This is a genomic window from Mesorhizobium japonicum MAFF 303099 (assembly GCF_000009625.1).
Taxonomy (GTDB): Bacteria; Pseudomonadota; Alphaproteobacteria; order Rhizobiales; family Rhizobiaceae; genus Mesorhizobium; species Mesorhizobium japonicum.
Window position 1 is genome coordinate 3,539,200 of record NC_002678.2, and the last position, 55,763, is coordinate 3,594,962.

General features: G+C 64.7%; 56 protein-coding genes (2 of these 56 only partly in view). 25 read left to right on the forward strand and 31 right to left on the reverse strand.

What is annotated here, in order from left to right; genetic code table 11:
- Positions 1–696: the 5' portion of an amidohydrolase/deacetylase family metallohydrolase gene (locus MAFF_RS18370; protein WP_010912446.1), read on the reverse strand. The gene continues 540 nt to the left of window position 1, outside the view; 696 of the gene's 1,236 nt are visible here — the first part of the coding sequence; the start codon lies at positions 694–696; the stop codon falls past the left edge of the window.
- Positions 697–728: 32 nt separating this feature from the next.
- On the reverse strand, positions 729–1,094 hold the full coding sequence (locus MAFF_RS18375; protein WP_044548507.1) for a RidA family protein: 366 nt from the start codon (positions 1,092–1,094) through the stop codon (positions 729–731).
- 222 nt (positions 1,095–1,316) lie between these two features.
- On the opposite strand from MAFF_RS18375, the gene MAFF_RS18380 reads away from it, so the two are divergent.
- Positions 1,317–1,802 carry a hypothetical protein gene (locus MAFF_RS18380; RefSeq protein ID WP_010912448.1) on the forward strand — a complete coding sequence of 162 codons (486 nt, stop codon included), beginning with the start codon at positions 1,317–1,319 and terminating at the stop codon, positions 1,800–1,802.
- A gap of 115 nt (positions 1,803–1,917) precedes the next feature.
- Here MAFF_RS18380 and MAFF_RS18385 read toward each other — a convergent pair whose 3' ends face one another.
- Together MAFF_RS18385 and MAFF_RS18390 are read right to left on the reverse strand one after the other, a co-directional pair.
- Positions 1,918–2,922: a peptidase C39 family protein gene (locus tag MAFF_RS18385; RefSeq protein WP_244420577.1), complete on the reverse strand. Its 1,005-nt coding sequence runs from the start codon at positions 2,920–2,922 to the stop codon at positions 1,918–1,920.
- Positions 2,923–3,008: 86 nt separating this feature from the next.
- A complete protein-coding gene (locus MAFF_RS18390; protein WP_010912450.1) occupies positions 3,009–3,644 on the reverse strand; it encodes a methyltransferase family protein in 636 nt (211 codons plus the stop codon).
- A gap of 263 nt (positions 3,645–3,907) precedes the next feature.
- Between MAFF_RS18390 and MAFF_RS18395 the strand changes: the two genes are divergently transcribed.
- The 9 genes from MAFF_RS18395 (at position 3,908) to MAFF_RS18440 (ending at position 12,506) form a co-directional block, all read left to right on the forward strand.
- Complete coding sequence (locus MAFF_RS18395; protein WP_044548509.1) at positions 3,908–4,165, forward strand: hypothetical protein; 258 nt, start codon at positions 3,908–3,910, stop codon at positions 4,163–4,165.
- Between the two features lie 138 nt (positions 4,166–4,303).
- Positions 4,304–5,098 carry a COG4705 family protein gene (locus MAFF_RS18400; protein WP_044548511.1) on the forward strand — a complete coding sequence of 265 codons (795 nt, stop codon included), beginning with the start codon at positions 4,304–4,306 and terminating at the stop codon, positions 5,096–5,098.
- Positions 5,099–5,207: 109 nt separating this feature from the next.
- Positions 5,208–5,891: a winged helix-turn-helix domain-containing protein gene (locus MAFF_RS18405; protein WP_010912453.1), complete on the forward strand. Its 684-nt coding sequence runs from the start codon at positions 5,208–5,210 to the stop codon at positions 5,889–5,891.
- Entirely contained in the window at positions 5,888–7,264 is a 1,377-nt protein-coding gene (locus tag MAFF_RS18410) for a sensor histidine kinase (protein ID WP_010912454.1), read from the forward strand. The genes MAFF_RS18405 and MAFF_RS18410 overlap by 4 nt, the downstream gene beginning before the upstream one ends.
- 134 nt (positions 7,265–7,398) lie before the next feature.
- Entirely contained in the window at positions 7,399–8,004 is a 606-nt protein-coding gene (locus tag MAFF_RS18415; RefSeq protein ID WP_010912455.1) for a hypothetical protein, read from the forward strand.
- A gap of 1 nt (position 8,005) precedes the next feature.
- Positions 8,006–8,668, forward strand: a complete 663-nt coding sequence (locus MAFF_RS18420; protein ID WP_010912456.1) for an ABC transporter ATP-binding protein — start codon at positions 8,006–8,008, stop codon at positions 8,666–8,668.
- The gene (locus MAFF_RS18425) at positions 8,661–9,344 is read left to right on the forward strand and encodes an ABC transporter ATP-binding protein (RefSeq protein WP_196774173.1); all 684 of its coding nucleotides are present in this window, start codon (positions 8,661–8,663) and stop codon (positions 9,342–9,344) included. The genes MAFF_RS18420 and MAFF_RS18425 overlap by 8 nt, the downstream gene beginning before the upstream one ends.
- A complete protein-coding gene (locus tag MAFF_RS18430) occupies positions 9,341–11,995 on the forward strand; it encodes an ABC transporter permease (protein ID WP_010912458.1) in 2,655 nt (884 codons plus the stop codon). The genes MAFF_RS18425 and MAFF_RS18430 overlap by 4 nt, the downstream gene beginning before the upstream one ends.
- Before the next feature lie 256 nt (positions 11,996–12,251).
- Positions 12,252–12,506, forward strand: coding sequence for a DUF1344 domain-containing protein (locus MAFF_RS18440; protein ID WP_044548515.1), 255 nt, complete (start codon positions 12,252–12,254; stop codon positions 12,504–12,506).
- 141 nt (positions 12,507–12,647) lie between these two features.
- Here the strand turns inward: MAFF_RS18440 and MAFF_RS18445 are convergent, their stop codons facing one another.
- On the reverse strand, positions 12,648–13,076 hold the full coding sequence (locus tag MAFF_RS18445) for an Lrp/AsnC family transcriptional regulator (RefSeq protein ID WP_010912460.1): 429 nt from the start codon (positions 13,074–13,076) through the stop codon (positions 12,648–12,650).
- 178 nt (positions 13,077–13,254) lie between these two features.
- Between MAFF_RS18445 and MAFF_RS18450 the strand changes: the two genes are divergently transcribed.
- On the forward strand, positions 13,255–14,358 hold the full coding sequence (locus tag MAFF_RS18450) for a saccharopine dehydrogenase family protein (RefSeq protein WP_010912461.1): 1,104 nt from the start codon (positions 13,255–13,257) through the stop codon (positions 14,356–14,358).
- Between the two features lie 157 nt (positions 14,359–14,515).
- On the opposite strand, the gene lpdA is transcribed toward MAFF_RS18450, so the two are convergent.
- The 4 genes from lpdA to MAFF_RS18470 form a co-directional block, all read right to left on the reverse strand.
- A complete protein-coding gene (lpdA, locus tag MAFF_RS18455; protein ID WP_010912462.1) occupies positions 14,516–15,910 on the reverse strand; it encodes a dihydrolipoyl dehydrogenase in 1,395 nt (464 codons plus the stop codon).
- Positions 15,911–16,229: 319 nt separating this feature from the next.
- A complete protein-coding gene (locus tag MAFF_RS18460) occupies positions 16,230–17,546 on the reverse strand; it encodes a dihydrolipoamide acetyltransferase family protein (protein ID WP_010912463.1) in 1,317 nt (438 codons plus the stop codon).
- A gap of 16 nt (positions 17,547–17,562) precedes the next feature.
- Complete coding sequence (locus tag MAFF_RS18465; protein WP_010912464.1) at positions 17,563–18,576, reverse strand: alpha-ketoacid dehydrogenase subunit beta; 1,014 nt, start codon at positions 18,574–18,576, stop codon at positions 17,563–17,565.
- A 3-nt stretch (positions 18,577–18,579) separates the two neighbouring features.
- Complete coding sequence (locus tag MAFF_RS18470; protein WP_010912465.1) at positions 18,580–19,812, reverse strand: 3-methyl-2-oxobutanoate dehydrogenase (2-methylpropanoyl-transferring) subunit alpha; 1,233 nt, start codon at positions 19,810–19,812, stop codon at positions 18,580–18,582.
- A gap of 306 nt (positions 19,813–20,118) precedes the next feature.
- Between MAFF_RS18470 and holA the strand changes: the two genes are divergently transcribed.
- Positions 20,119–21,162: a DNA polymerase III subunit delta gene (holA, locus tag MAFF_RS18475; protein WP_010912466.1), complete on the forward strand. Its 1,044-nt coding sequence runs from the start codon at positions 20,119–20,121 to the stop codon at positions 21,160–21,162.
- Between the two features lie 18 nt (positions 21,163–21,180).
- Here holA and MAFF_RS18480 read toward each other — a convergent pair whose 3' ends face one another.
- The 6 genes from MAFF_RS18480 to mnmE form a co-directional block, all read right to left on the reverse strand.
- Complete coding sequence (locus tag MAFF_RS18480) at positions 21,181–21,804, reverse strand: DUF1326 domain-containing protein (RefSeq protein WP_044548518.1); 624 nt, start codon at positions 21,802–21,804, stop codon at positions 21,181–21,183.
- 240 nt (positions 21,805–22,044) lie between these two features.
- Positions 22,045–22,932, reverse strand: a complete 888-nt coding sequence (locus MAFF_RS18485; protein ID WP_010912468.1) for a ParB/RepB/Spo0J family partition protein — start codon at positions 22,930–22,932, stop codon at positions 22,045–22,047.
- Positions 22,933–23,011: 79 nt separating this feature from the next.
- Positions 23,012–23,812, reverse strand: coding sequence for a ParA family protein (locus MAFF_RS18490; protein WP_010912469.1), 801 nt, complete (start codon positions 23,810–23,812; stop codon positions 23,012–23,014).
- A 54-nt stretch (positions 23,813–23,866) separates the two neighbouring features.
- Positions 23,867–24,499, reverse strand: a complete 633-nt coding sequence (rsmG, locus tag MAFF_RS18495) for a 16S rRNA (guanine(527)-N(7))-methyltransferase RsmG (RefSeq protein ID WP_010912470.1) — start codon at positions 24,497–24,499, stop codon at positions 23,867–23,869.
- Positions 24,496–26,367: a tRNA uridine-5-carboxymethylaminomethyl(34) synthesis enzyme MnmG gene (gene mnmG / locus MAFF_RS18500; protein WP_010912471.1), complete on the reverse strand. Its 1,872-nt coding sequence runs from the start codon at positions 26,365–26,367 to the stop codon at positions 24,496–24,498. The genes rsmG and mnmG overlap by 4 nt, the downstream gene beginning before the upstream one ends.
- 449 nt (positions 26,368–26,816) lie before the next feature.
- Positions 26,817–28,148 carry a tRNA uridine-5-carboxymethylaminomethyl(34) synthesis GTPase MnmE gene (gene mnmE / locus MAFF_RS18505; RefSeq protein WP_010912472.1) on the reverse strand — a complete coding sequence of 444 codons (1,332 nt, stop codon included), beginning with the start codon at positions 28,146–28,148 and terminating at the stop codon, positions 26,817–26,819.
- A 59-nt stretch (positions 28,149–28,207) separates the two neighbouring features.
- Here mnmE and MAFF_RS18510 point away from each other — a divergent pair, with 59 nt between their 5' ends.
- Positions 28,208–30,223 carry a thioredoxin domain-containing protein gene (locus MAFF_RS18510; RefSeq protein ID WP_010912473.1) on the forward strand — a complete coding sequence of 672 codons (2,016 nt, stop codon included), beginning with the start codon at positions 28,208–28,210 and terminating at the stop codon, positions 30,221–30,223.
- A gap of 155 nt (positions 30,224–30,378) precedes the next feature.
- Here the strand turns inward: MAFF_RS18510 and rho are convergent, their stop codons facing one another.
- From rho to hemE, 3 genes are all read right to left on the reverse strand, one after another.
- Positions 30,379–31,644, reverse strand: coding sequence for a transcription termination factor Rho (rho, locus tag MAFF_RS18515; protein ID WP_019862177.1), 1,266 nt, complete (start codon positions 31,642–31,644; stop codon positions 30,379–30,381).
- A gap of 164 nt (positions 31,645–31,808) precedes the next feature.
- Positions 31,809–32,345 carry a protoporphyrinogen oxidase HemJ gene (hemJ, locus tag MAFF_RS18520; protein ID WP_044548520.1) on the reverse strand — a complete coding sequence of 179 codons (537 nt, stop codon included), beginning with the start codon at positions 32,343–32,345 and terminating at the stop codon, positions 31,809–31,811.
- Positions 32,345–33,376 carry a uroporphyrinogen decarboxylase gene (gene hemE, locus MAFF_RS18525; RefSeq protein ID WP_010912476.1) on the reverse strand — a complete coding sequence of 344 codons (1,032 nt, stop codon included), beginning with the start codon at positions 33,374–33,376 and terminating at the stop codon, positions 32,345–32,347. The genes hemJ and hemE overlap by 1 nt, the downstream gene beginning before the upstream one ends.
- Before the next feature lie 404 nt (positions 33,377–33,780).
- On the opposite strand from hemE, the gene MAFF_RS18530 reads away from it, so the two are divergent.
- The 5 genes from MAFF_RS18530 to dnaQ all read left to right on the forward strand — a co-directional run bounded on the left by MAFF_RS18530 (position 33,781) and on the right by dnaQ (position 37,745).
- Positions 33,781–34,602, forward strand: a complete 822-nt coding sequence (locus MAFF_RS18530) for a pyruvate, water dikinase regulatory protein (protein ID WP_010912477.1) — start codon at positions 33,781–33,783, stop codon at positions 34,600–34,602.
- 318 nt (positions 34,603–34,920) lie between these two features.
- Entirely contained in the window at positions 34,921–35,520 is a 600-nt protein-coding gene (locus MAFF_RS18535; protein ID WP_010912478.1) for a Maf-like protein, read from the forward strand.
- The gene (locus MAFF_RS18540) at positions 35,513–36,355 is read left to right on the forward strand and encodes a shikimate dehydrogenase (RefSeq protein WP_010912479.1); all 843 of its coding nucleotides are present in this window, start codon (positions 35,513–35,515) and stop codon (positions 36,353–36,355) included. The genes MAFF_RS18535 and MAFF_RS18540 overlap by 8 nt, the downstream gene beginning before the upstream one ends.
- Complete coding sequence (gene coaE / locus MAFF_RS18545) at positions 36,352–36,945, forward strand: dephospho-CoA kinase (RefSeq protein WP_010912480.1); 594 nt, start codon at positions 36,352–36,354, stop codon at positions 36,943–36,945. The genes MAFF_RS18540 and coaE overlap by 4 nt, the downstream gene beginning before the upstream one ends.
- Positions 36,946–37,022: 77 nt before the next feature.
- Positions 37,023–37,745 (forward strand): DNA polymerase III subunit epsilon, encoded by a 723-nt coding sequence (gene dnaQ / locus MAFF_RS18550; RefSeq protein WP_010912481.1) that lies wholly within the window; start codon positions 37,023–37,025, stop codon positions 37,743–37,745.
- 3 nt (positions 37,746–37,748) lie between these two features.
- On the opposite strand, the gene MAFF_RS18555 is transcribed toward dnaQ, so the two are convergent.
- The 7 genes from MAFF_RS18555 to MAFF_RS18585 all read right to left on the reverse strand — a co-directional run bounded on the left by MAFF_RS18555 (position 37,749) and on the right by MAFF_RS18585 (position 46,062).
- Entirely contained in the window at positions 37,749–38,708 is a 960-nt protein-coding gene (locus tag MAFF_RS18555) for an alpha/beta hydrolase (RefSeq protein ID WP_010912482.1), read from the reverse strand.
- Positions 38,705–39,385: an isochorismatase family protein gene (locus MAFF_RS18560; RefSeq protein WP_044548522.1), complete on the reverse strand. Its 681-nt coding sequence runs from the start codon at positions 39,383–39,385 to the stop codon at positions 38,705–38,707. Before MAFF_RS18560 ends, MAFF_RS18555 begins: the two co-directional genes overlap by 4 nt.
- Before the next feature lie 313 nt (positions 39,386–39,698).
- A complete protein-coding gene (locus MAFF_RS18565) occupies positions 39,699–41,003 on the reverse strand; it encodes a M24 family metallopeptidase (protein WP_044548524.1) in 1,305 nt (434 codons plus the stop codon).
- A 367-nt stretch (positions 41,004–41,370) separates the two neighbouring features.
- Complete coding sequence (locus tag MAFF_RS18570) at positions 41,371–42,339, reverse strand: GlxA family transcriptional regulator (protein WP_010912485.1); 969 nt, start codon at positions 42,337–42,339, stop codon at positions 41,371–41,373.
- Positions 42,340–42,757: 418 nt separating this feature from the next.
- Positions 42,758–43,942, reverse strand: a complete 1,185-nt coding sequence (locus tag MAFF_RS18575) for a trans-sulfuration enzyme family protein (RefSeq protein ID WP_010912486.1) — start codon at positions 43,940–43,942, stop codon at positions 42,758–42,760.
- The gene (locus MAFF_RS18580; RefSeq protein ID WP_010912487.1) at positions 43,939–45,378 is read right to left on the reverse strand and encodes a pyridoxal-phosphate dependent enzyme; all 1,440 of its coding nucleotides are present in this window, start codon (positions 45,376–45,378) and stop codon (positions 43,939–43,941) included. Before MAFF_RS18580 ends, MAFF_RS18575 begins: the two co-directional genes overlap by 4 nt.
- A 234-nt stretch (positions 45,379–45,612) precedes the next feature.
- A complete protein-coding gene (locus tag MAFF_RS18585; RefSeq protein WP_244420821.1) occupies positions 45,613–46,062 on the reverse strand; it encodes a RidA family protein in 450 nt (149 codons plus the stop codon).
- 117 nt (positions 46,063–46,179) lie between these two features.
- On the opposite strand from MAFF_RS18585, the gene MAFF_RS18590 reads away from it, so the two are divergent.
- Positions 46,180–46,512, forward strand: coding sequence for a hypothetical protein (locus MAFF_RS18590; RefSeq protein ID WP_010912489.1), 333 nt, complete (start codon positions 46,180–46,182; stop codon positions 46,510–46,512).
- Complete coding sequence (locus tag MAFF_RS18595) at positions 46,509–47,156, forward strand: cysteine hydrolase (protein WP_010912490.1); 648 nt, start codon at positions 46,509–46,511, stop codon at positions 47,154–47,156. Before MAFF_RS18590 ends, MAFF_RS18595 begins: the two co-directional genes overlap by 4 nt.
- Positions 47,157–47,169: 13 nt before the next feature.
- Here the strand turns inward: MAFF_RS18595 and MAFF_RS18600 are convergent, their stop codons facing one another.
- The gene (locus MAFF_RS18600) at positions 47,170–47,523 is read right to left on the reverse strand and encodes a winged helix-turn-helix transcriptional regulator (RefSeq protein WP_010912491.1); all 354 of its coding nucleotides are present in this window, start codon (positions 47,521–47,523) and stop codon (positions 47,170–47,172) included.
- A 111-nt stretch (positions 47,524–47,634) separates the two neighbouring features.
- Between MAFF_RS18600 and MAFF_RS18605 the strand changes: the two genes are divergently transcribed.
- Positions 47,635–48,405, forward strand: a complete 771-nt coding sequence (locus MAFF_RS18605) for a type 1 glutamine amidotransferase domain-containing protein (protein WP_010912492.1) — start codon at positions 47,635–47,637, stop codon at positions 48,403–48,405.
- Positions 48,406–48,419: 14 nt separating this feature from the next.
- Here MAFF_RS18605 and MAFF_RS18610 read toward each other — a convergent pair whose 3' ends face one another.
- The 3 genes from MAFF_RS18610 to MAFF_RS39125 all read right to left on the reverse strand — a co-directional run bounded on the left by MAFF_RS18610 (position 48,420) and on the right by MAFF_RS39125 (position 50,583).
- On the reverse strand, positions 48,420–49,772 hold the full coding sequence (locus MAFF_RS18610) for an FAD/NAD(P)-binding protein (RefSeq protein ID WP_010912493.1): 1,353 nt from the start codon (positions 49,770–49,772) through the stop codon (positions 48,420–48,422).
- Positions 49,773–49,797: 25 nt separating this feature from the next.
- Positions 49,798–50,268, reverse strand: coding sequence for an RrF2 family transcriptional regulator (locus tag MAFF_RS18615; RefSeq protein WP_010912494.1), 471 nt, complete (start codon positions 50,266–50,268; stop codon positions 49,798–49,800).
- 147 nt (positions 50,269–50,415) lie between these two features.
- Complete coding sequence (locus MAFF_RS39125; RefSeq protein WP_157866010.1) at positions 50,416–50,583, reverse strand: hypothetical protein; 168 nt, start codon at positions 50,581–50,583, stop codon at positions 50,416–50,418.
- 551 nt (positions 50,584–51,134) lie between these two features.
- Between MAFF_RS39125 and tauA the strand changes: the two genes are divergently transcribed.
- From tauA to MAFF_RS18635, 4 genes are all read left to right on the forward strand, one after another.
- On the forward strand, positions 51,135–52,148 hold the full coding sequence (gene tauA / locus MAFF_RS18620; protein ID WP_010912495.1) for a taurine ABC transporter substrate-binding protein: 1,014 nt from the start codon (positions 51,135–51,137) through the stop codon (positions 52,146–52,148).
- 116 nt (positions 52,149–52,264) lie between these two features.
- Positions 52,265–53,038, forward strand: a complete 774-nt coding sequence (locus MAFF_RS18625) for a taurine ABC transporter ATP-binding protein (protein WP_010912496.1) — start codon at positions 52,265–52,267, stop codon at positions 53,036–53,038.
- Complete coding sequence (locus MAFF_RS18630) at positions 53,035–53,895, forward strand: ABC transporter permease subunit (RefSeq protein WP_010912497.1); 861 nt, start codon at positions 53,035–53,037, stop codon at positions 53,893–53,895. The genes MAFF_RS18625 and MAFF_RS18630 overlap by 4 nt, the downstream gene beginning before the upstream one ends.
- A 20-nt stretch (positions 53,896–53,915) precedes the next feature.
- On the forward strand, positions 53,916–54,107 hold the full coding sequence (locus tag MAFF_RS18635) for a hypothetical protein (protein WP_010912498.1): 192 nt from the start codon (positions 53,916–53,918) through the stop codon (positions 54,105–54,107).
- A gap of 60 nt (positions 54,108–54,167) precedes the next feature.
- Here MAFF_RS18635 and MAFF_RS18640 read toward each other — a convergent pair whose 3' ends face one another.
- Together MAFF_RS18640 and MAFF_RS18645 are read right to left on the reverse strand one after the other, a co-directional pair.
- The gene (locus MAFF_RS18640; RefSeq protein ID WP_010912499.1) at positions 54,168–54,929 is read right to left on the reverse strand and encodes an ABC transporter permease; all 762 of its coding nucleotides are present in this window, start codon (positions 54,927–54,929) and stop codon (positions 54,168–54,170) included.
- Positions 54,926–55,763: the 3' portion of an ABC transporter ATP-binding protein gene (locus MAFF_RS18645; protein ID WP_010912500.1), read on the reverse strand. 89 nt of this gene lie beyond the right edge of the window; only the last 838 of its 927 coding nucleotides appear in the window; its start codon lies off the right edge, out of view — the gene reads right to left on this strand; its stop codon occupies positions 54,926–54,928. The genes MAFF_RS18640 and MAFF_RS18645 overlap by 4 nt, the downstream gene beginning before the upstream one ends.

A 55,763-nucleotide genomic window follows, 5' to 3' on the forward strand; every position in this document is an offset into this window, starting at 1 on the left:
GGCGAAGACCGGCGCGTTGGGGAACGGCCGGAAGCAATGGGTGAGGATATCACCGCGGCGCAGGCGCGGCAGCACTTCCGAGCGGCCGGGCGGCGGCTCGTCAATATGCGCCATCAGCGGCAGGCCGGCTTTGTCGGCGGCCTCGAGCGCCAGGTCGACCGGCGCGATGCCGCTGGTGCCGCCGGCATGCTTGCCGGAGCGGACCTTCACCCCGACGACGACATCGGCGTGCTCGCGCGCGGCGGCGACCACCTCGCGCGGTTCGCAGAGCCTCAGATCGCCGCACTCGCCGACCGACACCGACTGCGAGAAGCCGAAAATGCCGGCAAAGGAAATGTTGACATAGGCCAGGATGCGCACCCTGGACCGCTCCATGACATGGCGGCGGAAGCCGAGGAAATTGCCGGCGCCGGCGCTGCCGGCATCGATGAAGGTGGTTGTGCCGCTTTTGGCCGCCAGCCGGTCGGCATCGACGCCGAGCGAGGTGCCGCCCCAATAGACGTGGCTGTGCAGGTCGACCAGGCCAGGCGCGACGATGCAGCCCGTCGCGTCGACGATCTGCTCGGCGCGATCCGCAGGGATATCGGCGTCGATCGCCGCGACCCGGCCATTGGCGATGGCGACATCGCGTGGCGCGTCGATGCCGGACGCCGGATCGATCAGGCGTCCGCCCTTCAGCAGGAGGTCGAATTGCATTTTGGGAACCTCCGGTTTTCTGCGTTGCCGTCCTAGACGGGCCTGTAGGCGACCGCCTCGACCTCGATCTTGATGTCGATCATCAGCCGCGATTCGACCGTGGTGCGGGCCGGCGGGTTCTTCGGGAAATGCCTGGCGTAGACCGCGTTGAAGGCGCCGAAATCGCGCGCGTCTCCCAGCCAGACGGTGGTCTTCACCACGTCGTCCAGCGTACAGCCGGCCAAGGCCAGCGCCGCCTTCACATTGGCGAGCACCTGCTCGGTCTGTTCCGTGATGCCGCCTTTCACCACGATGCCGTCGCTGCCGACCGGAACCTGGCCAGAGACATAGACGAAGTCGCCGGCCCGCACGGCGGGCGACAGCGGCACATGGGATGTTCCAAAAGTCTGCTTGGGCAAGGGATTGGCTCCTCTGACGACGCGACAGGGCACCAGGGCGGCGCCCACTTCCGCGCAGATTTATCCCGATCGGGCCGGTCCCGATAGGGCTCTTGTTGGAAAGCAACATTCTTCAGAAAAATCCGTGTTGCTTTATTACAGGGGCGCTTGCATCGTGCGCGCCTGCCGGACGGCTTCCAGGCCGCGGCGACAGATGCCTGCGCGAGACCGGAGAAACCGAGAATGACCTTCGACAAGAACCCGTTTCCTTCAGGCGATGCCGACCGCCATGCGCTGTGGGAGATGCTGGTGCGGCGCGACATCGACGCTTTCATCGGCCAGGACTGGCCCATGGTCGAGCACGATTTCATCGTCGATAGCTTCTTCGGCATGCATGCGCATTTCCTCGCCAATGCCGATGCCTGGCGACTGCAGTTCCCGAGGCTGGAGATCTACCGCGACGAGTGGCTGCGCCAGGCCAAGGAGACCGCGGCGACCAAATTCGCCGAGCCGTTGCGCGAGGCGCTGTTTCGCGTCACCAATCTGCGCGACATCGATGTCGACGGCGACCGCGCCGTGCTGCACAAGAAGTTCGACGGCACCGTCGCCAAGGCGGATGGCAGCGTCGACCGGCTGAAATGGCAGACGCTGTATTTTTGCCGGAAGGTCGAAGGCAGATGGAAGATCGCCGGCTTCGTCGGCTACCTGCCCTATCCGCTGGGAGCCTGAGCGCGCCGTAGCGGGGACGGGTTGAAGGCTGTGGTGGCGGGATTGGCCATTCGTTCGTCGGCTATCATAGACGTTCAGAGTTAGCCGAGGCCGCCCCCCGCTAATCCCCCAGCCGCTATCGCCCGACCAGCACCGCGGCTCGGTAGGCCGGATTGCCGTACCAGGCCATCCGGTCGAGATCCGCCGCCCTGACCGGAAGGTCGACGACGTCCACAGGCTGTTCGAGCCGGTCGGGCTCGATCCAGGGATCGTTGAGGAAATAGATGCCGTCGCCATGGTCATGGACGAGCACCCAGTGCGGGCAGGTGTGGCCCATCATAGGCGCCTGATCGATCAGCACCAGCGCCAGAAGGCCGCGATCGAGCGCCTGGCCGATCTCTTCGACGGCAAAGGCGCGCGCCTCGATCGGCAATGACGCGGCTTCGGCCTCGCGCTTGAAACCGGCCTGCACGAAGCTCATCAGGCCGCGCCTTTCCTCGGAGCTTGCCCGGTCGAGGAAGATCGGTTCGGCGCTGCTCATGAAGATTTCGACCCGCAGGCCGCGCCGGTGCGCCGCCAGCGCCAGCCCGTAGGGGTCGCAGCCGCCCGGGCCGCTCGGGCCGATGATGGTGGTGGCCTCGCGCCAGAGCTCGACCTCCAGCGCCCGGTCCGGCCGCAAGGCGGGATCGAGCCCGGCCATCGCCATGGCCAGCGCCGACGGCCCGCAGGTAAAACCCGCCGTCTGCGGCCAGGATGGCGGAACCTGCCGGCGGGTCGGTTCGCTGCCGATCCAGCGCTGCAGGAAGCCGTCGCGGCGCTGCCACTGGCCGCCGATGCGCTGCACCATCTCCTCTTCGGCGCGCAGGCAGAGCACGCCCTGTGCAAGCGCCTCCTTCTCCAAGGCCTCGAGCAGGCGCGAGCGGTCACCCGCGCTGACGTTGGGAGCAGACCAGAACAAGGCGATACGCATCATCGCCGCCGCCGACCGGCCCTGACCGACCACGATCGCCTCCGGGCGGCCGTCACCGTATTGCGCCACGCCGGTGACATCGGCGATCTCCCGCAGCGCCGCCAGCCGATCGCCGGTCTCGGCCGGCACCGCCGCGATCAGGTCGGCCCAGACGGCCGCGTGTTCGGCCATGAAGACTGTGACACCGTCTTCAGCCGATACTACTCCTGGCTCCTCGAAGTGCTGCATGACCCGCAAATTAACCGGACAATGGCCGATCAGTACAGCGTGACGAAGGCCGGGAACAGCAGGCCCGTCTCCCGCAAATACTCGATCAGTTCGATGGCCGGGAAGATGGCGAGGAAATAGAGCCCGTCAAAGAAGGTGCGCTTGAGCGCGCGCGTCGAGAACTGCAGCTGGTCGTCGTCGCGGTAGAGCAGCGGGTTCGGCCAGAAGCGCGGCGTCGTCTTGATATAGGCGGTATAGGCCGGGCCGAACTTGCCCAAGAGATATTCGGCTTCCTTGCGCGCCGTGACGCGGAAGATGAGGAAGCTGGCGACGCCAAGCACGGCCGCCGCCACCAGCGAGCCGTAGAGCAGACCGATGCCGACCGCACCCACCGTCGAGAAGAAATAGAGGGGGTTCTGGCTCATCGAAAACGGCCCCGTCGAAACCAGCTCCTCGTTCTTCTTGCCGCCGACATAGAGGATGCTCCACAGCCGGCCGGCAACGCAGGCGAGCACCAGGCAGAAGCCCAGGAATTCGAGCGCTTCGTGACCGTTCGAGCCCTCGCTGAGCGCCGGCTTGGTGAGGAACAGCAGCAGCACCGCCAGCACCGCCGCCACCCGCACGAAGATCAGCCGCTTGCGCTGCACGAAAGCCTCTGAAACCGGCTTGAGGGAGGCATAGCTCATTCGTGTTTCCTGGAGCACGGATTGCGGGTTCGCCACTGGGGCGCGCCATTGATGGCGGATACAAGGCGGTCACCTTCTATCAGCGCAGCACGCGGCGTTCGTAAAGGCCTTTTGCGCCAACCGGGGTCATCCTTACGAATTTGTATGCCCCGGGACAGGCTGGAGTGAAGTCTCTTCCTTATCGTTCAGATGCCGGTCCGCCAATTAGGGGCCGGCTTCAATTACCGCGGCCGGACCACCGGCATCAGATAGGGAATGGTTTCATGACAAGATTTGCACTTGCCATCACAGTGGGGACCCTCGCTGTCTCGGCGGCGATTTCCACCGCTTATGCGGCCCCCGCGCCCTGTGAGGAAAGTTTGAAGGCCCTTCGTGCCGCTGAAGCGGCAGCCAAGCTCAACGACGCCGACAAGAACAAGGTCTCGGAGCTGGAGACCAAGGGCATCGAACGCTGCAATGCCGATGACGACAAGCGCGCCGACGACTTCTTCGCCCAGGCCATGAAAGTCATGGGCAAGTAGTCCATGCCGTCCAAAGCACCCTCGGGCCTCATCCGAGGGTGTGCAGCGATTGAGATGCATGAAATAGGGTCGAATCGCACGAATCCCTCGCGATGCGCTTTCACCCCCGCCGCAACCATCAACCTCAGGACTTCAGCCATGCTCCCAACCAACAAGCAGTCTGCCGGACCGAGCCAGAACAGGGTTCCGGAGGTCACGCTCGATTTCTGGCTGATCAAGCTGATGGCGGTCACCATGGGCGAGACGGCGGCCGACTATCTCGCCGTCAATCTCGGGCTCGGGCTGACCGTCACCTCGCTGATCATGACCGGCGTGCTGATCGTCGCCCTTGGCCTGCAGTTCGCGCAGAAACGCTACGTGCCCTGGGCCTACTGGCTGGCGGTGGTGCTGATCAGCGTCGTCGGCACGCTGATCACCGACAACCTCGTCGACACGTTCGGCGTGCGCCTGCAGACGACGACGATTGCCTTCTCGGTCGCGCTCGCGGCGACTTTCGCGGTCTGGTACGCCAGCGAAAGAACATTGTCGATCCACACCATCTTCACGACGAGGCGGGAGATCTTCTACTGGCTGGCGATCCTGTTCACCTTCTCGCTCGGCACCGCCGCCGGCGATCTCGTCGCCGAGAGTTTCGACATGGGCTATCTCACGTCGGGCCTTATGTTCGGCGGCGTCATCGCGCTGATCGCGCTTGCCTATTATCTCATCCACCTGGACGCCATCCTCGCCTTCTGGCTGGCCTATATCCTGACGCGCCCGCTCGGCGCCTCCTTCGGCGATCTTCTGTCGCAACCGCTCGAATATGGCGGCCTCGGCTTCGGCACCACCTTCACCAGCCTGATCTTCCTGGGTTGCATCGCTGCACTCGTTCTCTACATGACGCTGAAGAGAACGGCCGACGATGCCGACGAGATCCTGCTCGAATCGGACTGACGGCGAGCACCGCAGCCGGCCTCGTTAGCGCCCAGGGCTCGACCATCCTAGGAACGGGGCCATGCCGGTGATAGCCTGTGCCCGATATCGGCAATCAACCGGAACGGCGATGCGACTTCTTCTTGTCGAGGACGACCAAAAGACAGCGGACTATATCGTCAGGGGACTGACCGAGGCCGGCCATGTCTGCGACCTCCTGCGCAACGGCCATGACGCGCTTTTCGCCGCCACCAGCGGCAGCTATGACGTGATCGTCGCCGACCGCATGATCCCGGGTCTCGACGGCCTGTCGATGGTCAAGGCGGCGCGCGCGGCGGGCGTGCGCACGCCGGCGATCTTCCTCACCTCCATCGGCGGCATCGACGATCGCGTCGAGGGTCTGGAGGCCGGCGGCGACGACTATCTGGTCAAGCCTTTCGCCTTTTCCGAGCTGCTTGCCCGCATCAACGCGCTTGGCCGGCGGCCGGCGGCGCAGGAGCAGAAGACGGTGCTGCGGGTCGCCGACCTCGAAATGGACCTCATCATGCGGCGCGTCACGCGCCAGGGCCAGCCGATCGACCTGCAGCCGCGCGAATTCAGCCTGCTCGAGGTGCTGATGCGCGGCGAGGGCCGCGTCATCACCCGCACCATGCTTCTGGAGCGCGTCTGGGACTTTCATTTCGATCCCAAGACCAGTGTCGTCGAGACCCATATCAGCCGGCTGCGGGCCAAGGTCGACAAGCCGTTCGAGGCCCAGCTCATCCATACCATCCGCAACACCGGCTACAGCCTGCACGCACCGCTTGCGCCATGACCGGAAGCTGGTCTCGCCTGCTGCGCAGCACGCCGTTCCGGCTCGCCCTGACATTCGGCTTCCTGTTCATGCTGGCCTTCGTGCTGTCGGGCGCCATCGTCTACCAGATGATGAGCGCCGATCTTGCCGAACGGCTCGACGAGAGCATCAAGGAAACCTATTCGGTCGTCGCCGCCACCTATGCCGCGAACGATCTGGAGGACCTTGTCGCCACGATCGAAAGCCATGCGAAGCTCAGCCCGAAGAAAGAACAGCTGTTTTCGCTGACCGACCCGGCCGGGAACCACCTGGCCGGCAACTTCACCGCCACCGGGCTTCCCGACGGGTTCTCGGGGTTCGACGCCGTGTTGCCAGGCGTGCCTCCGGATACGGAGTATCGCGCCTTTTCCGGTTCGGTCGGCGGCAACAATCTGACGGTCGCCTTCAGCCTTTCCGAAACGGAGGAGCTGGAAACAGTGGCGATGATGAGCTTCGGCTGGGCAACCCTGATCATCACCGGACTGGCGGTCGCCGGCGGCGCCCTGCTTGCCTCGCGCGTCCAGCTCCGTCTCGATGGCATTGCCGCCACCATGGTCGATGTCTCGCATGGCCGGCTCGATACCCGCATTCCGCTGACCGGCACGGGCGACGACATCGACATCGTCTCCAGCCAGGTCAACGCGGCGCTCGATCGCCTGTCGGGCCTGGTGGACGGCATGAAGCAGGTCAGCGCCAACATCGCGCATGATCTGAAGACGCCGCTCAACCGGCTGCAGATGATCCTGGAAGGCGCCGCCGACAAGGCAGCGCGGGATCAGGACGTCTCCGACGATCTGGCCGACGCGCGTGCGGAGGGCCATCAGATCAACGAGACCTTCGATGCGTTGTTGCGCATCGCTCAGATCGAGGCCGGTGCCCGCAAGGCGCGGTTCACCGATCTCGATCTCGGCGAGGTGCTGGAAATCATAGCCGAGATCTACACCGATGTAGCCGAGGACGACGGAAAGTCGCTGGTGTCGACGCAACTGCGTGAGACAGCAGACCCGATTCATGGCGATCGGGAACTGTTGACGCAGATGTTCGCCAATCTGGTCGAGAATGCGCTGCGCCATTGCCCGCCCGGGACGACCATCAAACTGTCGGTGACGCGCCAGGCCGAGCGTGTCGTTGCCAGCGTCGCCGACAATGGACCCGGCATTCCTCCGGACGAGCGCGAACAGGTGTTTCAGCGGCTCTACCGGCTGGACCACAGCCGCTCGACGCCGGGCAACGGCCTTGGCCTCAGCCTGGTGCGGGCCATTGCCGATTTGCATGGCGCATCCATCGCCCTTGACGATTGTCAGCCTGGCCTCGCCGTGGTGGTGAGCTTTCCGCTGGTAAGATCGGCGGCGTGATAGGGCCGAAAGCTGGTGCCAGAAACTTACCAGAGCGCCAATAGCTTACGAAAGGGTATGAGGCCGGCGACCCGCCCGTAAGCTTGCAGCGGCATAATGAATGGACCCAACCGTCCATCGAAAGGCTGCGGAAAATGAAAGACCTTTTTCGGAAAACCACCGGTATCTTGCCCGCTCTCGCCGTCGCGGCGTGCCTGGGCACGACAGCCCTCCTGGCTCCGGTGCTTGGCAGCCTGCCGGCCTCGGCCGCCGAGAAGCCCATCCAGCCGGAGAAGAACCCGCCGGGCGACATCCCCGATTCGCAGGTCTTCATCGACTACACCTCGCCGCTAGGGTTCACCCTGAAGGTGCCGGAAGGCTGGGCACGGTCGGACCGTGCCGACGGCGCAAGCTTCGTCGACAAGTTGGATGGCGTCGCGGTCACGGTTTCCAAGGCGGACGCCGCGCCCACTGTCGACAGCGCCAAAGCGGACTATGTCGCCAAGCTCGAGGCGGCCGGGCGTGCTGTGAAGGTCAGCGCGGTCAAGCAGGTCAAGCTGCCGGCCGGTACCGCGATCCGCATCGTCTACACATCGAACTCCGAGCCGAACGCGGTAACCAACCGGCAGGTTCGCCTCGAAAACGAACGCTACCTCTATTTCAAGGACGGCAAGCTCGTTGCGCTCGAACTTTATGCACCCAAGGGCGCCGACAATGTCGATCAATGGCAATTGATGTCCAACTCGTTCCGGTGGAAGTGAGATGCACGCGCTGGACGCGCATGAGATCTATCGCTTTTTCCATATAGGCGACGACGAGACGGCCGCCTTGCGAGGCGTCAGTTTCCACATCGCCGCAGGCGAGATCGTCGCCCTGGTCGGACCATCCGGCAGCGGCAAATCCACCTTGCTGGCCTGTGTGACCGGCCTCGATGAACCGGATGGCGGCTATGTCGAGGTGGGCGGCGTTCGGCTGACGCGGCGACCGGAAGCGTATCGCACGCGCGTTCGCGCCGCCAGCTTCGGCATTCTGCTGCAGTCGGGAAACCTGTTCGGCCACCTGAACGTCGAGCAGAACCTTCGATTGCAGATGCTGCTGGCGAACAAGCCGGACGACCGGCGAATGGCCGGCCTGCTGGAAAGTGTCGGCCTTTCGCATCGCGCCCGCGCTTTTCCGACCGAGCTGTCCGGCGGCGAGACCGCGCGCGCCGGTCTTGCCGTGGCACTGGCCGCCGATCCGCCGATCCTGATTGCCGACGAGCCGACCGCGGAGGTCGATAGCGAGACCGAATCCCGGCTGATCGCCCATTTCGAGGCGCGGCGCGACGCCGGACTGGCGACGCTGCTGGCCACCCACAGCAAGGTGCTGGCGCAGAGGGCCGATCGCATCATCAGGCTGAAGGATGGGAGGATCGCCCGTGGCTGAAACGCTCGTCGTCGCAAAGGGCCTCGGACGAGACTTCCGGGATGGCAACGCCGGCCGGATCAGCGTGCTGCGCGATGTCGACTGCGAGATCGCGTCGGGTGCACGCATCGCTCTCGTCGGACCTTCCGGCAGCGGCAAGACGACACTGCTGCATATTCTCGGCGGCCTCGACCGGCCGACGGCCGGTACCGTCGAATGGCCGGGACTGGGTTCATTCGAAACTCTGAGGCCACGCCAGATCGGCTTCGTGTTCCAGTCGCCCAGCCTGTTTCCTGCCCTCACCGCGGTCCAGAATGTCGGCCTGCCCATGCTGCTGGCCGGCGAGAATGTCGGCGCCAGCGACATCGGGGCATCGCTTCTGCAATCGTTCGGCCTTGGCGAACTCGGCGATAAGCTGCCGGAGGAACTGTCCGGCGGCCAGGCCCAGCGCATTGCCATGGCGCGCGCTCTGGCCATAGGTCCGAAGCTTGTGCTGGCCGATGAGCCGACGGGGCAGCTGGACAGCCGAACGGCGCTGCGCTTCTTCGACGCCGTGTTCGACCGTCTGGAAGGCACCGACATCGCCCTGGTCGTAGCCACACATGACGAAGCCGTGGCCAACCGCATGGCGACGCGCTGGACGATGGATCACGGCCGGCTCACCACAGGGCATCGGCCCGGGGCGGCTGCCGCATGATCATCCTGCTGTGGATTCGTGGTGTGCTTGCCCGCCGCTTCCTGCGCGTGGCCGGTGCCGCCGCCGGCATCGCGCTGACGGTCGCTCTGCTCGCCACGATGGCGCTCTTCCTCGCCAGCGCCGGTGCATCGATGACCGTGCGGGCCGTATTGGCAGTTCCAATCGACTGGCAGGTGCAGGTGATTTCCGGTGTCGATCCCGACCTCGTCGGCAAGGCGCTGACGGACGCTGCTCCGGTCACGGCCGTGCATCCGGTCCGCTATGCCGATGTCGCCGGCTTCGAGGCACAGACCGGCGGCACGACCCAGACCACGGGGCCTGGTCAGGCGGCTGCTTTCGACAGCCAGTATTCCAGCGATTTCCCGGCGGAAATCCGCTCGCTTTCCGGCACCCTCGACGGCGCGCTGATTGCCCAGCAGACAGCCGCCAACCTCCATGTCGGTCCTGGCGACACTGTCTCGGTCCGGCGGATCGGCCTGCCGCCGGCAGAGGTCAGGATTGCCGGCGTGGTCGACCTCCCGGACGCCGACGCTTTGTTCCAGGCCGTCGGCCTGCCGCCCCAGGCAGCGCCACAGGCTCCACCCGACAATGTCCTCATCCTGCCACAGGAAGCCTGGCGGCAATTGTTCGATCCGCAGCAGAAGGCGCGCCCCGACACCACCCGGCTGCAATTGCATGTGCGGCTGGCCCACAAGGCGCTGCCGCCGGATCCCGTCACGGCCTATACTTTTGTCACCGCCGCCCAGCACAATCTCGAGGCGCGGGTCGCCGGTCAGGCGCTGGTGGCCGACAATCTCGGTTCGCGCCTCGGGGCGGTCCGCGAGGATGCGCTGTACGCCTCCGTCCTGTTCCTGTTTCTCGGGCTGCCCGGCGTCGCGCTGGCGGTTGCGCTTACCTTTGCCGTCACCGCCTCCAGTGCGGCACGCCGGCGCACGGAGCAGGCGCTGCTTCGCGTCCGCGGCGCGACGACCAAAGCCATCCTGTTGCTGTCCGCCACGGAAGCCGCTGTCGCGGCCATCGCAGGCACCGCGATCGGCATGGCTGCGGCATCGCTGCTTGCCATTATCGTTCCGGGTCTCGGGGCGGTGCTTGGCGTCAACGTGCCGACGCTGCTCCTTGTCGCCTTGTTCGGGCTGCTGGTCGGGTTCATCGCCTTTCTCTACCCGGCGTGGCGGGACGCGCGCTGGGCGACCGTGACCGCGGCACGGCGGACCGTGAGCCGGCCGGGCGCGCCGCTCTGGCAGCGCCTTTGGCTGGACATGCTGCTGCTCGCCGCAGCGGGGTTGTTCTTCTGGCAATCGGCGAGTACCGGATACCAGATCGTGCTTGCGCCCGAAGGCGTGGCGGCGACAGCGGTGGACTACAAGGCATTCGTCGCGCCGGCCTTGTTCTGGCTTGGCACGGCGCTGCTGACAATCAGGCTGTCGGCCACGGTGATCGCGCGCAATGGCGCGCTCCTGCGCATGATTGTTGCCCCGGCATCGGGGGCACTGGCGCCCATTGTGTCGGCCGCCCTGTCGCGGCAAGCGGGGCGGCTGACGATCGGCATTGCGATGACCGCGCTGGCCATCTCCTTCGCCACGTCGACCGCCATCTTCAACACCACCTACAATGCCCAGGCGCGCATCGACGCCGAGCTGACCAACGGCTCCGACGTCACCGTCTTCGGCACGACGGACAGGCCGGCCGGAGCGCACCTTGCGGCACTCGCCTCGCTGCCCGAAGCGGCAACGGCCGAGCCCATGCAGCATCGTTTTGCCTATGTCGGCGCGGACCTGCAGGATCTTTATGGCATCGATCCCGCCCGCATCGGACGCGCCACCGGTCTTTCCGATGCCTATTTCAGTGGCGCCAGCGCGGCGGGCACGCTCGCCCTGCTCGCCGCGACGCCGGACGGCGTTCTGGTCTCGGAAGAGACCGTGCAGGATTTCCAGCTCCAGCAGGGCGATACGATCAATTTGCGGCTCATCGATGCCAGGGATCACCAGTATCATCCCGTGGCCTTCAAATTCATCGGCGTCGCCCGCGAATTTCCGACCGCGCCGAAGGATTCCTTCCTTGTCGCCAATTCGGCCTATGTGGCCGGGATGACCGGCTCCGATGCGTCCGAATACGTGCTCATGCGGGCCAGGGCCGATCCTGCCGCATTGGCCCGGCAGGTTTCGTCGGCGCTGACCTCCGATCCGTCGCTGAAGGTGGCCGACATCGGCCAGGCCGCTCATCTCATCGGCTCGAGCCTGACCGCGGTCGATCTCGCCGGATTGACGACAATCGAACTGGGCTTTGCGGTGGTCATGGCGGCCGCCGCCGCCGGGTTGATGCTGGCCCTGGGGTTCTTCGAGCGTCGCCGGCCTTTCGCCATCCTGGCCGCGATCGGCGCCAAACCGCGCCAACTCGCGGCCTTCCTGTGGAGCGAAGGTCTGCTGGTCCTCGTCGGCGGCATGACGTTCGGCCTGCTTTCTGGCCTGTTGACGGCATGGATGCTGGTCAAGCTGTTGACCGGCGTTTTCGATCCGCCACCCGAAGCACTGTCGATCCCCTGGCTTTATCTGGCGGTCATGCTCGGTCTCGTCGCCGCTTCGGTGGCTGCCGCCGTTTGGTCCGCCAAGCCGTCGGCGGAACAGGCAGCGGAACAGCTGCGCGATTTGTGAGGCCAAGCGTCGACTTACCTATTTGTAAAGTTGCGGCCAGCCCCTCGACAACTCCACGGCCTAAGCTCGTTTTGTCTCTCGCTGGCGCAAATCCAGGAAAAGCGCGGTGTGGTTTTCGGGGAAAGCGCGGAGCGCCTTCCCTTGGGAATTGCGTCGAAACGAAGAGGCAGATCCGGCGGCCAAACGGCCCGGATACCGGAGCCGCTCCAGGCCAATAGCCAGCGGCTTCACAACCAAGTCAAACGGGAAAAAGACCATGAAGAAGTCAGCTATCGCAGCCGCAATGATACTCGCCGTCATATCCTCGACCGGTGCTTTCGCCGAGGCGGCCACCGGCACCATTGCCAGCATCGACAAGAAGGGCGACTCCATCACGCTTTCCGACGGCAAGACCTTCGTGCTGCCGGAAGGCATCGAGGCCGAGACGCTGAAGGTCGGCGAGAAGGTGGTGGTGACCTATTCGACCAAGGCCGGTAAGCTGGCGGCATCGAGCATCAAGCCGGCTAAATAGACGCCACGTGGCCCAATTCCGTCGGCAGCGGTCTCGACCGCTGTCGGTGGGTTCGGCGTCTTGAGGTATTCCGGTGATCAGGCGATCGAACTGGGCGTGGGCACCCTGCCGGGTTTTTGCAAATCGGTACGGGCTTGTCGCTCACCGATCGATCCGCGTCGACAAAATGATCGACGATGAGGTCCGCTCGACCCCGTCCATGGCGCCGATCTGGTCGAGCAGCGCGTCTAGGTCGCGGATCGACGGCGCGTCGACGATGACGATCATGTCGAAATTGCCGCTCACCGAATGCAGCGTCCTGACCGGCGGCAGCGCCTGCAGGGCGCGCACCACCTTGTCGGCGAGCTTGGGCGTGACGGTGAGCAACACATGCGCCTTGACCAGGCCCTGTTCATAGTCGGCGGAGAGCTTGACGCCATACCCTGATATGATGCCGCGCTGCTCCAGCCGCTCGATCCGGCTCTGCACCGTGGTGCGCGACACGCCGAGACGCCGCGCCAGTTCGGCCGTCGAAGCACGGGCGTTGGAACGCAGCAGGGAAAGCAGCGCCTGTTCGGCTTCACTGAGCATTTTGACAAATCCCTTCGGCGGATCGACTAAAGATAGGGTTCACTCTGCCAGATTTCACGCTTCCTTTCGACAGGCAAGCTGCGATGATTCCCGCCAATTCGTGAGCAATTCCAGGAAAAGCGTGAAGCGGTTTTCCCTAGGGAATTGCGTAAATCGAAACTGGCAGGGGTATTTGACCATGAACAACATCGTTATCGTCGGCGCCGGCAAGATCGGCTCGACCATCGCCGGAATGCTCGCCGCGACCGGCGACTACCGCGTCACTCTCGTCGACCGCTCGGCGGCGCAGCTCGCCGCGGCCGAAGTCCCCGCCGGCGTCGAGACGCTCGAGCTCGACATTGCCGCTCCCGGCACGCTTGAGGCAGCCTTAACCGGCAAGTTCGCCGTGCTGAGCGCCGCCCCCTTCCATCTCACCACGCGCATCGCCGAAGCTGCGGCCAGTACCGGCGTGCATTATCTCGACCTCACCGAGGATGTCGTCTCGACCCGCCGCGTCAAGGAGCTGGCGCGTTCGGGCAAGAGCGCCTTCATCCCGCAATGCGGGCTGGCGCCGGGCTTCATCTCGATCGTCGCCAATGATCTGGCCAGCCGCTTCGACACGCTGGAAAGCGTGCGCATGCGCGTCGGCGCGCTGCCGCAATACCCGTCCAATGCGCTGAACTACAATCTGACCTGGAGCACCGACGGCGTCATCAACGAATATTGCGAGCCCTGCGAGGCGATCGTCGAGGGCGAGCTGATCGAGGTGCCGCCACTGGAAGAGCGCGAGGAATTCTCGCTCGACGGCGTCACCTACGAGGCGTTCAACACCTCGGGCGGGCTCGGCACCTTGGCCGAGACGCTGAAGGGCAAGGTGCGCACGCTGAACTACCGCACCATCCGCTATCCCGGCCACGCCGCCATCATGAAGGCGCTGCTCAACGATCTCGGCCTGCGCCACCGCCGCGACGTGCTGAAGGACATTTTCGAAAGCGCGCTGCCGGCGACGCTGCAGGACGTGGTCATCGTCTTCGTCACCGTCTCCGGCCGCCGCAACGGCCGCCTGCTGCAGGAAACCTATGCCAACAAGATCTACTCGCAGCGCGTCGGCAACCAGGTGCGCAGCGCCATCCAGATCACCACGGCGTCCGGCATCTGCGCCGTGCTCGACATGCTGGCCGACGGCAGCCTGCCGGCGACCGGCTTCGTCAAGCAGGAAGACATCGCGCTGGATGCCTTTCTGGCCAACCGCTTCGGCCGAGCCTATGCCCAGCATGAGATGGTGAGCCGGCTGGCGAGCTGAACTCTTCACCCTCCCCTTTGTGGGGGGGTCGGCTCGCAATCGGAGCGAAGCGGAGATTGCGGGACGGGGTGGGGGTGAGCGCCGACGATCGGAGAAGACCCCCCACCCCGCTCCGCTTCCCGGATCGACCCTCCCCACAAGGGGGAGGGTAAAACCTCTAAATATGCAGCGCGTGCCCGAGCGCCTTCAGCGCCGCTTCCTGGAACCCCTCGCCTTGCGTCGGGTGCGCATGGATGGTGCCGGCGATGTCCTCCAGCCGCGCCCCCATCTCCAGCGCCAGGCCGAACGCCGTCGACAGTTCCGACACGCCCTGCCCGACCGCCTGGATGCCGAGCACCAGATGGTTGTCGGCCCGCGCCACGACGCGGACGAAACCATCCTCGCCGAGCTTCGTCATCGCCCGTCCGTTGGCGGCGAACGGGAACAGCCCGATCTTGATCTCGCCCTGGGCCTTGGCTTCCTCGGGCGACAGCCCAACCGTCACCAGCTCCGGATCAGTGAAGCAGACGGCGGGGATTGCGCGCTTGTCCCAGTTGCGCTTGTGGCCGGCGACGATCTCCGCGACCATTTCGCCTTGCGCCATCGCCCGATGCGCCAGCATCGGCTCGCCGGTGACGTCGCCGATGGCGAAGATGCCGCGCATCGAGGTGCGGCACTGGTCGTCGATGCGGATGAATTTGCCTGACATGTCGAGGTCGATCTGGTCGAGGCCCCAGCCTTCGGTCACCGGCTTGCGGCCGACCGTCACCAGGATCTTGTCGGCGGAAACCTTGGTATTCTTGCCGTCCGCTGTTTCGACCAGCAGCGCGTCGCCCTTGGTCGACAGCCCCTTGGCCTTGGCCTCGGTCATGACTTCGACGCCAAGCGCCGCAAGCCGCTTGACCACGGGCCGGGTCAGCTCGGCGTCATACTGTGCCAGCACGCGCGGCAAGGCCTCGACCAAGGTCACTTCAGCGCCCATCTTGGCGAAGGCCATGCCAAGCTCCAGCCCGATATAGCCGCCGCCCACAACCGCAAGCTTCTTCGGCACCACGCTCAAGGCCAGCGCTTCCGTCGACGATATCACAGGCCCGCCAAAGGGCAGAAACGGCAGTTCGACCGGCGCCGAACCGGTGGCGATGACGATCGTCTCGGCCCGGATCACCTGGCTTCCCGTCTCGGTCTCGACTTCGACGGTCTTGCCGTCGCGGAACATCGCCCAGCCATGCACGGTCTTCACCCCGGCCTTCTTCAGCAGCCCGGCGACGCCGCTGTTGAGCCGGCTGACAATGCCGTCCTTCCAGGCGATGGTTTTGCCAAGATCGAGCACCGGTGCCGATACCGAGATGCCGAGCGGGCTCTTGCCGCCGGCCATGTGGGCGACCTTCTCGAACTCTTCCGCCGCATGGATCAGCGCCTTGGACGGGATGCAGCCGACATTGAGGCAGGTGCCGCCGGGCTTACCGGCCTCGACGATGACCGTGTCGACGCCGAGCTGGCCGGCACGGATGGCGCAGATGTAACCGCCCGGGCCGGCGCCGATGACGAGCAGCTTGCAGGAGATCTCTTTCATGGGGTCACCTCCATCGGTCGCCTTGCCTTCGTGCCGTATCGCTTACGTCTAGGATTGGCCGAGGCGCTCGCGCCTTCGTCATCCTGGGGCGGAGCAAGGAGCGTAGCGACGCGCGTAGACCCCGGGATCCATGCCGTGACGTTCGTGCGCTGCAACGGTGCAGAATTCTGCTCCGCCGCACCCTTCGACATCGGTCGCGGCATGGATCCTCGGGTCAAGCCCGAGGATGACGAACGCGTGAAGGGCTGGAGCCAATCACAGGCGACACCGATCGGCAGCCAGGAACTTGTCAGCGGTGACCGAGCCAAAGCCATCACCCTCAATCCACAAAGATCAGCGCCGGCGTTTCCAGCAGCGCCTTGATCCGTTGCACGAACACCGCGGCATCCCAGCCGTCGATCACCCGGTGGTCGAAGCTGGACGACAGGTTCATCATCTTGCGCGGGATGAACTGGGTGCCGTCCCACACCGGCCGCACCATCATCTTGTTGACGCCGATGATCGCCACTTCCGGATGGTTGATGACCGGCGTCGTCGCAATGCCGCCCATGGCGCCGAGCGAGGTGATGGTGATGGTCGAGCCGGACAGCTCGTCGCGCGTCGCCGTGCCGGACTTGGCCGCCTCGGCCAGCCTGTTGACCTCGGCGCCGCAATCCCAGATGTCGCGCGCCTCGGCATGCTTGACGACAGGCACCACAAGCCCGGACGGCGTCTGCGCGGCGATGCCGATATGGATGCCGCCATGCTGGTGGATGATGCCGGCCTCGTCGTCGAACAGCGAATTGAGCTGGGGCTGCTCCGCGATCGCCTTGACCATCGCCCGCATCAGGAACGGCAACAATGTCAGCTTCGGCCTGTCTGCCCGCTTCTCCTTGTTGAGCGCGGCGCGCAACTCCTCGAGTGCCGTGACGTCGATCTCCTCGACATAGGTGATGTGCGGGATGCGCGATTTGGACAGCGTCATCTTCTCGGCGATCTTGCGCCGCAAACCCACCACCTTGATGTCCTCGACCGCATCGTTGCGGGTTAGGCCGGACGTCTTGGCGACCTGCGGGCCGCGCGCCAGGAACGCCTCGATATCCTCATGGCCGATGCGCCCGGCCGGGCCGCTTCCCGCGACCTGCCGGAGATCGATGCCGGCCTCCTTCGCCCGCAGCCGCACGGCCGGCGACGCCAACGGCCTTTCACCCTCCGGGCGCGGCGCGCCGGAGATGGACCTCTGCCCAGTGCTTTTCGCAACGGCCGGAGCGGGTTTCGCCTCCGGGGCGCCGGCCTTTGGCGAGGCCTTCGCGACCGGCCCGGCGGTTTCGGGCTTCGGCGTCGGGAGCTTGGCCGGCGGTTCGGCGGCCACCGCCTCGGCCTTGGCATCGCCTTTCGGCTTTACATTGCCCTCTCCCGCCACTTTCAGCCGCACGATAGGGGAGCCGATCGCCACCGTGTCGCCGATCTCGGCGCCCAGCCACAGGATCTCGCCATCGACGGGCGACGGGATCTCGACCGTCGCCTTGTCGGTCATGACGGCGGCGAGCACCGTGTCCTCGCGCACCATGTCGCCGACCTTGACGTGCCATTCGACGAGTTCGGCCTCAGCGACGCCTTCGCCGACATCGGGAAGCTTGATGATGTGTTCGCCCATGTCAGGCCTCCCCACTTTAGGCTTCCAATGTTTCGATGAGCGCGCGGCCGACCCGGGCGGGACCGGGGAAATAATCCCATTCCTGCGCGTGCGGATAGGGCGTGTCCCAGCCGGCGACCCGCGCCACCGGCGCCTCCAGATGGTAGAAGCAGTTTTCCTGCACCAGCGCCGACAGCTCGGCGCCGAAGCCCGAGGTCAGCGTCGCCTCATGCACGATGACGCAGCGCCCGGTCTTCTTGACCGAGGCGACGATGGCGTCGAGGTCGAGCGGCAAGAGCGTTCTCAGATCGATGATCTCGGCATCGATGCCGGTCTCCTCGGCCGCGGCCTGCGCGACATAGACCATGGTGCCGTAGGCGAGCACGGTGACCGCCGAGCCGGCTCGGCGGATCGCCGCCTTGCCGAGCGGCACGGTGTAGTGACCGTCGGCAACCTCACCCAGCTCATGCTTCGACCAGGGCGTCACCGGCCGGTCGTGATGGCCGTCGAAGGGGCCGTTGTAGAGCCGCTTCGGCTCGAGGAAGATCACCGGATCGGGATCCTCGATCGCCGCGATCAGCAGCCCCTTGGCATCATGCGGGTTGGAGGGCACAACAGTCTTCAAGCCGGAGACGTGGGTGAACAAGGCTTCCGGGGACTGGCTGTGCGTCTGGCCGCCGAAAATGCCGCCGCCGGTCGGCATGCGAACCACGATCGGGCAGGTGAAATCGCCGTTCGAACGGTAGCGCAGTCTAGCCGCCTCCTGGGTCAGCTGGTCGTAGGCCGGATACATGTAGTCGGCAAACTGAATTTCCACGCAGGGCTTCAGCCCGTAGGCGGCCATGCCGATGGCCGAGCCGACAATGCCGGATTCGTTGATCGGCGCGTCGAAGCAGCGGCTCTTGCCGTATTTGGCCTGCAGGCCCTGCGTGCAGCGGAAGACGCCGCCGAAGAAGCCGACATCCTCGCCGAACACGACGACCTTGTCGTCACGTCCCATCGACACATCCATGGCGTCACGAATGGCCTCGATCATGGTCCGTCTCGGCATGGCTCAGACTCCCGCCTGCTGGCGCTGGCGCCTGAGATGCGGCGGCATCTCGGCATAGAGGCCCTCGAACATGTCGCGGGTCGACGGCTTGCCGCCGGCATGCAGCGTGCCGTGGCTTTCCGCCTCCTTCTGCGCCGCGATCACCGTGTCGAGGATTTCGGCCTCGGCCTGCGCGTGGCGTTCGTCCGACCAGACCCCGAGCCCGATCAGATGGTTCTTCAGCCGCACGACCGGATCGCCGAGTGGCCAGGCGTCGGATTCGGTCTTCGGTCGGTAGGCCGAAGGATCGTCCGAACTGGAATGGGCGCCGGCGCGGTAGGTGACGTATTCGACCAGCGTGGGCCCGAGATTCTTCCGCGCCCGCTCGGCCGCCCATTTGGCCACCGCATGCACGGCGAGATAGTCATTGCCGTCGACACGCAGCGACGGGATGCCGAAGCCGAGACCGCGCGCCGCGAAGGTGCCGGAGCCGCCGCGCGCTATGCCTTGAAAGGTCGAGATCGCCCACTGGTTGTTGACGACATTGAGCACGACCGGCGCCTTGTAGGTGGAAGCGAACACCAGCGCCGAGTGAAAATCGGATTCCGCCGTCGAGCCGTCGCCGATCCAGGCCGCCGCGATCTTCGAATCGTTCGAGATCGCCGAGGCCATCGCCCAGCCGACCGCCTGGATGTACTGCGTCGCCAGATTGCCGGAGATCGAGAAGAAGCCGTGCTCCTTCGACGAATACATGATCGGCAGCTGCCGGCCCTTCAGCGGGTCGGCCTCGTTGGAATAGATCTGGTTCATCATCGTGACCATCGGATAGCCGTCGGCGATGAGCAGGCCGGCCTGCCGATAGGTCGGGAAATTCATGTCGCCCGGCTCGAGTGCCTTGCGGAAGGCGCAGCTCACCGCCTCTTCGCCGAGATGCTGCATGTAGAAGGAGGTCTTGCCCTGGCGCTGCGCCATCTGCATGCGCGCGTCGAAGGTCCTGAGCGTCATCATATGGCGCAGGCCTTCGAGCAGCTCCTCATTGGAGAGCAGCCCGGCCCACGGGCCGACGGCTTCGCCATTGCGGTTCAGCACGCGGATGATGGAAAAGGCCATGTCGCGGATGGTGCGCGGATCGACATCGATGTCGGGGCGCGGCACCGAACCGGCCGCGGCGATGGTCACGTTGGAAAAATCAGGCGTGCCGCCCGGCCGCACTTCCGGTTCCGGAACATGGAAACGCAACATGCCAGCATCGGCCATGACCTTCGTCCTCCAATGTTGCCTGGCGCCGATATTTGCACATCCGCGCGTCCAGTGCGAATTCGCCGAAGGTCATCGGACCGGCCGCGCCGGCCGATCCAGCCTCCCCTGCGCCAAGATGAAGATATGTCCGCGAAATTTCTTGTCGATGTTTCACGGCGGCGCGCAATTTGGTGCAAGCTTGGGCGGGGTTTGTCGGAAGATAAGGCGATTCACTGCGCTGCGGTTGAAGCCGCCAATCTCCCCCCTCGTGGGGGGAGATCGAACTCTGTTCACGCCGCGCCAACATCATGCTAACCACCCCCCATGGCACAGAAGAAAGCTTTCGAGGTCGATTCCTGGCTCGCGCGGCCTGACGCGCGCATCTCCATCGTCCTGCTCTACGGCCCCGATCGCGGCCTCGTCTCCGAGCGTGCAAAGGCCTTTGCCGAAAAGACCGGCCTGCCGCTCGACGATCCGTTTTCCGTGGTCCGGCTCGAGGGGTCGGAGGTCGACCGCGACGAAGGCCGGCTGCTCGACGAAGCCCGCACCGTGCCGATGTTTTCCGACCGCCGCCTGCTCTGGGTGCGCAATGCCACCGGCCAGAAGGCGCTGGCCGAGGACGTCAAGGCGCTGACAGCGGAGCCCGCGCGCGATGCCATCATCCTCATCGAGGCCGGCGACCTCAAGAAGGGCGTCGGCTTGCGCGCCGTGGTCGAGGGCGCCGACAATGCCATGGCGCTGCCTTGCTACGCCGACGAGGCCCGCGACATCGACACGGTCATCGACGATGAATTGCGCAAGGCCGGCATGTCGATGACGCTGGAGGCGAGGCAGGCGCTGCGCCGCAATCTCGGCGGCGACAGGCTCGCTTCGCGCGGCGAGATCGAAAAACTCATCCTCTACGCCCACGGCCAGAAGGAGATCGGCCTGGAGGATGTCAGGGCGATGTCGGGCGACGTGTCCGGCACCTCGTTCGACGACGCCGTCGACGCGCTGCTGGAAGGCAAGGTCGGCGACTTCGACACCGCCTTCACCCGCCACTGCCAGTCCGGCGGCCCACCCTTCCTGGTGCTGTCCTCGGCGATGCGCCAGCTGCAGCAGATCCAAATCATGCGCGGCCAGATGGACTCTGGCGGGCGCAATGCCGCGTCGGTGGTCGCCGCCGCGCGCCCGCCGGTTTTCTTTTCGCGGCGCAAGCTGGTGGAGAAGGCGCTCGAGCGCTGGAGCAGCGATGCGCTGAGCCGCGCGCTAACCCGGCTGCAGACCGCGGTGCTGCAGACCCGCAAACGGCCCGATCTGTCAGAGGCGCTGGCGCGCCAGGCGCTGCTCGGCATTGCGGTGGAGAGCGCGAGGCTGGGGCAGCGTTAGGCCAGCGATCCTCCCGTGCTACTCGCCGGACCAATTGATCGGGGCGTAATGTCCGTTTTGGCCGGAATTGTCCCAGCTCATGCCATGGTCGCTGAATGTACTGCCTTGCGCCCCCATCGCCATGCCGAGCCAGTCGGGATTGACGGGATGGCCGGTGGCCGCCCACATCTGCCCGTCTTCGCGCATTGTCGGCAGCGGCTCGACCGCCATCTGCATGACCCCGGCGATCGCCGCTGATCGCTTTTTGCCGTCTATCCGGTAGTCTATCGGCACCTTCTTGGCGCCGAGATTCGTGCCGATCATGGGTGCCAACACCGCCATGGGGCCGCCCGCGGCGCCAGTGAAGATGGCGCCCAGCGCCTCTGTCTGCCTGTCATCGGCCCGTTCGTCGATATAGGCGGCGGCTGTCCAATTGCCGTCTGCCATCGGGCCCGGCGTGTGAGCGACCAGCGCGACACTCAGCCCGTCCAATCGAACGTCGCCGTAATTGCCCGTATCGATATGAAAGACCAGACCGACGTCGCAAACGCCTTTGGTCGGCCTCGATGTCAGCTGCGCCTTGGTGGACAGCAGGCACGGACACACGACATCGCAGCTGCAATTTTCGAAGTAGCTTCCGGACAATTGCCAACGGACGGCCATTTGCACCTCCCATGCGTCAGGCGCGTCGGCATATCACTTTGGCGAGGCGGTGCCATTTCACGACTAGTGCAGGAATGGCAAATAGCCCCCGCCGCGATTGGCCGGCACGCCAGGGCAATTCATTTAAGCCATGTCTAATATAGGTTACGCCGTCGCCCGGCACTGTCAAGCCGCGAGCGCTGGAGCTGCTTCCCTTCTCCCACAAGGGGAGTAGGAAAACCCAGACAATTCGCCGGCTAACTACTGCTCCTGCTTCAATCTCCGGCACAGCTCATCGAGCTGCTCCAGCGACCGATAGGACACCCGCAGTTCGCCGCCCTTGCCCTTGTGATCGATGGCCACGATCATGCCGAGCGTGTCGGTCATCAGCTTTTCCAGCGCCAGCGTGTCGGCATCCTTTTCCGGCGCGGCTTGCGGCTGCTTCGGCTTGGCCGGCGTGGGGCCGGCCGGCATCTGCGCCAGCGCTTCGGCCTGACGCACGGAAAGCCCTTCCTCGACGATGCGCTTGGCGAGGCCGGCCGGATCCTCCGCCGTCACCAGCGTGCGGGCATGGCCGGCCGACAGCGCGCCGTCGACCAGCATGTCGCGGATCACGTCCGGCAGCTTCAGCAGCCTGAGCGTGTTGGCGACGTGGCTGCGGCTCTTGCCGATGACATTGCCGAGATCGGCCTGGGTGTAGCCGTGCTCGTCGATCAGCTGCTGGTAGCCCAGCGCTTCCTCGACGGCGTTGAGGTCGGTGCGCTGGACGTTCTCGATGATCGCCAGCTCAAGCGCAGTGCGGTCGTTGACCTCACGGATGATGACCGGGATCTCGGTCAGCCCGGCGCGCTGCGCCGCGCGCCAGCGCCGCTCGCCCGCGATGATCTCGTAGCGGCCCGCCTGCGTCGGCGACGGCCGCGCCACCACCGGCTGGACCACGCCATGTTCGCGGATCGACTGGGCGAGGTCGGTCAGTTCGGCGTCGCCAAAATGCCGGCGCGGATTTTTCGGATTGGGGCTGAGAAACTCGATCGGCACCTTGCCGTCGGCGCTCATGCCGGGCTTTTCCGGAGCCGCCGGGCGATCGATCTCGCCGATCAGTGCCGCAAGGCCACGGCCCAGTCTTTTCCTCGAAAGGTCTTCGCTCATGTCTATTCCAGGTCTATTTTGGATAATCGTTTGGATCGTTTCGGTATCGAATCGGCTGTTAATTCTGCACCCGATCCAATCAAGCGGCGCGCAATTTACGCTCGCGGCGGATCACTTCCGAGGCCAGTTGCAGATAGGCCTGGCTGCCCGAGCACTTCAAATCGTAAAGGATCGCCGGCTTGCCGTAGGACGGCGCCTCCGACACCCGCACATTGCGTGGAATGATGGTTTCGTAGACCTTGTCGCCCATATGTTCCCGCACATCCTGAACCACCTGGTTGGCCAGATTGTTGCGGCCGTCATACATGGTCAGCACGATGCCCTGGATGGTGAGGTCGGGATTGATCGACCGGCGCACCTGCTCGACGGTTTCCAGCAATTGGCTGAGACCTTCGAGCGCGAAGAACTCGCATTGCAGCGGCACCAGCACCGAATCGGCCGCCGCCATCGAATTCAGCGTGAGCAGGTTGAGGGACGGCGGGCAGTCGATCAGCACATAGCCGAAACCGGCAGACCGCGCCGAGGCGGCACGCAAGGCGTTGCGCAGCCGCAGCACCCGGTCGGGCGCCGAGGCGATCTCCATTTCGATGCCGAGCAGGTCGAGCGTCGACGGCACGATCGACAGGCCGGGCACGGCGGTCGGAATGGCCGCGGCCTCCAGCTCCAGCTCGCCGGTCAGCACGTCGTAGGACGAGACCGTGCGGTCCTTGCGGTCGATGCCGAGGCCAGTGCTGGCATTGCCCTGCGGGTCGAGGTCGACGATCAGCACCTTTTCGCCGATCGCGGCCAGAGCGGTGGCCAGATTGATGGCGGTGGTGGTCTTGCCGACACCGCCCTTCTGGTTGGCTACGGTGATGATTCGGGGGCCGTTTTTCAACATGGGTTTATGCCAGAAATTCATTTTGGGTCGCCAAATAGCCCGACAAGTCGAAGATCAGACAGGTCGCAGGTTAGACAGTTCCAGGATGACGCCATGGGGGTCCGTCACACTGGGATGTTCTACCAGATCGAAGGCCCATCGGTTAACGCTTTCTTGCACTTCGGCGCGGTAATCCCGGCCTTTGTGGAACAGGCCGCGCGCGCCTGATGTCAACCAGGGTGCCGTCAGCTCGAGCAGGACCGAAAGCGAGGCCAGGGCCCGTGCCGTGACGATTTGCGGTTGCGGAACAAGCGCATGGCTGTCCTTGATGCGGCGCGCCACGACCCGCGCCGGCAGGTTGAACTGGCCGATGACGGTTTGCAGGAACGATGCCTTTTTTCGATTGCACTCCACCAGATCGATGCTGGCCCCAGCACGCTCGGCGAGCAGGAAAGCCATGACCAGGCCGGGAAATCCGCCGCCCGAACCGATATCGACCCAATGCGTGGCATTGGGCTCTATGCGCGCCAGCTGTGCGCTGTCGAGGATGTGGCGCTGCCAGACATCGCCCGCGGTCGACTGCGCCACCAGATTGATGCTGCGATTCCATTTCTGGAACATGGCTTCGAACGCCACCAGGCGATCGAATGTTTCACGTGAAACCGGACCCGCCGCGTCCTGCAGGCTCTCTAGGGAGAAAGAGCTCACGCAACGTCTCTCTGCGCATTCTCATAATGCCGGACATGCGCGACAATGATCGCCAATGCCGCCGGCGTCATGCCCTCCATGCGCTGCGCGTCGGCGATGGACCGCGGCCGCCGCGCCTGCATCTTCTGTTTCAATTCATTGGACAGGCCCGGCACACCTGCGAAATCGACCGTCTCGGGGATCAGCCGGCTCTCCTCGTGGCGGATCTGCGCGACATCGCTCTTCTGCCGGTCGAGATAGACCGAATATTTCGCTTCCGTTTCGAGACGTTCCGCGGTCTTGGCGTCGATCGCCGCAAATTTTGGCTCGACCCTGGCCAGCCAGGCGACATCGACGTCGGGATAGGCCAGCAGCTCATAACCCGACCGGCGCACGCCGTCCCGGTTGATCTCCAGCCCTTGCCGCGCCGCCTCATTCGGGGTCATCGCCACCGATCTGGCCAATTCGCGCGCCGCGTCGAGCCGCTGCATGACATCGCCATAGCGCTGCATCCGCTGCACCGAGGCGATCCCCAGCTTCGCGGCAAGCGGCGTCAGCCGTTCATCGGCATTGTCGGCGCGCAATGACAGCCGGAATTCGGCGCGCGAGGTGAACATGCGGTAGGGTTCGCTGATGCCGCGGCTGGTCAAATCGTCGACCATCACGCCGATATAGGCCTCGGTGCGGCTCAGCACGATCTGCTCGCCGCCCGCTGCCCGCCGCGCCGCGTTGAGGCCAGCGAGCAAGCCCTGGCCAGCCGCCTCCTCATAGCCCGTGGTGCCGTTGATCTGCCCAGCGAGAAAGAGGCCAGCGATGCGCTTGGTCTCCAGCGTCTGATGCAGCTCGCGCGGATCGACATGATCATACTCGATAGCATAGCCGGGCTGCAGCATGGTCGCGCGCTCCAGCCCCGGAATTGTCTTAAGGATCTCGAGCTGCACATCCTGCGGCAGCGAGGTCGAAATCCCATTGGGATAGACCGTGTCGTCGTCGAGCCCCTCTGGCTCGAGAAAGATCTGGTGGCCGTCGCGGTCGCCGAACTTGACGATCTTGTCCTCGATCGACGGGCAATAGCGCGGCCCGACGCCTTCGATCGATCCGGAATACATGGCGGAGCGCCCGAGATTGGCGCGGATCAGCTCATGTGTGGCTGATGTCGTGCGCGTGATGCCGCACTCGATCTGCGGTGTGGTGATGCGGTCGCTCATCAGTGAGAACGGCACCGGATCCTCGTCCGCAGCCTGGCTTTCCAGCGACGCCCAGTCGATGGTCTTTCCATCCAGCCGCGGTGGCGTGCCGGTCTTCAGGCGGCCGAGCTTGAAGCCGGCGCGGTCCATGGTCGCCGACAGACCAAGGCTCGCCTGCTCGTTCATGCGGCCGGCGACGATCTTCTTCTCGCCAATATGAATGAGGCCGCGCAGGAAAGTGCCTGTCGTCAGGACCACGGCGCCGCAGGCAAGCCTCCGGCCGCCGGCCAGGAGGACAGCAGTGATCCGTCCTTCGTTGATCTCGAAATCCAGCACCTCGCCCTCGACCACGTCGAGATCGTTCTGCTGCCGAATCGCTTCCTGCATAGCAAGGCGATAGAGCTTTCGATCGGCCTGCGTGCGTGGCCCGCGCACCGCCGGACCCTTGCGGCGGTTGAGCAGACGGAACTGGATCCCGGCGGCATCCGCCACCCGACCCATCAGCCCGTCCATGGCGTCGATCTCGCGGACCAGATGGCCCTTACCGAGCCCGCCAATCGCCGGATTGCACGACATCACGCCGATCGTATCGAAGCGCAGCGTCACCAGCGCGGTTTTTGCGCCGGCGCGCGCGGCGGCACTGGCCGCCTCGCATCCCGCATGGCCGCCGCCCACCACAACCACATCATAGTGATCGGTCATTTCAAATCCTGGACTCAAAAAGCGATTGAGGGACACATGTCCCCGCAGGGCCAAGCTGTCAAGAAAACTTCGCGGCAAGTTTCACGTGAAACAGGGGTGAGAGGTATGTCCGGCGATGTTTCACGTGAGTCATGGCCATTCCGATTGTTTCACGTGAGTCACGGCCAAGGGGGTGCCGAGGCGTCCCATACTTAGTCATCCTAGGGCGAAGTAGGAGCGAAGCTCCGTAACGGAGACCCTAGGATCCATTCCGTGACATTAGATGTAGGGTGCAGCGGAATTCTGCACTGTTGCGGCGCTGCAGAGTCCCGGCATGGATCCTAGGGTCTGCGCCGCGTCGCTCCGCTCCTTGCTTCGCCCTAGGATGACGAAGTGACAGGCGTTTCCGCAAATGCATCACCACCACGGAGATCCCCGGCGTGTTCGCCCAAGTCATTGTTTCACGTGAGTCATTTCCCGATGCAGAACTGCGAAAAGATCACGTCCAGCATGTCCTCGACATCGATCGCGCCGACGATTCGACCCAGGCTGTCCGCCGCCAGTCGCAGCTCTTCGGCGCGCAGTTCCTGACCTGCTGCGTCCTCGGCGGCGGCGCGAAGCAGATGGCGATTCGCCTCACCGAGCAGTTCGACATGGCGCAGGCGCGACGGCAGAACATCGCCGACGTCGCCGGCGGCATCCGCCGCGCGACGGCCGATTTCAGCCAGCAGCGCTTCCACGCCAGTCCCGCCTACAACAGAAATGGCAACGTCGTAGCGACCGGCCGCCTCCCGAGCCGACCCCTCATCCAGCAGGTCGAGTTTGGTGCCGACCCGCAAAAGAGGCGCCTTGCCCGGCAACGGCCCAAGGACCCCGGGCGCCAAAATGTCCTCCAGCAGCAGCAAGAGATCGGCGCGGTCGGCCTTGGCCCGCGCCTTCTCGATGCCGATCGCCTCGACCTTACCCGGCGCTTCGCGCAAGCCGGCCGTGTCCGTCAGCCTGACACGCAGGCCGCCGAGATCCAGCGTCACCTCGAGTAGGTCCCGCGTCGTGCCCGGCTCATCCGTTACAATAGCTGCATCGCGCCGCGCCAAGGCGTTGAACAGACTCGACTTGCCGGCATTCGGCGCGCCGAGAATCACCACCTCGAAGCCTTCGCGGATGATCTCGGCGGCGTGAAATCCGGCGATATGCCGATCGATCTCGCCAATCATCGCCCGGACATCAGACCAGACCGTATCCGAAACGGATCCTGGCACGTCATCTTCATCAGCAAAATCGATCTCGGCCTCGATCATCGCCCGCGCATGGATCAGTCGGCGGCGCCAGCTCAGATAGAGCTCGCTCTGGACACCCTCGGCATTGCGGACCGCGAAGCGTCGCTGCGCCTCGGTCTCGGCATTGACCAGATCCGCCAGTGCTTCCGTCTCGACCAGGTCGACCTTGCCGTTGAGAAAGGCGCGGCGCGTGAATTCGCCGGGTTCGGCGTGCCTGACGCCGTCGAAACCACTGATGATCTCCAGCATCCGCGCCACGACGGCGCGTCCGCCATGGACATGGAATTCGGCGACATCCTCCCCGGTAAAGCTGGCCGGACCGGGAAAGAAGATGACCAAGCCGCTGTCGAGCACGGTTCCATCCGGCGCCTTGAATCTGCGCAAGACCGCCACCCGGTCCTTAACCATGCCACCAGCAATCGTTTCGACCACGAATCGAGTCTGCGGACCGGAGATACGCAGCACGGCGACACCGGCCGGAAGCCGGCCGCTCGACAGCGCAACGATCGAATCGCCTGAAATCATTTGCCCGCTCTGTTGAACCGCCCTAGCCTCGCGCCTTCAAACAACCCGAGTAGCCCATTGTGACATTGCCCGCGCAAAACCTGCTTGCCGAAGAAGCCAGCCCCTATCTGCAGCAGCACAGCGGCAATCCCGTCCATTGGCGGGCCTGGTCGCCGGCATCGCTCGAAGAAGCAAGGACGCTCGATCGCCCGATCCTGCTCTCTGTCGGCTATGCCGCCTGCCATTGGTGCCATGTCATGGCGCATGAAAGCTTCGAGAATGACGGCGTCGCCGCCGTCATGAACCGTCTGTTCGTCAATATCAAGGTCGACCGCGAGGAGCGTCCCGACATCGACCAGATCTACATGGCCGCGCTCTCCTCGATGGGCGAGCAAGGCGGCTGGCCGCTGACCATGTTCCTGACGCCGGATGGCAAGCCATTCTGGGGCGGCACCTATTTTCCGCGCGAGGCGCGCTATGGCCGCCCGGGCTTCATCCAGGTCATGGAAGCGGTCGACAAGGCCTGGCGCGAGAAGCGCGACAGCCTGCACCAGAGCGCTGACGGGCTGACTTCCCATGTCGAAGCGCGGCTCTCCGGCACGCACGCCAGGCAGAGCCTCGACCGCGGCGCGCTCACCGACCTCGCCGGCCGCATCGACGGCATGGTCGACCGCGACCTTGGCGGTCTGCGCGGCGCGCCGAAATTCCCCAACGCGCCATTCATGCTCACGCTCTGGCTGTCCTGGCTGCGCGATGGCAACGCCGCGCATCGCGACGACGTGCTGGTCAGTCTCGAACGGATGCTGGCCGGCGGCATCTATGATCATATTGGCGGCGGGCTCAGCCGCTACTCCACCGATGCCGAATGGCTGGTGCCGCATTTCGAAAAGATGCTCTACGACAATGCGGAGCTGATCCGCTTCTGCAACTGGGCCTTTTCGGCAAGCGGCAATGATTTGTTCCGCATACGAATCGAAGAGACCGTCGACTGGCTGCTGCGCGAAATGCGCGTCGAAGGCGGCGCCTTCGCCGCCAGTCTCGATGCCGACAGCGATGGCGAGGAGGGGCTGTTCTACACCTGGAACCGGCAGGAGATCAAAACCGTTCTAGGTGACGATTCAGCCTTGTTTTTCAAATACTTCACGCTTTCTGCCCCACATGGCTGGGAAGGCAAGCCGGTTATCCACCAAACCCGCACCCAGCAAGCCCAAGGCGTGGCCGATCGCGAAAAACTCATTCCGCTCAAAGCCAGGCTTCTCGCCGTCCGGGAAGAGCGCGTCAGGCCAGGCCTCGATGCCAAGACCCTCACCGACTGGAACGGCCTGATGATTGCGGCACTCGCCGAGGCCGGTCGCTCGCTGGGCCGGCCCGAGTGGATCGAGGCCGCGGACAAGGCGTTTGCCCATATCTCCGGCGCCAGCCGCGACGGCCGCTTGCCGCATTCCATGCTTGGCACCAGAAAACTGTTTCCCGCTCTGTCGAGCGACTACGCCGCCATGGCCAATGCAGGGATTTCGCTGTTCGAGGCGTCTGGCGATTGGAGCTACATCGACCAGGCGAAGCAGTTCATCGAACAGCTCGACCATTGGTATCCCGACCCAGCGGGAACAGGTTACTATCTGACCGCTTCGGACAGCACCGACGTACCGATCCGCATCAGGGGCGATGTCGACGAGGCCATTTCCTCAGCCACCAGCCAGATCATCGCAGCACTTGTGCGGCTCGCCTCCGTTACCGGCGATCCCGATCTCGCGGAAAAAGCCTGGAAGATCGCCGAGCACGCCGCCGGCCGCGCGGCGCACCAGGCCTATGGCCAGGCCGGCATCGTCAATGCCTGCGCGCTTGCCATCGAGCCTTTGAAACTGGTCATCGTCGACAGCCCAGAGGATCCAAAGCTCGTTCCGGTTGCGAATCGGTGCCCCGACCCGCGCCGCGTCGACATCATTGCCGCGATTGGTTCGGAAACGAATCGACCCTTGCTGCCCGGCGGGATTCTGCCTCCGACCGACAAAGTAGGGGCCTGGCTTTGCACCGGGCAGGTTTGTTTGCCGGTGGTGGCGGATGCTGAGGAGTTGGAGCGGTTGTTGCGAAGATAGCTCCTCACCCTCCCCCTTGTGGGGTGGGTCGGCTCGCGATCGTAGCGAAGCATAGATCGGGAGAAGGGGTGGGTGTGAAACGCCAGCCTCAGTGCTGACCCCCACCCCGCTCCGCTGCGCGGATCGACCCTCCCCACGAGGGGGAGGGTAAGCCCTTACGTATTCATCGAATCGAAGAAGTCCGCATTGGTCTTGGTCTGCTTCAGCTTGTCGATGAGGAACTCGATCGCGTCGGTGGTTCCCATCGGCGCCAGGATGCGGCGCAGCACGAAGATCTTCTGCAGATCCTGACGCGGCACCAGCAGGTCTTCCTTGCGGGTGCCGGATTTGAGGATGTCCATGGCCGGATAGATGCGCTTGTCGGCGACCTTGCGGTCGAGCACGATTTCCGAATTGCCGGTGCCCTTGAACTCTTCGAAGATGACTTCGTCCATGCGGCTGCCGGTATCGATCAGCGCGGTGGCGATGATGGTCAGCGAGCCGCCTTCCTCGATGTTACGCGCGGCACCGAAGAAGCGCTTCGGGCGCTGCAGCGCGTTGGCGTCGACACCGCCGGTCAGCACCTTGCCGGATGACGGCACGACGGTGTTGTAGGCGCGGCCGAGGCGGGTGATGGAATCGAGCAGGATGACGACGTCGCGGCCATGTTCGACCAGGCGCTTGGCCTTTTCGATGACCATTTCGGCGACCTGGACGTGGCGCACCGCCGGTTCGTCGAAGGTCGAGGAGACGACCTCGCCCTTCACCGAGCGCTGCATGTCGGTCACTTCTTCCGGCCGCTCGTCGATCAGAAGCACGATCAGATAGCATTCCGGGTGATTGGTGGTGATGGAGTGGGCGATGTTCTGCAGCAGCACCGTCTTACCGGTGCGCGGCTGCGCGACAATCAAAGCGCGCTGGCCCTTGCCGAGCGGCGCCACCAGGTCGATGACGCGCGGCGAGATATCCTTGGAGGTCGGAACCTCCATTTCCATCTTCAGCCGCGAAGTCGGATAGAGCGGCGTCAGATTGTCGAAATGGATCTTGTGGCGGATCTTTTCGGGGTCGTCGAAATTGATGGTGTTGACCTTGAGCAGCGCGAAATAGCGCTCGCCCTCTTTCGGGCTGCGGATCGGTCCTTCGACCGTATCGCCGGTCTTCAGCGAAAAGCGCCGGATCTGCGACGGCGAGATATAGATGTCGTCGGGGCCTGGCAGATAGTTGGCGTTGGCCGAGCGCAGGAAGCCGAAACCGTCCTGAAGCACCTCGACCACGCCGTCGCCGATGATCTCGACGTCCTGGGCGGCCAGCTTCTTCAGGATCGCGAACATCAGTTCCTGCTTGCGCATGACGCTGGCGTTCTCGACCTCGAGCGATTCGGCATAAGCGATCAGCTCTGGCGGTTTCTTGTTCTTGAATTCGGTAAGTTTCATTTCTTGCATAGACGGACTCTGGGTGAGCTTTGGGAGAAAAATATCGGCGGGATGCGACAAATGCCGGGCGCGGCCGAAAACAATGAGGGGCGGCGCATGACGGGAAGGAAGACCCGTCTTTTATCGTCGGTCGGATGAAAGAGCAAGCCGCGTTTTAACAGGCCTGATCGGCCTCAGAACGGCTTGACGACAACCAGGATCACGATGGCGATCATCAACAATGTGGGGATCTCATTGACGATCCGCCAGTGCCTCGCCGGTTTTTCGTTGCGATCTTCGGCGAATTTGCGCACCGCGCCGGCCAGATAGCCGTGAACGGCGGACAACAGCAGCACCAGCCCGATCTTGGCGTGCAGCCAGCCGCCCTGGAAGCCGAAGACTTTCCAGGCGAGCCAAAGGCCGAACACCCAGGTGACGATCATCGCCGGATTGATGATGCCGCGCAGCAGGCGCCGCTCCATCACCTTGAAGGTTTCCGACTGCACCGACCCCTTCTCGGCATCGACGTGGTAGACGAACAGCCGCGGCAGATAGAGCATGCCGGCCATCCACGAAATGACGGCAAGGATATGGATCGCCTTTGCCCAGGGATAGAAGCTTTCGGGCGCTACGAAAAACAGAAACGCCGTCGCCACGATCAGCACAGTGATGCCGGTGACCATGCGCATCATCGCCTGGCCGGTGCTGTTGGTATTGTCTGACTCAGCCATCAGCGTGCCGCGCTCCTCACCTGCTTCACCATCGCCTCGACATGCGCGATCGGTGTCTCCGGCGTGATGCCGTGGCCGAGATTGAAGATCAGCGGCCCGTCTCCCAGCGCTTTCAGGATCGCCTCGACGCCATCTGACAGCGCCTTGCCGCCGGCTACGAGGCGCAAGGGATCGAGATTGCCCTGGACCGCACCCGAGCGCTGCAGATCCTTCGCCGCCGCCAGCGGCACCGTCCAGTCGATCCCCAGCCCCGTCACGCCAGTCTTCTGGCGATAGGTCCGGTAGCGCGCGCCGGCACCCTTGGGAAAACCGATGATCGGCACATCGGGATGGACAGCCTGTACCTGCCGGACGATCTCCGCCACCGGCCAAACGCAGAACTGGTCGAACGACGCATCGTCGAGCACGCCGGACCATGAATCGAAAATCTGCACCACATCCGCGCCGGCTTCGATCTGGCGGATCAGATAGGCAGCCGAATGATCGGCCAGCACCTTCAGGAGATGTTGAAAAGCCGCCGGCTCGCGATAGGCGAACAGCCGCGCCGGCGCCTGGTCAGGTGTTCCATGGCCGGCGATCATATAGGTCGCCACCGTCCACGGCGCGCCGCAGAAGCCGATCAGCGTGGTCTCGTCAGGCAGTTTTGCCCGCAGCCGGCGAACCGTCTCGTAGACCGGTTCGAGATTCACGTGAAACACATCGCTTTCCAGAGCCATGATCTCGGCCACGGAGATCGGCGTCAGCAACGGTCCTCGCCCCTCTTCGAAGCGCACATCGCGGCCAAGCGCATGCGGAACGACAAGGATGTCGGAGAACAGGATCGAAGCGTCGAAGCCGAAGCGCTCGATCGGCTGCAGCGTCACTTCCACCGCAAGGTCGGGATCGTAGCAGAGGTCGAGAAACGACCCGGCGCGCCTGCGTGTTTCACGATATTCCGGCAGATAGCGCCCAGCCTGACGCATCATCCAGAGCGGAGGCGGAAAATGAGCCTCGCCCTTCAGGACGTCCAGCATGATCCGGCTTTTGGGCATTGAGCGCTCGCCTCTCCCGGCCTTCCTATAATCAAAGATTCTTATATCTAAGATTCTTCTGATTCTAAGAGTCTGTTGGTTGTGGTGGTTGTCACCTGTCCCGCTTCGCCGGCCAAAAAGCCAGCAAGCATATTGTCGCGCGCTTCCCTCTCCCGGCAGCAGGGTTCTGGGGATAGTCCGGAATCCGTCATCGGAGTCAAAGCGTTAGCAAACCAAGGAAGAAACCCGCCCTGTGGATGGCTGAAAGGCAAAGGCGGCCGTCCCCAGACTTGTCCCCAGCCGGCCGGCGAAGCTGACAGAGGACCGAATTGTGGACAAACTGCCATCTGATACAGTCGCCTCTGGCCGGCCCGTCTTTCTGTCCCGCTTTATCCACATCCGCCCACAGCCCCAGGTGATCCCCTGTGAACAAACCCCAGAGCTTCTTTCACCTGCACCTGATTTCCGACGCGACCGGCGAAACGCTGCTCGCCGCCGGCCGGGCGGCTTCGGCGCAATACAAGGACGCGCGGGCGATTGAACATATCTACCCGCTCATCCGCACCGAAAAGCAGGTGGCCAAGGTGTTCGAGGACATCGAGGAGGAGCCGGGCATCATTCTCTACACGGTCGTCGACCAGAAGCTGGCGCGCGGCATCGACGAACGCTGCGCCACAATGGGCCTGCCTTGTGTGTCGGTGCTGGAGCCGGTGCTCACCGTCTTCCAGTCCTATCTCGGCACGCCGGCCGGCCGCCGCGTCGGCGCCCAGCACGTTCTCGACGCCGAATATTTCCGCCGCATCGATGCGCTGAACTTCACCATGGACCATGATGACGGCCAGTTGCCGGCCAATATGGACGATGCCGATGTCGTGCTGATCGGCATTTCGCGGACCTCGAAGACGCCGACCAGCATCTATCTCGCCAATCGCGGCATCAAGACCGCCAACATCCCGATCGTGCTCGGCGTGCCGGTGCCGGAAAGCCTGGTCAGCGCCTCCAAGCCGCTGATCGTCGGGCTGATCGCCACCGCCGAGCGCATCTCGCATGTCCGCCAGAACCGCATCCTCGGCAACAGCAGCTCCTACGTGCCGACCGACTATGTCGACCGCGCCGCCATCAACGAGGAGCTCGCCTACGCCCGTCAGATCTGCACGCGCCATGGCTGGCCGATGATCGACGTCAGCCGCCGCTCGATCGAGGAAACGGCCGCGGCGATCGTTGCCCTGCGGGGGAAGAACAGATAATTGGAGCCGGGCTGCGCGTCGCCAACACCCACCGTCGCGAGGCATGTACGTCACGGCATGGATCCTAGGGTCTGCGCCGCGTCGCTGCGCTCCTTGCTTCGCCCTAGGATGACGAAGACAGGATCGTCTCTGCCAATCTCCAACGTCGGTGATTGGCGATGAACCATCGCGCTTTCGTCATCCTAGGGCGGAGCAGGAGCGAAGCTCCGTCGCGGAGACCCTAGGATCCATGCCGTTACAGTGGTTGACGACCGCAACGGTTTTCTACTTGGGTGAACATCCCGTCGGCAGTTGGACGGGCAGGCAGGTGTGCAAACCATGACCGAGAAAATCATCCTCGCCTCAGGCAGTCCGTTCCGCAAGGCGATGCTCATCAATGCCGGGCTCGATGTCGAGGCGGTGCCGGCCGATGTCGACGAGCGCGCGCTCGAGGCGCCGTTGCAGGATAGCGGTGTTTCGCCGGAGGATGTCGCGCTGGTGCTGGCCGAGGCCAAGGCCACTGAGGTCAGCGAACGCCGACCCGGCGCGCTAGTGCTTGGCTGCGACCAGACTTTGTCCTTGGGTGACGAGGTGTTCCACAAGCCGGCCGACATGGAAGGCGCGCGCCGCCATCTCCTGGCGCTGTCGGGCAGGACCCATCAGCTCAACAGCGCTGCCGTTCTGGTGCGCGACGGCAAGGTGCTGTGGCGCCATGTCGGCATCGCCGGCATGACCATGCGCATGCTCGACCCCGGCTTCATCGGCCGCCATCTCGCCCTTGTCGGCGCCAAGGCGCTGGCCAGCGTCGGCGCCTACCAGATCGAAGGCGAAGGCATCCAGCTCTTCGAAAAGATCGAAGGCGATTATTTCACCATTGTCGGCCTGCCGCTACTGCCGCTGCTGGCGGAACTGCGCACGCTGGGAGCCATCGATGGTTGAGGCAACGAAGAAGGCCTTCGTCACCGGGCATCCGATCAAGCATTCGCGCTCGCCGAAGATCCACGGCCACTGGCTGGCCCAGCACGGCATCGACGGCAGCTACGAGGCGATCGACGTGGCGCCGCAGGATTTTGCCGAATTCATCGCGGCATTGCAGGCAAACGGGTTTCGCGGCGGCAATGTCACCATTCCGCACAAGGAAGCCGCCTTCGCTGTTGCCCAGCGCCGCGACCAGGCGGCTGAAGAGATCGGCGCCGTCAACACGCTGTGGTTCGAGGACGGCGTCCTGCGGGGCGGCAACACCGATGGTCACGGCTTTGCCGCCAATCTCGATGACTGCGCGCCGGGCTGGGCGAACACCGGCCCCGCGGTCGTGCTCGGCGCCGGCGGCGCGTCGCGCGCCGTCATCCAGGCGCTGAAGCAACGCGGTTTTTCCGACATCCGCATCGTCAACCGCACGCTCGCCCGGGCGCAGGAATTGCGGGATCGTTTCGGCGCCGGCGTTTCGGCGCATGGCACGGCGGCGACCGACGAATTGCTGGCCGACGCCGGCCTGCTGGTCAACACCACGGCACTTGGCATGGTCGGCAATGAAGGCCTCGCCGCCGATCCGGCCTTGCTGCCGGACCATGCCATCGTCACCGACCTTGTCTATGTGCCGCTCGAAACACCCTTGCTCGCCGCCGCGCGCGCCAGGGGGCTGAAGACGGTCGACGGCCTCGGCATGCTGCTCAACCAGGCCGTGCCCGGCTTCGAACATTGGTTCGGCGTCAGGCCTCAGGTCACGGCTGAGCTGCGCGCACTCATCGTTGCCGATCTGGTGCCGAAGCCATGATCGTGCTCGGCCTCACCGGCTCGATCGGCTTGGGCAAGTCGACGACGGCAAAAATGTTTGCCGAGGCGGGCGTGCCGGTCCACGATTCCGACGAGGCGGTGCATCGCCTCTATTCCGGTGTGGCGGCGCCTTTGGTCGAGGCCGCTTTTCCCGGAACGGTTGTCGACGGCGTAGTCGACCGCGCAAAACTTGGCGCTCGCGTCCTTGGCGATGCGGCTGCGCTGAAGCGGCTGGAAGCGATCATCCATCCGCTGGTGCGCGCCGACGCCGACGCCTTCCTGGCCAGGCATCGTACCGCAGGCGAATCGATCGCCGTGCTCGACATTCCGCTGCTCTTCGAAACCGGCGGCCGTGGCCGCGTCGACAAGGTTGTCGTCGTCACGGCGCCCGCCGAAGTGCAGCGCCAGCGCGTGCTGGCCCGGCCGGGCATGACGGAAGAAAAACTGGCGGCGATCCTGGCCAAGCAGGTGCCGGATGAGGAGAAGCGCAGGCTGGCCGATTTCATCATCGACACCGGCCAGGGGCTGGAGGCCGCGCGGGCAGAGGTCGATGCGATCATCGACGAACTCCGGGGACAAAGGGGCTCCTGACGGCGGGCTGTCAGCATTGCCCATTGCCATTTTGTTCCGGTCTCGTGATTCTGCTCGCCCAGGAGCAAACTGATTCGATGCGCGAGATCATCTTCGATACGGAAACCACCGGCCTTGATTCGCGCGACGACCGCGTGATCGAGTTGGGCGGCGTCGAACTCGTCAACCGTTTCCCGACCGGCAGGACGTTCCATCACTATATCAACCCGCAAGGCCGCGCGATCCACGAGGAGGCGCAGGCGGTGCACGGCATCAGCGCGGCGGATCTCGCGGGCAAGCCGACCTTTGCCGAAATCGCTGAGGAATGGCTGACCTTCACCGATGGCGCCAAGCTGGTCGCGCACAACGCCACTTTCGACATCGGCTTCCTCAATGTCGAATTCGGCCGGCTCGGCCATCCCGTCGTCGATCCCGGCCGTGTCGTCGACACGCTGGCGCTGGCGCGCCGCAAGCATCCGATGGGTCCCAATTCGCTCGATGCGCTCTGCCGGCGCTACGGCATCGACAATACGAAGCGCACCAAGCACGGCGCGCTGCTCGATTCCGAATTGCTGGCCGAGGTCTATATCGAGCTGATCGGCGGCAAGCAGGCGGCGCTCATCCTCGACAGCGCCACCGCGCCGGCACAGGGCGAGAATGTCAGGCACATCGAGATCATCGTCGCAGAGCGCCCGAGGCCGCTGCTGCCGCGCCTGACCGAAGCGGAGCGCGCCGCGCATGCCGCCATGGTCGCCACGCTCGGCGAAAAGGCGCTCTGGCTGAAAGCCAACTCCTCCGAAAAGAGCATCGCGGCGTCGTAAGACTCAATACGGCCACTCACCCCGGCCAAGCGCCGCGATCGCCGCGATGATGCGGCTAAAAGCTTCCGCCGCTGCCGGCACCGTGGTGCGGGCGCGCAGGAAACTGTGCACCAGCCGCTTCTCCTCGTGCCACCATGCCTTGCCGCCGGCCGCAGCGATGCGGTCGCGGTAGGTCTCGCCATCCGACGACAGCGGGTCGCACTCGGCCGTGATGATCACCGTTGGCGGCAGGCCGGAAAAGTGGCGGTCGCGCAGCGGTGAAAAGGTCGGGTCGTCGGGCGACTGCCGCTTGGCTGAACGGACGTCGCGGTAGAAGGCGATATCGCCGACGGACAGCAGTGGCGCCTCGGCATGTTCGACATAGGAGCCGGCGCCCTCGTCGCCGCCGAGGCCGGGATAGATCAGCACCTGGCCGACCGCCGTACGCGCGTGCTTGCGAGTCGCTTGCGCCACTGCCGCCGCCAGATTGCCGCCGGCGCTCTCGCCGCACAGCACCAGCGGCAGGCGTGACGTCTCCGCCGCCCATGCGAAGGCGGCCATCGCATCGTCGAAGGCGGCGGGGTGGACATGCTCAGGCGCCAGCCGGTAGTCGACCGACAGCACGTCGAAGCCGGTGCCGGCGCATATCTCGGCGCAGATGTCGTCATGGCTGTCGAGGTTACCCAGAATGAAGCCGCCGCCATGGAAATAGAGCACCATGGCCCGCGCCGCCTTGCCGGCGGGCCGGTAGTGGCGGATCGGTATACCGTGGCCTGGGGCGGCAACCAGGCCGTCGCTGGCCTTGACCCCGGGCGGGCGGCCTTGGTGAAAAGCCCGGCACATTCTGTCATAGACCGCGCGCTGCTTGTCGATCGGCAGGCCGATCACCTCGGGCGGGTACCAGGCGTCGACCCTGTCGATATAGGCCCACAGCGCCGGGTCGAGCCGTGTTTCATATTTGCCGTGGTGTCGGTCTGCTGTCATAGCTCGGCGTAGAGCGCCGCCGCATTGTCGAAGGTGAAGCGCAGCGGCACCGACCCCTCGACCTGCCAGGCGGTGACCGTCTCGCCGGCCAGCAGCCGGCAGGCGCCGTCCGTGTCGGTGACCGCGCCGCCATAGAGCCGGTTGGCGAGGTTGAGGATGCCGGTCTGGTGCATGGCCGCGCTGCCGCTGCCGCAGGCATCCTTGACCAGCAGCACGCGAAATCCCCTTGCCACGGCGTCCTTCACGGTGGCGTCGATGCAGGCCTCGGTCCAGACGCCGGCGACGACCAGCCATTCGATACCGGCAGCCTTGAGCTGATCAGCCGCCGGCCCGCTGCGGAAGGCGCTGGCCTCGGCCTTGACCAGCAGCGCTTCGTCCCTGGCCGGCGCCACCTCATGGCAGATCTCGGTCAGCGGATCGCTCTTGTCTGAGAAGGCCGACTTGCCGTCGGCACCGAGCGGATGAAAGGGCCGATCCTGTTTGTCGAGATCGACGATATAGGCCCAGTGCTGGAGCGGCACGTGATTGGCGCGCGCCGCTTCTTGCAGCCGCTGGACATTGGCGAGGATGCCGGCAAAGCCCTCGACGAGGTAGCGCTTGTCCTGCCGGTGCTCTTCCTGCAGGTCTATGAACACGGCGGCCACCGTACCGCGCTTAATGGAGAGGGGGGTTTTCATGCGGTGCGGCCTGGGTTTGCGGTCAGCATCGTTCCGGTGAGCGCAACGGCGCAAACGGTGGTGATTGGCCGGTGCCTCCCCACCTTCGTCATCCACGGGCGGAGCAGGAGCGAAGCTCCGTCGCGGAGACCCGAGGATCCATGCCGTGACCTTTCTGACGGGCGCAGCGGAGCAGAATTCTGGATCGTGGCGACGCGTTGGAGTCCCGGCATGGATCCTAGGGTCTGCGCCGCGTCGCTGCGCTCCTTGCTTCGCCCTAGGATGACGAAGCGGTGGGGGTCTGCGCTGGTTGACAAGGGTGGTTCAAAGACCATCAAACCTGCTTCTCCAGAAACTCGTCCTCATAGGGAAAGCGCGACAGCAGCTCCGTACCCGTCTCGGTGATCAGGATCTCGTCCTCCAGCTTGACGCCCTCGCGGCCGCCCTTCTCGCCGATATAGCTTTCGACGCTCACCACCATGCCTGGCACGATATGGCCGTCGCGGCCATAGGTCTCGTAATCCATGGCATGCGCGATGAACGGTGTCTCGCCATGCATGCCGACGCCGTGCATCACCGAGGTATAGCGCTGGTCGACGAAGCGGTCGGGGATCTTCCAGGCCTTCTCGGCGATTTCGCGAAACGCCATGCCAGGCTTGACGATCGAGATGTTGTGCTGAACCTGGTCATGCGCCATGCGGTAGAGCGATTTCTGGTAATCGGTCGGCTTGCCCGGTCCGCAGCGGAAGGTGCGCGAAAAATCGGAATAATAGCCGTAGCAGCCGATCGTGTCGGTATCGAGCGCAAGCAGCTCGCCGGGCCGGATCTTGCGGCCGCTGGCCTCGTTGAACCACGGGTTGGTGCGCTGGCCGGAGGTGAGCAGCCGCGTCTCGATGAACTCGCCGCCCTGGCGGATGACCTCGCCATACATGATGGCGAACAGGTCGTTTTCGGAGACGCCGGGCTTGATCGCCTCGCGCACGGCGTAGACGGCGGCCTCGGCGCCGGCCATCGACACCTGCAGGCATTTCACCTCCTCCAGCGTCTTCACCGCGCGCACCGCCAGGATTTCGCCCTGGCAATCCTTGACCTGGCAGCCGCGCTTTTCCAGCGCCAGCGCCAGCAGATGGCTGCAGCGGTCGAGACCCAGCTTCATCGAGCCGCCGCCGTGCTGCTTCAGGAGCTCGGCGATCTCGTCGGCGAAGGGGCCGGCGGTCTCGTCGTCGCGACCGGAGACCGACGACCACACCAGCTTGGAAGGCCGCGCCTCGTCGATCGTGTCGAGCACCATCGAGACATGGTAGCTCTGCGGGTACTCGAACAGCACGATCGGCCCTTCGGTCGGGATGAAGAAATAGCGGGTCGAGTTGCGCAGGAAATAGCCGAACATGTTGCGCGAGCCGGTGGCATAGCGCTGGTTGTACGGGTCGAACAGCACCACCCCGCCATAGCCGGCGTCGCGCATCCAGCCCCGCAGTTTGGCCAGCCGGCCCTTGCGCAGCGCGTCGGCATCGATGAAGGACGGCTCGGTGTCCGACAGCCACATTCCGCCCGCCGGATCGGCCGCCACCGGGTGGCGCATGCGGTCCTTGAAGTCGACGTCCTCGGTGCTGTCGGGGTCGAATACGACGATGCTCATGGGGTTCGGCCTTGGGTCGGTTGCGAGACGTGACCATGACGCAGCAGCGGCGGAGGCATTGTGCGGAAAACCGCGTTTGTTGTGCGGGATGCCGCTAAGCCCCTACCTTCGTCATCCACGGGCGGAGCAAGGAGCGAAGCGACGCGGCGCAGACCCCTGGAGCTGCTCCGCAGCCCAAGGGATCCATGCCGGGGCGTCTATTCCACACGAAAGCGGTTCAGAATCAGGCATTCTCGCGGGGACGACACATCTTGGACCGCTGCATATTTCGTCCGATGTCGCGGCATGGATCCCTTGGGCTGCGGAGCAGCTCCAGGGGTCTCCACGCCGCTTCGCGACGCTCCGCCCCAGGATGACGAAGATAGCTCTAATGCCTCCGCGCCAGTTTCGGTGGATGGCCATGCTCTTCCCGAAACGCCCGGGCAAAGCTCGACATCGAGGCGAAGCCGCAGGCCAGCGCCACGTCGCGCACGGCGAGCGTCGAATGCGCCAAAAGGTCGGCGGCGCGCTTCAGCCTGAGCCGCCGGTAGTAGCCATTGGGCGAGATGGCGAGTTCGGAGCGAAAGCTGCGTTCGAGCTTGTCGGAGGAGACACCGAGCCGGGCCGTCAGCTCGGCCATGCCGAGCCGCTCCTCGACCGCGTCTTCCATGATGGCAATGGCCGACAGCACCAACTCGTTCTGCACGCCGGTGCGCAGCCTGAGCGGCATCAGCTTGCGGTCGACGCTGGAGCGCAGCTGGCTGTGCACGAACCATTCGGCGACGCCGGCGGCAAGCTCGGCGCCATAGTCGCGGGTAATGATCTCCAGCATCATGTCGAGGCTGCCGACGCCGCCGGCCGAGGTGAAGCGCTTGCGGTCGATGACGTAGAGATCGCGCCGCAGCTCGATGTTAGGGAACGCCTCGGTGAAGGCGGCCTGGCTGGTCCAGTGCAAGGTGCAGGCATGGCCGTCGAGCAAGCCGGCCCGCGCCAGGAAGAATGCCGCATCCGCCACCGCGCCGATATGCGCGCCACCCCGCAGGCTGCGGCGGATCCAGCTCGCCGCGTCCTCGGCGACGAGATGGTCGGCATCGCCGCCCGAGCAGACGACGATGCGGTCGACTTTCGGCGCATCCTCGGCATAAAAGCCCGGCTGAATGACGACGCCGTTCGACGCCTCGACCGCCCCTTTCGTGCCGCCGACGATGATCCAGCGATAGCATTGCCGTTTCGCCAGAACATTGGCGGCGCGCAGCGGCTCGATGACGGAGCTGAACGCCATCATCGGAAAGCCGGGGAACACCAGCACCGCGAAGGTCAGGGGTTCGGTGGGTTTTTCGGGTTCGCGCGTGGCCATGGGCGCTACATCTCGGGCGAATGGGGTTTGGCGTCAACGCCGATTGGGCAAATCAGCTTTGACCGTCGCGACGCTCCGGTGTCGCGGCATGGATCCTAGGGTCTCCGCGACGGAGCTTCGCTCCTGCTCCGCCCTAGGATGACGAACGCATAGTAGCTTAGGCTAATCCCGAATGCCGCAGATTGGCGGTTGGGTTGCTGCACGGCGGGTTGTGACCACTGTCAATTGGACTCTCGGAAAGGAGCAACTTTGAAGATTGGTCGAAACAAACCCTCGCTTCGTCATCCTAGGGCGGAGCAAGGAGCGAAGCGACGCGGCGCAGACCCTAGGATCCATGCCGTGACTTAGCCGACGAGCACGCCCTTGCAATGCCAGCGCACCTGCCAGCGCGTCTCCTTCGGCCATGCTGAACCACCACTCATCCCCCCAGCGCCTGCTCCAGATCCGCGATCAGATCATCGCCATCCTCGATCCCCGCCGACAGCCTTACCAGCGAATCCGAAATGCCGATCTCCGACCGTTTCTCGGCCGGAATAGACCCATGCGTCATCAGCGCCGGATGCTCGATCAGGCTCTCCACCCCGCCGAGGCTTTCGGCCAGCGTGAACAATTGCGTGCGTTCGAGGAAACGTTTTGTGCCGGCGAGATCGCGGTCGAGCACGGCCGTGATCATGCCGCCGAAGGCGTGCATCTGCTGGACGGCGATGGAATGCTGCGGATGGCTGGCGAGGCCGGGATAGAGGACGCGGCGCACGTCCTTGCGGGCCTCCAGCCACTGCGCGATTTTCAGCCCGTTGTCGGAATGCCGCTCCATGCGGAGCGCCAGCGTCTTCAGGCCGCGCAGCGCCAGGAAACTGTCGAACGGGCCCGATATGGCGCCGATGGCGTTCTGCAGGAATTTCAGCTGGGTCGCCAATTCCTTGTTGTCGCCTACCACAGCCACGCCGCCGACCATGTCGGAATGGCCGTTGAGATATTTGGTTGTCGAGTGCACGACGATATCGATGCCGAGTTCCAGCGGCCGCTGGATATAGGGGCTGCAGAACGTGTTGTCGGCGACGGTGAGGACGCCCTTGCGCTTGGCGAGCGCGGCGACGCCTTCGAGGTCGACGATGCGCAGCAGCGGGTTGGTCGGCGTCTCGACCCAGAGCAGCTTCGTCTCCGGCCGGATCGCGGCTTCGACCGCCGCAAGGTCGGTGAAGTCGACGAACGAGACCTGCAGGCCCGCCGAGCGCTTGCGCACCCGCTCCATCAGCCGGAACGACCCGCCATAGATATCGTCGGTGGCGACGATATGCGCGCCGGAATCGAGCAACTCCAGCACCGTCGAGATCGCCGCCAGGCCGGAGGCGAAGGCGAAAGCCGCCGTTCCGCTTTCGAGATCGGCCACCGCGCGCTCGAAGGCGAAGCGCGTCGGGTTCTGGCTGCGGGCGTACTCAAACCCCTTGTGCACGCCCGGCGACTGCTGGCCATAGGTCGAGGTCGCATAGATCGGCACCATCACCGCGCCGGTCAGCGGATCGTGGCTCTGGCCGCCATGGATGGTGCGTGTCGAGAAGGCCAGGCGATTCTTGCCCGATGGTGGTGGTGTGTGGCTGGTCATCGTGCGCGCCTCAAATGGTTGATCAGGTCGATCCGGGTGATCAGGCCGACGAACTCGTCGCCGTCGAAGATGATGGCGACCTCGTTGCGGTCGAACACCGGCAACAGTGCATCCAGCGTCTGGCTGGCCTGCAGCGTGTGCAGATTGGAGGTCATCGCCGTGCGCACCGGACCGTTGAAGCGCTCCCAGCGGCCGTCATAGGGTCCGTCGACCTTGGCCAGAATATCGCTCTCGTCGACGATGCCGATCAGCTTGCCATCTTCCAGAACCGGCAGCTGCGAGACATCGGAACGGCGCATGCGGCCGTAGGCGTTGAGCAGGCTTTCGTCGGGGCCGACATAGACCGTGTCGCCGGTGCGGTGCGAGCGCATCACGAGGTCGCGCAGATCGCCATGCTGCTCGTGTTCGGCCAGGCCCTGTTCGGCCAGCCAGAAATCGTCGAAGACCTTGGACAGGTACTTGTTGCCGCTGTCGCAGACGAAGGTGACGACGCGCTTCGGCGTCGTCTGCTCGCGGCAATAGCGCAAGGCGGCCGATAAAAGCGTGCCCGAGGACGAACCAGCCAGAATGCCTTCGCGTGACAGCAGATCACGCACCGCCAGCATGCTTTGCTTGTCTGATATCGAATAGGCCTTCTTGACCAGCGACAGATCGGCATTGGGCGGCACGAAATCCTCGCCGATGCCTTCCACCGTCCAGCTGCCGGCCTCTTCCATCTTGCCGGTCTTGATCAGCGGCGCCAGCACCGAGCCGACCGGATCGGCCAGCACCATTTCGGTCTTGGGCGAGACTTTCGAAAAATAGCGGCCAAGCCCGGTCAGCGTGCCGCCCGAGCCGACGCCGACGACCACCGCGTCGACATTGCCGTCGAGCTGCGAAAAGATTTCCGGGCCGGTCGTCGTCTCATGCGCCAGCGGGTTGGCCGGATTGGCGAACTGGTTGGCATAGAAGGCGCCGGGCACTTCGGCGGCGATCTTCTCGGCCATGTCCTGGTAATATTCCGGGTGGCCCTTGCCGACATCGGAGCGCGTCATGCGCACCTCGGCGCCCAGCGCGCGCAGATGCTGGATCTTCTCGCGCGACATCTTGTCGGGCACCACCAGCACGATGCGGTAGCCCTTGGGGATGCCGACCTGGGCAAGGCCGAGGCCGGTATTGCCGGCGGTCGCCTCGACGATGGTGCCGCCGCGCTTGAGCTTGCCCTCTCTCTCGGCCGCCGCGATCATCGACAGCGCGATGCGGTCCTTGATCGAGCCGCCCGGGTTCTGGCTTTCGAGCTTGATGAACAGCCGGCATTTGCCGGTGTCGAACTTGGTCAGCTCGACCACCGGCGTCTGGCCGATCAGGTCGAGAACCGATTTATAAGGTGGCCGCAGGCGCGCAGATTGGCCATCCGAGGGGGCGCTGCCTGGCGCAGCTTTTCCGTGCTCGCTCATATCGAAGCTCCCTGATCAAGCGACCGCCTAGAGCATGATGCCGAAAAGTGTGAAGCGGTTTTCGGACGACATCATGCTCTACTTATTTGATTGAGCCGGCAGAGCGGCAGCGTAGCCTCTTTTCCAGCCGTTTGTCGCGGGAAAGAAGATAGAACGTGCCAATCAGCCGGCCAGACGAGGAATGAAATTCCAACCGGCAGCTGCTCATCCGCCATGGCACCCAAAGCGGGGCTTCTACACGACGGCGGCCTGGCCTTCGATCTCGATCAGGAAATCCGGATTGGCGAGGCCGAGCACGCGTATGCCTGTCACCACCGGCGGCGGCCCGCGGTCCGCCCAGAACGCCATCCAGGCGCCGAAGGCCGGCCTGATGTCGGCGTCGCCGACAATGTAGATCGACAGGCGGACGAGATCCTCCGGCCTGGCGCCGCCGGCATCGAGCACCATCGCCAGATTGGCGAGCGCCTGCCTGGTCTGCGCCGCGATGTCGCCCTTGCCGACGATCCGGCCATCGGCGTCGATGCCGTTCTGGCCGCCGATCAGCACGATGCGCGCCGAGGCGGGCAGCGCCACGCCTTGCGAATAGGCCGGGTTGCTGTGCATGCCCTTCGGGTTCAGCCGCTCGATACCCATTCCGTCTCCTCTCCGCTGGATGCCACGCGCCACGAAAGGCCAGTCGGCCATCTCGTTCAACGAACCATCTCGTTCGTTGAAGCCGCCATTTTCGACATGCTAGCCGAACGGGATGCCGGCCGAAACAAGCCGGCCGCGCGATGCTGACATGCCAAGAGGAGACAGCCGATGAAGATCATCGCCTATGACAACTTCAAGCCCGGCGTCACTCTAGAGGAGCTAAAGCCCTATCTGCGCGACGAGGTGTCGAATGTCTGGCGGCTGTGGAAGGCATGCGTCGTGCGCGAAAACTATGCGCGCGCCGATGTCGGCGGCGTCATCATCGTCTTCGAGCTCGACAGCGTCGATGAAGCCCGGCGCTACACCGACGACTTCCCGTTGTCGAAGGCCGGGCTGCTCGAATGGCATTTCCTCGCCTTCGACCCGGCACCCTTGCCGCTCGAATATCTGTTCGACCCCGGCGTCGACATCGCCCAACCCTGGGACCGGACGGCGGCATGATCCGGTCGAGCGAAGGCATCGAGATCCCCACGAGTCTGGTCGAGTGGTGCGATCCGCACCGCATGGCGCTGGTGGTCTACGACATGCAAATCGGCATCTGCCGCCAGGTCGCCGGCGCGGCCGATATCGTCGAGCGCACCGGCATCGTGCTCGAAGCCGCCCGCTCGGCCGGCATGCGGTTGGCGTTCACCCGCCACCTCTCCTTGCCGCGCAAATGGATGGGCGCCACCCAGCTGCGCACCGCCATGGCCTGGCAGCGGCGCGACAGTCCCGACGCGGTCGAGCCGTGGTTTTTGCGCGACGCCGACGCGACGCGGATCATCCCCGAACTGGCGCCCCGCGCCGACGAAGCCGTGTTCGACAAGCTGACCATGTCGGCCTTCGATTCCACCGCTCTGAGCTTCGCCTTGCGCGATTGCGGCGTGCGCGCCATCGCCCTTGCCGGCATCGCCATGGAGATCGGCATCGAGCCGACAGTTCGCCAGGCGACCGACAATGGTTTTACGGCTGTGGTGATCGAGGATGCCTGCGGCTTCGGCAACCGCGAAGCGCGCGACCGCTCGATGGCGACGCTGCGTTTCCTCGGCGAGGCCGTCATCACCGATGTCGCCGGCTTTTGCGGCGCGCTTGCCGGCGCGGCCTGAGGGACGAAAGTTGCTAGGCCGCCGCCTCGATATCACTGCGGAAGCGCACGCCCTCGGCGCGGCCATGCACGCTGCCCCAGTCATAGAGCGCCTGTAGTGCTGCGGCGAGATCCTGGCCGCGCTCGGTCAAGGCGTAGCGCCCCTTGCCGTCGGGCGACGTCTCGAGCACGACGAAGCCGATCTCGACGAGATCGGCGAGCCGCTGCGTCAGCATCTTGTCGGAGAGCGACGGGATCATTCGCCGCAGCTCGGAATAGCGCAGCGGTCCTTGCTTGATCCGCGCGATGATCACCGTTTTCCATTTGCCGCCGAGCGCGTCGAGCGCGAACTCGACCGGGCAGCCATAGAGTCTACCGCGTTGTGTCATGCACCGATCCTAGGCAAGGCCCTGCAGAGACGGAAGCGGATTTTGCCCCGCCATGTGGCCAGATTGCCGGGCCCGGCTTTGTCGGCGACAGTTTCAAAAGGGAGAGCGAAGATGAGTGTCAGGGATGCCAATCCGGTCAATGCACGCAAGCCCAAGCGTGTGGCCATCGTCATCGCCAATCCGGCCGTATCGACCACGACAGGATGGCCGGTCGGCTTCTGGTGGAGCGAACTGACCCATCCCTGGTTCGCCTTCACCGAGCGCGGCTACGCGGTGGAAATCTTCTCGCCCGAGGGCGGCAGATGCGAGGCCGACGCGCTGAGCGACCCGCGCGATCCCTCGGGTTATTCGGAGACCGACCTCATCTCGCTCGGCTTCCTGTCGAGCCCGAAACTGGCGGCTCTGGTCGAGGCCACGCGGCCGGCGGCGGAGATCGATGTCGACAGCTTTGACGCGATTGTGGTCGCCGGCGGCCAGGCGCCGATGTTCAGCTACGATCGCGCCGAAACACTGCAGCGAACCTTCGTCGCCTTCCACGAAGCCGGCAAGGTGGCCGCCGCGCTCTGCCACGGCACCGCGTTGCTGCGCTACGCCAGGCGAGCCGATGGAGCGCTGCTTGCCGCCGGCAAGACGGTGACGGGTTTCGCCAATGCCGAGGAGGATTTCGCCGACAAGGCGACCTGGGAGATGGGCGCGCTCGCGCGCGGCAAACATCTGATGCCCTGGCGCATTGAGGACGAGTTGAAGGCGATCGGCGCCAATTATGTCCAGGCCGGGCTGTGGCGCGGCTTTGCCGTGCGCGACGGCAATCTGATCACCGGCCAGCAGAATTTTTCCGGCGCCGAAACCGCGCGCCTGGTCTGTGAGGCGCTGGGCGGCTGAGCGCCAGCCGGCATTTACCCCAGCAACTGCTTGCTCAGCCGCGCGCACTGGACGCGGATGTCGGGTATGGCGTCGATCTCGAAGAAGGTGCCGCGCGTCAGCGGGCCCACGGCGAGGATCTTGCGTAAGACTGTGCCGTCGCCGGCGATGATTTCGCAATTGGCCGACACGTCGAGGCCGATGCGCATCGGATCCGGCCGCGCCAGCCCGCGGTCGACCAGCGAGCGCACCACGCTGTTCGACGAGGTCGAAATGTCCCGCACGATGCCCGAGCAATCATAGATACGGGCGACGTCTAAAGTCTCGACAAGCTGGCTGTGGCGCGACTGGATGTCGACGCTGAAGGCCTCGCCTGGCGTGATGCCGACGACGCGCCCGGCGACAAGCCGGATGCGGCCGGCCTGCACGGCTTGCGTCACCTTGGCGTAGACTTCCGGCGCCATGCGATGGCGGTGGATGTCCCACCAGGCCTTGGTGTGCTCGACGAAGCGGCGCTTGGCGGAGGCCGGCCAGTTCTGCCAGATCTTCTGGTTGAAGGGGCGCAGGCCATCGACCACGTCGCGCCAGTCGATGCCGGCCTTCTGGTTCTCGCGGATCAGGTCGCGGAACCAGCCGACGAAATAGGAAAGCTGGGTGCCGAGCGGGATATCGGCGACGTCGAGCTTGATCGGATTGCCCTTGCGGTGTGGCGACGGCAGCAGGCCGCGCCGCGACACGGCGACGATCTCGCCCGTGTGGCCGCGCTGCTCCAGCGCCAGGAACGCGTCGACCATGCTGAGGCCGGTGCCCAGCACCATGACGCGGCTTTCCGCATCGAGCGCGGTGTCGGCTTCCGAGCCCATGCGGATCGCATGGCCTTGCGCCGGCTGTTCGTCATGGCCGGTGGCGAGTATGGCCATATGGGCGACGACGCTGGTGCCGTTGGCAAGCGCCACCTCGACACCGGACGCGGTCGGCGTGATCGACAGGCTCTCTTCGTGGATCAGGCGCAGCCGCCCGGTCGGCTGTTCGCGCGCCTCGAGCTCATCGAGCAACTCGCCGAGATAGCGGGCGTAGAGGCTGCGCGGCGCGTAGAAGGGTGTCTGCGGCGTCTGCTCCGGGTCTACCAGGCCACGCCCCTGCAGCCAGCGCCAGAAATTGCCGGGATCGTCGGCATAGGCGCTCATGCCGGCCGCGCTGACATTCAAGACATGCGCCGACAGCAGCGTCGAATAGGCGATGCCCTGGCCGAAATGCGGGCGCTTTTCGATCAACGTGACGCGCAGATCCGGATTGGGCGATTTCAGCAGATGCGCGGCCATCACGACGCCCGAGGCACCGCCGCCGACGATGATGATGGAACTGATCGAATTGGCGCGCCCGCTCATGCGCGCACCTGTGGGATGCGAGGCGTCAGGCCTGGACCTTCACCGGCAGGTCGTCGATCTTCCTCGCGACCGTAAGGTCGTCGAGACCGATGTCGCGCATCTCGGCGAGGCTGCGCTGGTCGAGCACCTCGGCGATCGCCTGCCGGACCTCGAGCATCAGATGTCGGACTTGGCATGTCGCCTCGTTGCAGTCTTCACAGCGCTGGTATTGTGTGCGGCTGGCGCAGGGAATTGGCGCCAGCGGCCCGTCAAGGACGCGCACGACATGGCCGACCTTGATCTCCTCGGCCGACCGCGCCAGGCGGTAGCCGCCATCCTTGCCCTTGCGGCTCTGGACGAAACCGGCATTGCGCAGCTCGCCCAATATGGCGTCGAGAAATTTCTTCGGGATGTTGTTGCCGGTCGCGATGTCGTTGACGAAAGCGAGCTGCCCGGCCGGCAGGTGCGCGAGGTGGACCAGCGCCTTGAGGCCGTACTTGCCTTTTTTGGTGAGCATTGACCGAACGTTTCTCTGTCATGCGATGGCACGAGGCCATCCGTTGCGAAACGCCTGGCGAGCCTCCCCGCCGCGCCCAAGCATCCATGACACATAAATTCTAGTGACATGATATACAAGCCGAGAAACGTTGAATTTGCTTCGTTTTCAAGCCGCTTTAGCCATTTTGTCAGGCTTTTGTGCCGTTAAGAGCACAGAACTGCACTTCGACGGCGACAAGGCGGCAAATGGTTTCCCCAGGCCCGCCGTGCCGCGCGCCGATTTATGCGCCTCCGGCAGGTGACGCATGCCGTGAGTGGTGGGCTGCCCGCTCATCGTCGTCTCCAATCCCTCATGTCGATAAGGATACTATACTTACCCTCGAACACGCGAAACGGCTTGTCAATTCCGTGGCTGTTTGAGGCATGGATTTGCGCGACAATTGCAAAGGCGAAAACCGTCGTTGCGTGGTGACTGCCCGACGGTTGGCCGATCCTTCGTCATCCACGGGCGGAGCAGCCGCGTAGCGGCGTCGCGGAGACCCTAGGATCCATTCCGTGACGTTGGACGAAGGGCGCGACGGAGCAGAACCAGGACCGTGGCAACGCTTCGAAGTCACGGAATGGATCCTAGGGTCTGCGCGCGTCGCTACGCTCCTTGCTTCGCCCTGGGATGACGAAGTCTGGCGCTCGCGGGGCACCTTTCCCGTTCATATGGAGGGGCGGTGGCCGCTGCTGCAGCCGCCCTTTCCGCCTCGGCGCCGTCTCGTCGGCAGATTTTTTCCAACAAACCTGCCTTCGTTGGAAGGATTTAACTCTACAAGAACGATAGAATTAGCTGACTATTATGGGGCAATCCGGTTTTCTCTGTTTTCATGGAGCCCTTTGATGTCCACCATTTCGCGACGCATTCTCCTTCTGTCGTCCGCCGCCCTTGCCGGCGCTGCATTTCTCAGCCCGGCTTTGGCCGATGACCTGAAGATCACCATCGGCTACCAGACGGTGGTCGAACCTTCCAAAGTGCCGCAGGCCGATGGCGCCTATGAAAAGTCCACCAAGGCCACGATCGACTGGCGCAAATTCGATTCCGGCGCCGATGTCATCGCCGCGGTCGCTTCCGGCTCGGTCGACATCGGCTATGTCGGTTCGAGCCCGCTGGCGGCAGCGGCCAGCCGTGAGCTGCCGATCCAGACCATCTTCGTCGTCGGCCTGATCGGACCGTCCGAAGCGCTGGTCGCGCGCAACGGCGCTGGCATCGAGAAGCTCGCCGACCTCGCCGGCAAGAAGGTCGCCGTGCCCTTCGTCTCGACCACGCATTACAGCCTGCTTGCCGCGCTGAAGCACGAGAATGTCGATGCGAAGTCGGTCCAGATCCTCAATCTGCGGCCGCCCGAAATCGCCGCCGCCTTCGCCCGCGGCGACATCGATGCGGCCTATGTCTGGGATCCGGCGCTCGGCCAGATCAAGACGACGGGCAAGGTGGTGCTGGATTCCTCGCAGGTCGCCGCCTGGGGCGCGCCGACCTTCGACGCCTGGATCGTGCGCACCGATTTTGCGCAGAAGAACCCGGAAGCCGTGCGCGACTTCGTCAAGGTGACGGGCGCGGCCTATGCCGAATACCTCGCCAAGCCCGACGCCTGGTCGGTGTCCTCGCCGCAGGCCGGCAAGATCGCCAAGCTCACCGGCGCCAAGCTGGAAGAGGTGCCGGAGCTGCTGAAGGGCTATGTCTTCCCGACGCTCGAAGAGCAGGCCTCCGACAAATTCCTCGGCGGCGGCACGGTCAAGGCGGTCGCGGCGGCCTCCGCCTTCCTCAAGGAGCAGGGCAAGGTCGACGCCGTGCTGCCGGACTATTCGAAATATGTGACGTCGAAATACGTCACCGAAGCGCTGGCCTCGAACTGAGCGCCTGGCGCCTCCAAACGCGCGCGGATCTCCTTCCCTGACGCCGCGCGTGCCTGCCCCGGAACCGCTGACGAGGCGCGGTTTCGGGGCAGGCTGATTTCCCTTTGAGAGGTCCCATGCCGCATCTCGTGCTCGACAAGATCTCGATCCACTATGACGGCCAGCCGGCACCGGCGGTCGAGCGTGTGTCGATCGACGTCGCCGGGGATGATTTCGTCGTCCTTGTCGGCCGTTCCGGCTGCGGCAAGACCTCGCTGCTCAATGTCGCCGCCGGCCTGGTCACGCCGGCGCGCGGCAGCGCCACGATCAACGGCCGGCCGATCACGGCGCCCGGTTCGGATCGCGCCGTGGTGTTCCAGAACGATGCCTTGTTTCCCTGGCTAACCGCGCGCGAAAACGTTGCCTTTGCGCTGCGCCTGCGCGGTGTCCGGCCGGCCGAGCGGGCGCGCCGCGCCGACGAACTTCTGGCGCTGGTCAAGCTCGGCGATGCCGGCGACAAGCGCATCTGGGAACTTTCCGGCGGCATGCGCCAGCGCGTCGGCCTTGCCCGCGCGCTCGCCGCCGAACCGCAATTCCTGCTGCTCGACGAGCCGCTCGGCGCGCTCGACGCGCTGACGCGCGAGCGCATGCAGACGACACTGCTCGACCTCTGGACGGCAAGCCATGCCGGCGTGCTGATGGTCACCCACGGCATCGAGGAAGCGCTGGTGCTCGCCACCCGCATCGTCGTGCTGGCGCCCGGCCCCGGCCGCGTCGTGCGCACCTTCGAACCAGGCTTCTCCAGGCGCTACGCCGCCGGCGAGCCCATCCGCGCGATCAAGGCCGACCCCGCCTTCGCCACTGCGCGCGGCGAACTGACCGACGCCATCTTCGAGGGAGAAACGGCATGACCATCTCCTCCTACACCGAGCGCGCCGGCTCCAGGCCTGAAGAGACCGACGGCCTGTCGGTGCCGTGGTCGCGGCCAGGCCCGAAACGCAAGGGCGTTTCGGCGCGCATGATCAGCGCGGTCACCATCCTGGTGGTGCTGGCGGCGTGGGCGCTGTCGGCCCGACTGCAACTGGTGTCGCCGGTGTTCCTGCCCTCGCCCGTCGCGGTGTGGAATAAACTCATCGTCGTCATCAGCGATGGCTTCGTCGACGCGACGCTGCTGCAGCACACTGTCGCCAGCCTGGGCCGGGTGTTTGCAGCGCTGGTCGCGGCGCTCCTCATTGGCGTCCCGGTGGGTCTTGCCATCGGCATCAGCACGGTCGGGCGCGGCATTTTCGATCCGCTGCTGGAATTCCTGCGGCCGATCCCGCCGCTGGCCTATCTGCCGCTGGTCATCATCTGGTTCGGCATTGGCGAGCCGTCGAAGATCCTGGTGATCGCCATCGCCATGCTGGCGCCAGTGGCACTGTCCACCGCATCGGGTGTCCGCGGCGTCTCGCAGGAGCGCATCAACGCGGCGCGCTCGCTCGGCGCGACAAAGCGCCAGGTGGTCCGCCACGTCATCCTGCCCAGTGCGCTGCCGTCGATCCTGACCGGGCTGCGCATCGCGCTCGGCGCCGGCTGGTCGACATTGGTCGCGGCCGAACTGGTGGCGGCAACGCGCGGGCTTGGCTTCATGATCCAGTCGGCGGCGCAGTTCCTGGTCACCGACGTGGTGATCATGGGCATTCTGGTGATCGCGGCCATCGCCTTCGTGCTCGAATTCACCATCCGCCGGATCGAGCGCGCGCTCGTCCCGTGGGCGGGACGGGAATGATCAACCGCAAGCGCAGGAGAATGACGATGACGACCCATTCCACCGCCGTGCTGTTCGCCCATTTCGGCGCCTGGCTGCTCGGCCTTGCCTCCGACGACAAGGCGGCGAGGCAGGAGCGCTCGCCGGCGCCGGTGCAATTCCCAGCCGGCCGCGACCGCCTGCCGCCACGCGACGAAAGTTTCTACTGGGCCTGGCAGTATTGGTCGCAGTGAGGGGGCGCCAAGGAGCTTCGCTCCTGTATTGCCTTAGGGCGACGACTTTAGGACCCCGCATCAGTTCCGCAGCCGGTACCCGGTCCTGAAGATCCAGGCGACGATGGCGATGCAGACGGCCAGGAAGACCAGCGTCATGCCGAGGCTGATGCCGACCGAGACGTCGGCCTTGCCGTAAAAGCTCCAGCGGAAGCCGCTGATCAGATACACGACCGGGTTGAACAGCGTGATCGTCTTCCAGATGCCCGGCAGCATATGGATCGAATAGAAGCTGCCGCCAAGGAAGGTGAGCGGCGTGACGATCAGCAGCGGCACCAGCTGCAGCTGCTCGAAACTTCTGGCCCAGATGCCGATGATGAAGCCGAACAGGCTGAAGGTCACCGCCGTCAGCACCAGGAAGGCGATCATCCAGAACGGATGTTCGATGCGGAGCGGCACGAACAGCGAGGCGGTGGCCAGGATGATCAGGCCGAGGATGATCGACTTGGTCGCCGCGCCGCCGACATAGGCGATGACGATCTCCAGATAGGAGACCGGCGCCGACAAAAGCTCATAGATCGAGCCGACGAATTTCGGGAAATAGATGGCGAAGGAGGCGTTGGAGATCGATTGCGTCAGCAGCGACAGCATGATCAGCCCCGGCACGATGAAAGCGCCATAGCTGATGCCGTCGATCTCGGTGATGCGCGAGCCGATGGCCGAGCCGAAGACGACGAAGTACAGCGATGTCGAGATGACCGGCGAGATGATGCTCTGCAGCACGGTGCGGAAGGCACGCGCCATCTCGACCCGGTAGATCGCCCAGACTGCGCGCAGGTTCATGGCTCTCTCCTCACCAGATTGACGAAGATCTCCTCGAGCGAGCTGTTTTGCGTGTCGATGTCGCGGAACTGGATGCCGGCTGCCTCGAGATCGCGGATCAGCGAGGCGACGCCCGGCCGCTCGGCCTGGTTGTCATAGGTGTAGGTCAATTGCCCGCCATCCGGCGACAGCTCCAACGCGTAGCGCGAGATGGTTTCCGGAATCGCCGTCAGCGGATTGCGCAGCTCCAGCACCAGCCGCTTGCGGCCGAGCTTGTGCATCAGCTCGGCCTTGTTCTCGACCAGGATGATCTCGCCGCGGTTGATGACGCCGACGCGGTCGGCCATCGCTTCCGCCTCCTCGATATAGTGGGTGGTGAGGATGATGGTGACGCCATCCTCGCGCAGCCGGCGCACCATCTCCCACATGTCCTGGCGCAGCTCGACATCGACGCCGGCGGTCGGCTCGTCGAGGAACAGGATGCGCGGCTCATGCGACAGCGCCTTGGCGATCATCAGCCTGCGCTTCATGCCGCCCGACAGCGTGATCGCCTTGGCGTCCTTCTTGTCCCACAGCGACAGATCGCGCAGCACCTTCTCGACGAAACCGTGATTAGGCGGCTTGCCGAACAGGCCGCGGCTGTAGTTGACCGTCGCCCAGACGCTCTCGAAAGCGTCGATGGTCAGTTCCTGCGGCACCAGGCCGATCAGGCTGCGCGCGGCGCGGTAATCCTTGCCGATGTCGTGGCCGTCCACGGTGACGGTGCCGGTCGAGCGGTTGACGATGCCGCAGACGATCGAGATCAGCGTCGTCTTGCCGGCGCCGTTCGGCCCGAGCAGCGCGAAAATCTCGCCG

Bases quoted from the DNA above. Each gene is read 5' to 3' on its own strand.
- MAFF_RS18380 (WP_010912448.1), top strand. From the start codon at position 1,317: ATGACCTTCGACAAGAACCCGTTTCCTTCAGGCGATGCCGACCGCCAT.
- MAFF_RS18385 (WP_244420577.1), bottom strand. From the start codon at position 2,922: ATGGCCGAACACGCGGCCGTCTGGGCCGACCTGATCGCGGCGGTGCCG.
- MAFF_RS18390 (WP_010912450.1), bottom strand. From the start codon at position 3,644: ATGAGCTATGCCTCCCTCAAGCCGGTTTCAGAGGCTTTCGTGCAGCGC.
- MAFF_RS18395 (WP_044548509.1), top strand. From the start codon at position 3,908: ATGACAAGATTTGCACTTGCCATCACAGTGGGGACCCTCGCTGTCTCG.
- MAFF_RS18400 (WP_044548511.1), top strand. From the start codon at position 4,304: ATGCTCCCAACCAACAAGCAGTCTGCCGGACCGAGCCAGAACAGGGTT.
- MAFF_RS18405 (WP_010912453.1), top strand. From the start codon at position 5,208: ATGCGACTTCTTCTTGTCGAGGACGACCAAAAGACAGCGGACTATATC.
- MAFF_RS18410 (WP_010912454.1), top strand. From the start codon at position 5,888: ATGACCGGAAGCTGGTCTCGCCTGCTGCGCAGCACGCCGTTCCGGCTC.
- MAFF_RS18415 (WP_010912455.1), top strand. From the start codon at position 7,399: ATGAAAGACCTTTTTCGGAAAACCACCGGTATCTTGCCCGCTCTCGCC.
- MAFF_RS18420 (WP_010912456.1), top strand. From the start codon at position 8,006: ATGCACGCGCTGGACGCGCATGAGATCTATCGCTTTTTCCATATAGGC.
- MAFF_RS18430 (WP_010912458.1), top strand. From the start codon at position 9,341: ATGATCATCCTGCTGTGGATTCGTGGTGTGCTTGCCCGCCGCTTCCTG.
- MAFF_RS18440 (WP_044548515.1), top strand. From the start codon at position 12,252: ATGAAGAAGTCAGCTATCGCAGCCGCAATGATACTCGCCGTCATATCC.
- MAFF_RS18445 (WP_010912460.1), bottom strand. From the start codon at position 13,076: ATGCTCAGTGAAGCCGAACAGGCGCTGCTTTCCCTGCTGCGTTCCAAC.
- MAFF_RS18450 (WP_010912461.1), top strand. From the start codon at position 13,255: ATGAACAACATCGTTATCGTCGGCGCCGGCAAGATCGGCTCGACCATC.
- lpdA (WP_010912462.1), bottom strand. From the start codon at position 15,910: ATGAAAGAGATCTCCTGCAAGCTGCTCGTCATCGGCGCCGGCCCGGGC.
- MAFF_RS18460 (WP_010912463.1), bottom strand. From the start codon at position 17,546: ATGGGCGAACACATCATCAAGCTTCCCGATGTCGGCGAAGGCGTCGCT.
- MAFF_RS18465 (WP_010912464.1), bottom strand. From the start codon at position 18,576: ATGCCGAGACGGACCATGATCGAGGCCATTCGTGACGCCATGGATGTG.
- MAFF_RS18470 (WP_010912465.1), bottom strand. From the start codon at position 19,812: ATGGCCGATGCTGGCATGTTGCGTTTCCATGTTCCGGAACCGGAAGTG.
- holA (WP_010912466.1), top strand. From the start codon at position 20,119: ATGGCACAGAAGAAAGCTTTCGAGGTCGATTCCTGGCTCGCGCGGCCT.
- MAFF_RS18480 (WP_044548518.1), bottom strand. From the start codon at position 21,804: ATGGCCGTCCGTTGGCAATTGTCCGGAAGCTACTTCGAAAATTGCAGC.
- MAFF_RS18485 (WP_010912468.1), bottom strand. From the start codon at position 22,932: ATGAGCGAAGACCTTTCGAGGAAAAGACTGGGCCGTGGCCTTGCGGCA.
- MAFF_RS18490 (WP_010912469.1), bottom strand. From the start codon at position 23,812: ATGTTGAAAAACGGCCCCCGAATCATCACCGTAGCCAACCAGAAGGGC.
- mnmG (WP_010912471.1), bottom strand. From the start codon at position 26,367: ATGACCGATCACTATGATGTGGTTGTGGTGGGCGGCGGCCATGCGGGA.
- mnmE (WP_010912472.1), bottom strand. From the start codon at position 28,148: ATGATTTCAGGCGATTCGATCGTTGCGCTGTCGAGCGGCCGGCTTCCG.
- rho (WP_019862177.1), bottom strand. From the start codon at position 31,644: ATGCAAGAAATGAAACTTACCGAATTCAAGAACAAGAAACCGCCAGAG.
- hemJ (WP_044548520.1), bottom strand. From the start codon at position 32,345: ATGGCTGAGTCAGACAATACCAACAGCACCGGCCAGGCGATGATGCGC.
- hemE (WP_010912476.1), bottom strand. From the start codon at position 33,376: ATGCCCAAAAGCCGGATCATGCTGGACGTCCTGAAGGGCGAGGCTCAT.
- MAFF_RS18535 (WP_010912478.1), top strand. From the start codon at position 34,921: ATGACCGAGAAAATCATCCTCGCCTCAGGCAGTCCGTTCCGCAAGGCG.
- MAFF_RS18540 (WP_010912479.1), top strand. From the start codon at position 35,513: ATGGTTGAGGCAACGAAGAAGGCCTTCGTCACCGGGCATCCGATCAAG.
- coaE (WP_010912480.1), top strand. From the start codon at position 36,352: ATGATCGTGCTCGGCCTCACCGGCTCGATCGGCTTGGGCAAGTCGACG.
- dnaQ (WP_010912481.1), top strand. From the start codon at position 37,023: ATGCGCGAGATCATCTTCGATACGGAAACCACCGGCCTTGATTCGCGC.
- MAFF_RS18555 (WP_010912482.1), bottom strand. From the start codon at position 38,708: ATGACAGCAGACCGACACCACGGCAAATATGAAACACGGCTCGACCCG.
- MAFF_RS18560 (WP_044548522.1), bottom strand. From the start codon at position 39,385: ATGAAAACCCCCCTCTCCATTAAGCGCGGTACGGTGGCCGCCGTGTTC.
- MAFF_RS18565 (WP_044548524.1), bottom strand. From the start codon at position 41,003: ATGAGCATCGTCGTATTCGACCCCGACAGCACCGAGGACGTCGACTTC.
- MAFF_RS18570 (WP_010912485.1), bottom strand. From the start codon at position 42,339: ATGGCCACGCGCGAACCCGAAAAACCCACCGAACCCCTGACCTTCGCG.
- MAFF_RS18575 (WP_010912486.1), bottom strand. From the start codon at position 43,942: ATGACCAGCCACACACCACCACCATCGGGCAAGAATCGCCTGGCCTTC.
- MAFF_RS18580 (WP_010912487.1), bottom strand. From the start codon at position 45,378: ATGAGCGAGCACGGAAAAGCTGCGCCAGGCAGCGCCCCCTCGGATGGC.
- MAFF_RS18585 (WP_244420821.1), bottom strand. From the start codon at position 46,062: ATGGCCGACTGGCCTTTCGTGGCGCGTGGCATCCAGCGGAGAGGAGAC.
- MAFF_RS18590 (WP_010912489.1), top strand. From the start codon at position 46,180: ATGAAGATCATCGCCTATGACAACTTCAAGCCCGGCGTCACTCTAGAG.
- MAFF_RS18595 (WP_010912490.1), top strand. From the start codon at position 46,509: ATGATCCGGTCGAGCGAAGGCATCGAGATCCCCACGAGTCTGGTCGAG.
- MAFF_RS18600 (WP_010912491.1), bottom strand. From the start codon at position 47,523: ATGACACAACGCGGTAGACTCTATGGCTGCCCGGTCGAGTTCGCGCTC.
- MAFF_RS18605 (WP_010912492.1), top strand. From the start codon at position 47,635: ATGAGTGTCAGGGATGCCAATCCGGTCAATGCACGCAAGCCCAAGCGT.
- MAFF_RS18610 (WP_010912493.1), bottom strand. From the start codon at position 49,772: ATGAGCGGGCGCGCCAATTCGATCAGTTCCATCATCATCGTCGGCGGC.
- MAFF_RS18615 (WP_010912494.1), bottom strand. From the start codon at position 50,268: ATGCTCACCAAAAAAGGCAAGTACGGCCTCAAGGCGCTGGTCCACCTC.
- MAFF_RS39125 (WP_157866010.1), bottom strand. From the start codon at position 50,583: ATGAGCGGGCAGCCCACCACTCACGGCATGCGTCACCTGCCGGAGGCG.
- tauA (WP_010912495.1), top strand. From the start codon at position 51,135: ATGTCCACCATTTCGCGACGCATTCTCCTTCTGTCGTCCGCCGCCCTT.
- MAFF_RS18625 (WP_010912496.1), top strand. From the start codon at position 52,265: ATGCCGCATCTCGTGCTCGACAAGATCTCGATCCACTATGACGGCCAG.
- MAFF_RS18630 (WP_010912497.1), top strand. From the start codon at position 53,035: ATGACCATCTCCTCCTACACCGAGCGCGCCGGCTCCAGGCCTGAAGAG.
- MAFF_RS18635 (WP_010912498.1), top strand. From the start codon at position 53,916: ATGACGATGACGACCCATTCCACCGCCGTGCTGTTCGCCCATTTCGGC.
- MAFF_RS18640 (WP_010912499.1), bottom strand. From the start codon at position 54,929: ATGAACCTGCGCGCAGTCTGGGCGATCTACCGGGTCGAGATGGCGCGT.